Origin of the sequence: Allotamlana fucoidanivorans, from assembly GCF_006265225.1 — a bacterium.
GTDB lineage: Bacteria > Bacteroidota > Bacteroidia > Flavobacteriales > Flavobacteriaceae > Allotamlana > Allotamlana fucoidanivorans.
On sequence record NZ_VDCS01000010.1, the window covers coordinates 1 to 57,671 of the forward strand.

Sequence of the window (57,671 nt, forward strand, 5' to 3'; positions counted from 1 at the left end):
GATTGCTTGTGGTTCCTAAAGGATGATTACCACCTGCTCCGTTTATTAATATATCACATCCACCAAATGCCTCATTAACTTCTTTCTTTGCTGCAATAAGCGATTCCTTTTCTAAAACATTAGCCTCTACACCAATGGCATCTCCACCCGATTTATTAATTTTATCTGCAACTGCTTCGGCTGAACTCTTATTTAAATCTAAAAGCGCAATTTTGTTGCCTTGCTTTGCTAAGGCTGAGGCTAGTGTGCTACATAGCACACCGCCTGCTCCTGTTACTACTATTGTTTTACTCATCTAGTCTTGTATGTTTGGTTCCTTAAATAGTTTTTTAGGTCTCTCAATAAAACCTTGATTTCTTTAGATAAAAAAACCAAGTATCCTGCTCTGTCCTGCATGCAAATATAAACAAAGGCTAATAATCTACAAAATTGAAAATTAAAGATTTACATCAAAAAAAACACGAGCTAAAACAAACATAAACACCTTACAACAAACCTATTAACCCAATATACACCCAATAAAACCACTAATACATCAGGACGAAATTTTGAATTTCACCTTAACAGCTTTCTATTTTTAACCTTATGTTTGCAGAACATTTATTTCAATTATGGACACATCGATTAAAACCATAGTTCTTGATATCACCCAAGCCGAATCCATTAATAAAGTTGAAGAAATCCAAAGCCTTTGGAGCGGATATGGAAGCATTTTAAGATGTACTTTAAACAAAGCCAAGTACCAATCTATTGTTTTAAAACATATAAAACGTCCAAAATCAAACCACCACCCACATGGATGGAACACCAATTTGTCTCATCAGCGAAAATTAAAATCATACCATATTGAAAAAGCATTTTACAAATTATGGAGCCAACACTGTGATGATTATTGTTATGTTCCTGATTGCTATTTTGCTAAAGAAATGGATGCAGAATCAATTATAATATTAGAAGATTTGAAAGCTTCTGGATTCTCTGAAATAAGACATTCTGTACAATTAAGCGATATCAAACTATGTCTTAATTGGCTAGCTAATTTTCATGCTTGCTTTATCAATAAGACACCAACCGAACTCTGGAAAACAGGAACCTACTGGCATTTAGAAACGCGACCCGATGAACTTGAAGCCCTAAATGATGTTATCTTAAAGGACGCTGCTTCTCAAATCGATCAATGTTTAAACCAGTGTAAATTTAAAACGTTTGTTCATGGAGATGCAAAACTTGCCAATTTTTGTTTTACTCCTAACAGCAAAAAGGTGGCTGCAGTAGATTTTCAGTATGTAGGCGGCGGTTGCGGCATGAAGGACGTAGCCTATTTTATAGGAAGTTGTTTAAGTGAAAAAGAATGTGAAAAACTTGAAAAAGAGTTATTAAACTACTACTTTAAAGCTTTAGAGATAGCATTAACAAGAAAAAGAAGCACTATCAATTTTCAGGAATTAGAAACCGAATGGCGTACTCTTTTCCCTGTTGCTTGGGCTGATTTTCATCGTTTTTTAAAAGGATGGAGTCCAGAACACTGGAAACTAAACAGCTATAGCGAAAAGCTAACCAAACAAGTTATTTCTCAACTTAAATCTAGTCATTTTGATACTAAATAATTCTGATTTAAATTATCTTTGCAAACAAGCAATGGCTGCAGCAAAAATAGCTGGCAACTTCATACATAATTATAATAAGGATAATCTAAAAGTTTTAAGAAAAGAAAGTGGCACTAGCCAAGCATCCCAAGTGGTCACCGAGGTAGATTTAAAATGCGAAAGCTTAATTTTAAACATCTTAAAACCAACAATTAAGACCTATGATTTAGGTCTTCTTACAGAAGAGAGTGTTGATACGAAAAGTCGATTAGAGAAAGACTATTTTTGGTGTATAGATCCCTTAGACGGTACATTACCTTTTACGGAATCCAGATCAGGATATGCGGTATCCATAGCCTTAGTTTCAAAGCAAGGCATATCACAAATAGGCGTTGTTTTTGATCCTGTTAATCAAAACTTATACCATGCTATTATTAATCAAGGTGCATTTAAAAACCATACACCATGGCATATAGCTTCAAATACTCCTCATACTTTAAGTTTTTACTTTAACGGCAGTTTTAAAACACAAACCCACTTTAACGATGTTACATCAAAATTAAATGAGGTAGCATCTCATTTTGGCACCAACAACATCACATGCATGCCCGTTCTTGGCGCTGTCATGAATGCTTGCCAAGCCCTAGAACATATGCCATCTTGTTTTTTTGCTTTTCCTAAACGAGAAGACGGCAATGGAAGCATTTGGGATTATGCCGCAACAGCTTGCATTTATAAAGAAATAGGTGCTTATGTTGGTGATATTTTTGGTTCTCCTTTACATCTAAATTCAAAAACTTCAACCTTTATGAATGCCAGAGGAATTCTTTTTGCAAGCAATAAAAATTTAGGGCTTGCAATACAACATATGTACACTGCATATTTTCAAAACTCTATTGGCAACGTTTAAGAATTGTGTATTATGAAGCTATAAGTTTTTCAAGAATATACTCCACACCTTCTTCTGAATTCGTTTTAGTTTCAAAACGCGCAGCTTCTTTAACCTTAGGGTGGGCATTTCCCATGGCATAACTAAAATAACCCAAGCGCATCATTTCTAAATCATTATTATAGTCGCCAAAAATCATAGTCTCATGGGTGGCAATATTCATTTTTTCCTGAACCATTTGCAAGGCATAAGCCTTATTTGCATTTATATGCGAAATATCAAGCCAATGTTGGCCTGAAACAATAACTTGGAAGCTCTTATTTAATGATTGAATATGCGGAAGCACAAAGTCTTCGCTTGATTCAAAATGGTAAACCGCTATTTTAAGAAATTCATCATCAATATCCTGTAGCAAATCATCAATCACCTCATATGCCACATAATACTGTTTAAATTTAGAAATAAAATGCGCATCATTAGTTTCTATATAAGCGGCTTTTCTCCCACACAATACCACATAACAATGTGATATAGTTCTTAAAAGCTCCACAGTCTTTGCAACTTCGGATTTTGATAGTTGTAGTAGCACCTTAGTTTCTTGTTCATGCTGTAAAACACCTCCATTTTCACCGATAATAGTAATATCATTTTTAATGATGTCTAACTTATCTACAATACTCTGATACTGCCTACCACTAGCCGCAACAAAATGTATGTTTCGCTTCTTCAATGCTTTAAACTGGCTAAAAAACCGATAACTCACTTCGTTATTCTGATTTAATAAAGTGCCATCCATATCCGATACTACAAGCTTAACTTTTGAAAAATCCATAGGCTACCATTAAGCAACAAAAATACATTAGTGTCTTGTTAAAAAATACTTTACCAAGTTAAATTTATTTAAAATTTAATTTTAAAAGTTAAAGGCGCAAAATTTTGAAAATTCTACGCCTTTAATATCTGTATAATAACAATCTCTAATTTTCTTGGGCCTGTGCAGCTTGTATCATTTCATCTTCTGAAATCCACCCTCCACCTAGTGCTTTATAGAGAAAAATATAAGCACTAAATAACTTTTGAGTGGCTTCAGACAACCCTAAACTAGCCTCGAAAGCTTGTCGCTGACTCTCTATGAGTTCCAAATAACTAGTAACCCCTTTATCATAACGTTCAGAAGACAAATACTGAGCGTTTTCTGCAGCTTTCACATGTGATTTACGTGCTTCTAATTCATTCTTTAGTGTGCTAATAGCAACTAAAGCATCTTCAACCTCCTTAAATGCTGTTATCACCGTTTTTTCATATTGCAAAATAGCCTGTTCCGTTTTGTAACGTTCTACATCTACACGTCGTTTATTTTTACCAAACTCGAATAATGGTCCTAATATATTCACCGCTCCAGCATAAGCCGTTGGATTACTCGTAAAATCTGAAATATCTGTACTTGCTAAACCTAAAAACCCTGTTAAACTTATGGACGGAAAACGTTGCGCCACAGCCACACCAATCCTTGCATTTTGTGCCTGTACTAAATACTCTGTCTGCATGATATCTGGTCTTCTGGTTAGTAGTAATGAAGGTAGTCCCACAGGAATATCAGGCGGCATGTTCTGCGTATTAAGTGCTTTGCCAAGCTGAATAGCTTGAGGTACTCTACCCAAAATTACAGCAAGCGCATTTTCAGTTTGGGCGATACTGCGTTCAAAAAATGGTACGGCAGCAGCTGCTATAGCACGTTGAATTTGCGATTGATTTAAGTCAATTTCAGGAACAATACCATTTTTGTAACGCTCACTGACTATAAACAATGACTTGTCTCTAAGCTCTAATGTTTTTTGAGAAATATACAAACGCCATTTAAAATCAAGCAATTGATAATACGTGGTAGCTATTTGAGAAATAAGTCCAATTTGCACTGATCGCTTTCCAAATTCTGAAGCCAATAACTCACCTTTGGCCGCTTCATTAGCACGCCTGAATTTTCCCCAAAAATCAAGTTCCCAATTTATTGTTCCAAAGCCTGTAAACAAATTACTTGTAGACAAATCTGGATTGGGTTGACCGGCAATTAAATTCCCTCGGGTTGCGCTACCGTTATAACCAAATTTTGGCCATAAATCCGCTCTTGACATTCCGAGTAGAGCTTTGGCTTGGTCAATTCTACTTGAAGCAATTAATAAATCTTGATTTTCTGCTAACCCAATTTTTATCAATTCCTCTAAAACCGGATCATCAAACATCTCCCACCATTTTATATTTATTAGAGAATCTGTTTGTGCCACCTTTAAGCTATCAAATCTGTAAACTGCGGTCGAGTCAATTTTTGAAACCGGCTTCCTATATTTTGGTCCTACTTTACATCCTTCCAATAAAAAGATAAAAACAAGAACTACTACAAATAATAATTTGCTATTCATTTTTAATATTTTTTTCATCTTAATTTGAAATTTCTTTTATTACTGACAATTCGCGTTCTCTTTTCTTTTCATATTTACCTAGCTTACCGATTAAAACATATAACATGGGATAAAAGAAAACACCTAATAAGGTAGCAATAGTCATTCCTCCTAATAAAGCCATTCCCATGACCTTTCTAGATTCGGCGCCCGAACCAGTTGCTATAACCAATGGAAAAACCCCAAGAATAAACGAAAATGCCGTCATTAATATAGGTCTAAATCTAGATTTAGCCGCCTTAATTGCCGCATCAAATAAGCTTAAACCACCTTTAAACTCATCATGAGCAAACTCTACAATCAGAATAGCATTTTTAGCTGCCATACCAATAAGCATGACAAAGGAAACTTGTGCAAAAATGTTATTTTCAAAAGATGGACTAAACAATCTTGATATCCATAGAAAGATTAAGGCTCCAAAAATAGCAAACGGGGTTCCTAATAATATTGAAAAAGGCAAAGACCAACTTTCATATTGAGCCGCTAATATTAAAAACACAAAAATCAATGAAAATGTTAAGATAACTGCTAATGAGCCAGAAGCTTTCTTTTCTTGAAAAGACATAGCATTCCAACCATAACTCATATCATCTGGTAAGGACTCTTGTGCTACTTCCTCTAATGCTGCCATAGCTTGAGCCGAGGTGTACCCAGGAGCTGGAGCTCCTGTTACCTCAACGGCTCTATATAAATTAAATCGGTTGGTATAATCAGGACCACTTACGGGCTTTACGGTTGCTATTGCCGATAATCTTACCATATTTCCTTCATTATTTTTCACAAAGAAATTTCTAATCTGGTCTTCACTTTCCCGGTACTCTGGTTCGGCTTGAATATAGGTTTTGTATAATCTTCCAAAACGTGTAAAATCATTCACATAGGCACCACCCATAAAAGCACCAATAGTTGCGTATAAATCATTTAAAGGAACTCCTAATTTCAAGGCCTTTTCTTTATCAATATCCATAAAACGTTGAGGTACGTTGGCCTGAAATGTTGTAAACGCAGCACCTATCTCTGGTCTTTTATTCGCTTCTTGTATAAACTTCATCGTATTAGCGCCCAAATACTCTGGTGTATTTCCGCCACGGTCTTGAATCATTATACTAAAACCAGAACCATTACCTAGACCAGGGAGGGCTGGTGGTCCAAAAGCAAATACTTGAGCCCCTTTTATTTTTTGAGCTAATTCAACATTCAGCCTACCTATAATTTCTTTAGCTGTTAGCTCGCGTTCTCCCCATTCTTTGAGTGTTACAAACATAAAACCATTATTAGGCACCATAGATCCAGCTAAAACACTATAACCTGTAGCGGAAGTTAAAAATGTAACATCAGGATGACTTAAAATAACTTCTTCAACTTCTTGAGCAATTCTATTGGTTCTTTGAATAGATGCAGCATTTGGCAATTGAATATTGACATAGAAATATCCCATATCTTCTTCAGGTATAAAACCTCCAGGTACCATTTTCCCAAATACAGCAGCTCCTATGGTCAATAACACTATAAAAACGACTCCTCTTTTTGTTTTTCGGGTTACAATATTGGTGAAACTCATATAAGAATTAGTAGTCTTATCTAATCCACCATTAAATTTCTCGAATATTTTACCTAAAACACCTGAATATGGCTTAGGCTCCTTTAATAAAATAGAACACAATGCTGGGCTGAGTGTTAATGCGTTTACGGAAGACACAATAACCGACACTACAATAGTTATTGCAAATTGTTGATAAAGCAAGCCTGTTATACCCGCCATCCCTGCCACCGGAATAAATACCGCTATTAAAACCAAAGTTGTTGCTATTACTGGTGCCGTAACTTTACGCATGGCATCAAAAGTAGCCTCTTTGGTATTCATACCCTTAGCTATATTAACCTGAACAGCTTCTACCACCACAATAGCATCATCAACTACAATACCAATGGCTAAAACCAACCCTAAAAGAGATAGAACATTAATGGTAAACCCTAACAGCGGAAAAAACATAAATGCTCCAACCAAAGACACTGGAATAGCTAAGGTTGGTATTAATGTTGCTCTCCAATCTTGTATAAATAAAAATACTACAAATACTACCAGAACAAGGGCAACAATTAAAGTCACCACAATATCTTTTATACCGGCTGTAATTGGTAAGGTTGAATCTAGTGCTACTTCATATTTAACACTTTCAGGAAAGCTTTTTGACAGCTCATCCATTTCAGCTAATAGATTCTGGGCTAGCTCAACCGCATTAGATCCTGGAGCTTGATATAAAGCTATAATAGCACAGGTTTCTTTATTAACCCTTGGAATCATATTGTACGTTTCAACCCCAAGATTAACTTCTGCTATATCTCCAATCTTTACCTGAGAACCATCAGAATTTGTTCTCACCACAATATTTTCAAAGGCTTCGGGTGAATTAAAACGCTCAGGTAGTCTAACAGTGTAAGTAAACTCCGTTCCAGCAGGTGCTGGTTCTGCTCCAAACTTTCCTCCTGGTACAATTATATTCTGTGAATTAATAGCGGCCATTATTTCGGGTACAGTCATCCCCAGCTTAGCTAGAAGATCTGGTTTTACCCAAATACGCATAGAATAATTTGAAGCCCCCAAAATATCAACACGACCAATTCCCTTTACCCTTGCTAATTGGTCCTTTATATTAATTAAAGCGTAGTTACCTAAAAACTCTTGATCATATCTACCGTCTGATGTTAACGCCAAAGCCATCATAATATTCGGTAAAGACTTTTTAGTTGTAACACCATACTTAGTCACTTCCTGAGGTAATTTTGCAGATGCAGCCGATACTCTATTTTGAGCCAAAACCGTATTCATATCGGGATCTGTTCCCACATCAAAAGAAATATCAATAACCATACTACCATCATTGGCATTGGTAGATTTCATATAAATCATATTATCAACCCCATTAATTTCTTGCTCTAATGGTGTTGCCACAGATTCTTCTACATTAATAGCATTAGCTCCGGTATAATTAGCTCTAACTTGAACTATTGGAGGTGTTAAATTTGGATATTGCTCAATGGGTAAACCAATTACTGAAACACCGCCTACAATAACAATAACAATTGCTATAACCATAGCCACAATGGGTCTGCGGACGAAAAAATTCCCTGAATTCTCAGCCATAATCTATTTTTTTGAATATTGACTTTTAAATTCAGTAAGTGCAGGGCTTACCTTCATGCCGGTGGCCACTTTCTGAAGTCCTTCCATAACAACCAAATCACCTTCATTTACCCCTTCTTCAATAACTACCATATCATGAATATTTTCAAGAACTTTAACCGTTCTTGATTGAATGGTGTTCTCCTTATCTACAACAAAAACAGAATACTGACCCTGAAGTTCTCTGACACATTTTTGGGGCACTAGTAAAGCATGCTCTAGAATATCAACTTCTGTCTTTATTTTAGAAAACATACCTGGCCGTAACAACCCTTCCGGATTAGGAAATAGAGCCTGAACTATAATTGAACCTGTTGACTCATCAACCTCTCTTCCAACAAATTCAACCAGACCTTTATGCTCATAAGTCGTACCATCGGCTAAAATCAACTCTATATTTCTTTTTGCCCTTTCAGAAGCATTTTTGGTTTTGTCTTTTTCATCAAGCTTAGCAAACTCTCTGGCTAAAATAATATACTCTGATTCCGTTATAAAAAACTGAACTCTAACTTGATCAATTCTTGAAACCACATTTAAAATAACAGGATTAGGTTCTCTCCCCACAAACTCACCTGTTCTAGCTTCTGTTTTTCCTATTAAACCATCTATAGGGGATTTAATTTTAGTATAGCTCAAATTAATTTCTGCAATTTTTAAGTTGGCTTGAGCCGCTTTTAAGGATGCGGCGCTAGCATCTCTATCTGCTTTAACCGCATCAAAATCACTTTTACTTACGGCATTAATTTCTGCTAAAGGTGTATATCGTACCAACTCATTCTCTGCATTTACTAAATGAATTTTTGCTTGAGCTACCTTACTTTGCTCAGAAGAAACTTGAGCAACAAACGGCTGTGCATCAATAGAATATAACAATTGTCCTTTTTTTACGGGAAAACCTTCTTTAAAATGCACCCCCTCCAGAAAACCTTCAACTCTTGCGCGTATTGGAATATCAAGAAATCCGTAGACTTGCCCAACAAATTCTCTATAAATGGGGACATCTTTTTGAATTACTTTAATCACCTTAACATTAGGTGGAACTGCTGCTAATTCTTTGCCTTTATCCTTACAGGACAATACAAAAGTTGATACGGCTAAAATAAAAGCCACAAAACTGAAATGGTAATTGCTTTTCATGAAGAGGTAATTTCTTTAACGTTTGATTAGGTTAAAGATAAAACTATTTCAGTAATACTCAGATTAGAACACTTCTTTTTTACATTAATTTAGAGTCATTTAAAACTTTTACAAAGTAAAATGGTGGTTAGGATAACACCCCAACCACCATTTAAAAATAGCATTGCTAATTTTGTTTATTTACTTAAAACCGTAATTTTTGCACTACGTAATGATTTTGACTTAGCCGACAGCGTTATGTTTCCTGATGTTTCTGAAGCTTTTAAAATAGCTAAACACATGCCACTAAAAGCTTTTCTATGAGGCGCCTGAAACGACTCTAAACTCGTTTGATCTCCATTATCAACCGCGATAAGTTCTCCGGCTCCCTTTACAGAGAAATTTACTAAGTTATTAGCATTGGGACATAAATTACCGTCTTTATCTTCAATTCTTATGGTTACATAAGCCAAATCAGATCCGTCTGCATTTATTTCAGCTCTATCAACAGACAAACTAATTTTTGCAGGCTTTCCTGCCGTATTAATCTGTTCTTCCTGAACCACTTTTCCATCCTTATAGCCTACTACTTTTATGCTTCCTGCTTCATAAGGTACATTCCAAGACAATCTGTATTTAGATTGGAATGTTTTAGGCTCGTACCTTAAAAAATCAACTTTTAATTCGGTTAAATCCTTTCCTTTTACCTTTTTCCCCATAGACTTTCCATTAACAAAAAGCTCAGCACTATCACAGTTTGTATAGCAATACACAGGAATTGTTTGTCCTTCCATACCTTTCCAGTTCCAGTGCGGCAATAGGTGAATCATGGGTTTTGTGCTCCATTGACTTTGGTATAGGAAAAACCTATCTTTAGGAAACCCACATAAATCAACCGCTCCAAAATAAGAACCATGTGATGGCCAATCGGCATTCCAATACCCATTGGTAGAATTGTCTTTTCCGCCATAGGGTGTCGGTTCTCCTAAATAATCAAAACCTGTCCAGATAAATTCTCCCATAACATAGGGGTTTTGCTCTTGAAAGTGAAATTCAACATCTGGTGGGTATGCCCATGGTGGGCCAATTAAATCATAACTTGTTACATGTTTTGATTCATGTGTTTGGTATTTTTCTATTGGTAAATGATATACCCCACGACTACTCGTACAGCTTGATGTTTCTGAACCATATAAAGGCAATTCTGGAAACATGTCTCTTATTTCGCTATACTTTGTAGGTTTGTAATTCATACCCGCAATATCTACTTGCTGTGCAAAATTGAAGGTATAAGGGTTAATGTAATTATTCATACCCATAGTACTTGGGCGCGTAGGATCTGTTTCTTTACATACATCATGCAGCATTTTAGCAACCTTCCAACCGTTCTTTCTATCACGTTGCTCTATAATTTCATTACCCGTACTCCACATAATTACTGAAGGATGATTACGATCTCGTAAAATCATATCTTTCAAATCTCTTTCAGCCCACTCGTCAAAAAACTTATTGTACCCATTAGGCACTTTTTCCATTTTCCAAACATCAAAAGCTTCATCTAGCACCACTAAACCAAGTTCATCACAAGCCTCTAAAAATTCACGTGATGGTGGATTATGACTTGTTCTAATGGCGTTCACCCCCATATCTATCATAATCTGTAATTTACGTTCGTCGGCTCTTTTATAAACCGCAGCCCCTAACGAGCCATTATCATGGTGTATACATACCCCATTAAAGCGTACCAGCTTATTATTCAAGAAAAACCCATCCTTGGTATAGCGTATACTTCTTAAACCAATTCTAGACTTATAGGTATCTGTAATTTTTCCGTTTGCGCTAAGGGTGGTAATAACGTTATACAAATTTGGAACGCCGATATCCCAAATCTTTGGATTTTCAATGTTATTCCAAACCGCAGAAACAGCCTTTGAATGGGCTTCAACCTCAATACTATCTTCTACTGTAGCTACCGTTTTTCCATCTGGATCAATATACTCATGCTTTACCGTAACCGAAGTGTTCTCATTGCTATTGTTAATCACGGTTGTTTCATTTTGAACCACCGCCAATTTTTCAGTTACGGTTGGTGTAACAATATAAGTACCCCATTGACCAACGTGAATAGGATTATCAATTTTCAACCAAACGGAGCGATACAAACCTGCTCCTGGATACCACCGTGATGATAAATCTTCAGGAGTTAACCGCACTGCCACAACATTATCTGAGCCATCATACTTTAAATAGTTACTAATATCAAATTCAAAACCAATATAGCCGTACGGACGATGCCCAACCAATTCTCCATTAATCCACACATGAGCATTATACATAGCGCCTTCAAATTCTAATCGAACCACCTTTCCTTTGGTATTGGCTTCCATTTTAAAATGTTTCCTGTACCAACCTGTACCATGAAATGGCAATCCTCCTGCGCGGGCATTGTATTTTACATCAAAAGGTCCCTCAATAGCCCAATCGTGCGGCAAATCCAAATTTCGCCATTTTGAATCATCAAATGTTATCTGTTCAGCACCTTGGGCCTTATCATTATAAAACTTCCATGAAGCATTAAAATTTAGATCCTGAGCACACAGATAATATCCCATTACTAAAAAACATAGTAAACTAAAAAGTTTATTCATTTTATTAATTTTAAATATTTGATTTATTTTTTTATTATTTTATCTTCTTTTTAATATCAACAATTATCTTATCTTTCATTATTCCTTTTTAACATTTCCAATTACAGATAGGATTATTCGTGTATATAAACTTATTTTAAAACTATTTTATAGACCAACGCTTTTTCTGCTTCTGCTGGTCTATTTTTAGGCTGTTTTAAAATTAACCCTAGTTTATTCCTTTTCCATTGAATTTTTTCCTCGCTTCCTAAAACAGACACCGATTTAATTTTTAATGCCTTACCTTGATTAGCAAAGACTTCTAAGATTCTTTCTGATTCCTTTTCATTCCACCCCAATTGAATAGCATACACCACCTTTCCTTTTTGGGTATATCTTACATCGGACGAATTTAATTTGTTCAACCCTTGTTTGATAGCTCCGTATGCATTCCAAGCGTCTGCTTCATCTCTTTTTAAAACAGTAGTACCTTCCCCAAACACTAAAAACGGTTTAGTATCATAAATAGCTTCACCATATAATTGCATCCAAGCCCCAATACCTTCCATAGCATTCACTTGCTCTACAGGCATAGTTCCATCTGCCATAGGACCCGCCGATAAAAGCATAACCCCATTCTTACTTACCACCTCAGCTAATATCCTAATAGCCTGTGCAGGATCAATCGCAGTTCTTTTCTCTTTATTGTAGCACCAACTACTCCCTAAAATGAAATCGGTAATCCACACTTCTGATGTAATATCTTCCATAGTAGCACGCTCCACATTAACCACAGCTAATTCGGTTGGAAAAAAATTGCCTTTGGTGTTTACAACAACCTCTTTGTTTTCTACTTTTGCCTTATTAAAATAGTTTACAAGAAACTGTTTTCTGTAATCTTCAGAAATAAAACGTTGCCCAAAATCCATCCAGATATAATCAGGGCAATGCGCTTCAATAACTTCGTTCAATTTTCCTAACCAAAGGTCTTGCGCCTCATTATAATCCATATTACAATAGAGGTTTTTATATTTTTCATCTTGTGGCACCTCACAATTTTCGTATACATAATTGTACGTATTAAGTGTTACAGGACGTAAATAAGACAAATCAGGTTTGGGATAAAACATGTTATGAAACCCATGATGAAATGTTGCCATAAACTTTAAGCCTCTTTTTTTAGTTTCTTCACCAATGGCTTTTACCACATCAATACCAGGCCCCATACCAACAGAATTCCATTCATTTACTTGACTATCCCAAAGCGAAAACCCATCATGATGTTCTGCAATTGATCCAATAAATTTGGCCCCCATATTTTCAAACATATCTACCCATGCTTTGGCATTGAACTTTGGAGCCTTCCACATGGGAATAAAATCATGATAATGAAAGTTTTCACCGTAGTTTTTTCTGTGCTTTTTATACACTTCTCCTCCCCAAAGATTTGGGTGGCGGTCTGGTACATACATCCAGCGCGGATACCACTCGCCATCTGTAGCTGGAACAGAATACACCCCCCAATGAAAATACACCCCTAACTTGGCATTTGCAAACCATTCTGGCACTGCTTTATGCTTTTTTAAAGATTCCCAGGTTGCTTTAAAATTTTCTTGTGCCGACATATGTCCTACAAAAAATAGGACTACAACTAATTTAAAAAAAGGTATAAAAGATTTCATGATTACCACTTAAGTTTATTTTATACAAATGTCTTAATTAAACTTAACGAGGCATACCACAAAAGGTTTACATACTGCAACAAAATGTCAAAAATGCGATCCAGTAAACACTAAACTCTCTCGAGTTTGATTATATTTATTATATAGTTCTTGTATCTTTTTTTGATAGTTGGGGTTTTTGATATAATTCTTAGACTCTTCTTCCTCTACATTATCATTCAAATTAAACAAGGCTACAGGTGTACTTGTTTTATTTGTTTTATCCTTTTTATCAACTTGTAGAATCAATTTCCATCCGTTATCAATTAAAATAAACTCATGTTGAGATCCACCTTGAACCATTAAAAAAGGATGCGTTGTTGCCTGCTTTTCATTTTTTAAAACAGGTAATAAGTTATATGAATCTTGAGCTACATTATTACTAAGTTTTTGATTTGAAATGGCCGCTATAGTAGCCATAATATCCAACCCTAAAATGGGATTATCTGACATTTGATTGGGTTTTATTTCATCGGGCCAACTGACAATAAACGGTACTCTATGACCACCTTCATATGCTTGATTCTTAGCTCCACGATAGATGTCGCTTACTTTATGCCCAGATTTTGCTGTTTTCTTATCTCCCAGCAATCCTCCATTATCTGAAGTAAAAATAAATACCGTATTGTCATATATGCCTTGTTGCTTTAATGTATTTACCATCATGCCCATTTGCACATCAAGCTCTTTAATCATATCCATATGCAAAGATGGTGTAGTTCCCTTTATGTTAACACCATCTAATGTGCTGGCTGGCGCATGTGGTACGTGAACCGCCTGAGAGCAATAATACATGAAAAATGGTTTTTCTTTATTGGCATTTTTGGTTATATAATCAACGGCCTTATTAGCTAGAATAGTTCCTATGTTATGGGGATCCCAATTTGAATCACCATAGCCAATAGCTTTATCAAGTTTCAAATTTAATTTAGCTAAGTATTCAGCATCAATAATTTCAATTTTAGAATCTTCTTTTAATTTCAACCATTGGTCATTTTCATAAACAGCATAGGGCACACTTTGAATGCCTGCTGGTAAAGTTACACTATAATCAAACCCTAATTGGGTTGGACCATGCAGTATTTTGGTTATGTCAATATCAAGTACAGGTGCTTTTCCTATTTTTGGCTCATAAATTTTTTCTGGCACCCCTTTTTTGGCAAAACTAGTACCGATATGCCACTTTCCAAAAAATGCTGTGTTATAATTGGCTTGTTTCATAAGCTTGCCCAAGGTCATTTGATCGTCTTTTATGACGGATTTAGCATAACCCGACCATACACCCCACGGTTCTGAACTCCTATAACAACTATTACCTGTCATTATAGCATACCTTGTTGTGGCACACAAGGCTGCTGGTGCATGAGCATCTGTAAACATCATACCTGCATCTGCTAAACTATCAATATTAGGGGTTTCTAATATGATGTTGTCACTATGTAATCGGCGGTATTTTGAAATATCACCTACACCAATATCATCTGCTAAAACAACTATAATATTCGGCTTTTTGTTTGATATCTCAACACTTTTTTGAGCTTCTACAAACAACATAGACATCAAAAACAGAAGTGTTAAATGAAATTTATAATTTGTCATAATTAATCACGTTTACCTTTTTACAATTTTGTTCAAGTGTTTCAAAACTACATATTAACATCTTCTAAAATAATCTCTTCTCTTTTATCGACATTTCTAAGAGAAAAAGAAACATCATGCATTTCTAATGATTCAATATGTCTTCCATAAAGTCCGTAGGCAGGTGTTGCGCCTAGTTTAGTAAATTCTGGATACTGTGTTTCATTTTCAGGCACCTTTATCTTTGAATCTTCTTCTACACCTCCTCCAGGTAAACTCACCTTTATGTTTTCAAATGTAATACGCCCTATTTTATGGTTTTGAGTTCCCGTAAAGAAAAACCCAGTAGTTGGATTTAACCTTAATTTTGAAGCATCCGAAACTTGAGCATTGACATTTTTAATAACTACGTTATTGATAGAACCTACAGGCTGTTTTGGTGCGTCTCTGTAGGTTAAACCACGTTCTCCTAACCGGATAAAAATAGGCATTTCAACATCTTTCATTTCAATATTTTCAATTAATACGTGATTAATATCCGCTCCATCTACACTTAAAATTTTAATACCTCCTCCTTTAGTATCATGAATAAAACAGTCTTTAATGGTGATGTTTTTAAAATCTCCCATAGACTCCGTACCAAACTTAATAGCACCCCATTCACTTTTAATGTTACAGTTATAAACCTCAATATCGGATGTTGGTTTAGGACTGGTTGATTTAAAGCAAATAGCATCATCGCCAGAATCAATAGTCACATTTTTAACAAGACCATTTATACTTGAATCCATATCTATGGCATCATTATTTTGATTGGCGTGACTGTGTATATCAATGCCATCGACCTCAAATCCGTCACACTCAAAAAAATGCAAGGTCCAAGCGGCCGGTTGTCTTAAATGTATATCTTTAAGCCTTACATTTTTAGACCTAACCATACGTACTAAAAATGGTCTGTTTGACAACCGTATATTATTGTTCACATACTTGCCTCCTTCTGCAATAAGCCCCTTTAAATCAGGTTTTATCAACTCAACATTCAGCTTCGATAAGGTTTTCTTTATATTGGCGGGCGTAAACATTTCGCCTTGACCATTTATAGTTCCTTTTCCTGATATAGCTACATTGTCAACATCAATGGCACCTATAAAACATTGGCCTCTAAATTGACCCGTTGCATCAATAAACGGATCAACAACTGGGTAATCATTAGGGTTAATACTCCCTTGAAGTACCGTTTTTTCTGTGATTTTTAAATTGACATTATTTTTCAGCAATAAGGTTCCAGATATATAGGTGGCACCATCAACCAGTACAGTACCTCCCCCTTTTTTTGCACAGTCATCAATGGCTTTTTGAATAAATAATGTATTTATTGTTTTTCCATCATCAAGGGCTCCGTAATCTTTTATATTCCAAACCTCTTGTTTTTTACAAGAGAAAAAACAAATTAAACAACTCCAGATTAAAACAAATACTTTTTTCATTTTCACAGTTTTTTAATCAACCAATTTCCATGTTCTCACCCAATCATAGAGGGTTGTTCTATCTTCAAAAGAGCCTGTCATGCCACCATCTTCAGGCACTGGATTCCAGTTATAGGTCTCTACAACCATTCTTAAGTGCATAGGCAGATTAAAGTCTGCCTTAGGCGTTACCTTTTCAACAAACTCTCCATCTAAGAAGAATAGCACTTCTTTTTCACTTTTCCACCAAACCCCATACACATGAAAATCTTCATAGGTTTTTCCTGCTGTTGGCGTTTTTCCCCCTATGGTTCCAGCGGGGATATCACAACCATCTTGAATACCTCTACTATGAGTATTAAAGCCCATTCTTTGATCGGCGTCTTGAGCAAAATCCTTATCTGTATTGATTTGTCCTACACACTCTTGAACATCCAACTCTGTTACTCTCCTATCACAATCAATAGCTTCTTCTCTTTCATTAATCAACCAAAAGGTAGAAGACATAAAGGTTTTGTTTCCTTTCATTCTACACTCATAATAGCCATAGGTCATTCCTTTTCTTGAACCCGCATAACCACCTCCGTGTGTAAATACTTTTCCTTCTTTTTTTACATCTTTAGGTAGTTTAGTAGCTGTTATTTGCAGATTACCATGAGCTACGGTGACATTGCTGGGTAAAAACAAACCTGGGGCTCGCCCAATCCAACCTTGACCTGAAATTTGCCATTTTTTTTGGTTAACCTTACTGCCGCTAAATTCATCAGACATGCTTTTAACGAGCTTCCATTTCTTTTCTGAAGATACAGGACTTTCTCCCTCTTTGAAATATGGTGCCTTTTGTGCATAACTACCAGAAGTTAACGATATGAGGAATAAGGTTAAGAGAAATTGATAGGGCTTTGTATAAAAAAATGTCATGTTTTAAAGTTTGTTATATTTAATAATGTTCTTCAGTTTGTTTTAGCTTTTAATGTCCACCATCAGGATGACTATCATTTGTATATCTAAGTACCTTTGGCGCGCCATTGCCTCTTGCATTTTTTATTTCAACCGCCCACTGTTGTTTAAATGTATTTAGAATTAAGGCATGCTCCTCATCATTAATCAGATTATTTAATTCAGCTGGATCATTTTTCAAATGATACAATTCTTCATATACTGGTTGTTCGCCATCCACTGGACCTTCAACAAAACTTCTATAAATTGCAATATCTGGATCATGAACCGTATAGAGTATTTTGTTAACGGGTATACCTAATTGTTTAGCCACTTTAATTTTTTTTGTGGCCGAAAATGTTTCATTCTTGTAATACCTAATGTATTTCCACTCGTCATTCTGAACGGATTCACATCTTGGATTTCCAAATTGTGTTGACCATAAATTTTCAGTATACACATAATCTCTTACCTTTAAAGGTTCTCCATAAACCAAAGGAAGTATATTGGAGCCTTGAAAACTTTTTGGTTGTTCTAAACCTGCAATAGATAGTATGGTTGCTGCTACATCAATACTTTGTACTAAAGCATCGCTTTTTAATCCTTTATACTTTCTTTTTACTCTAGGATCCATGATAATCATAGGAACATGTGTGGTTTTTTCGTAGCACAATGCTTTTCCTCCAAGGCCTTGTTCTCCCATAAACAAACCATGATCGGATGTAAAAATAATTACCGTATTCTTATCTAACTTTAAATCTTTTAACTTTTTACGCAAATTACCAACCAACCTATCTATACCTGTCATAGCTTGTAATTGTCGGATGTATCGTTCTTTATTGGTTTCTGGTGTATCTACATAATTATATCCATCTTGTCTGTCTTCAGCACGTAATAAATCAGATGGTAACTTTGGTATTTTTATATCAGCCTTGGCCACATAATGCTCTGGCAATGGAATATCTAAATCACGATATAAGGTTTTGTAAATGTCATCATCTTCAGGAAGCAATTTCATCGATTTTGTACCATTGCCATGTGGTAAATTAAAATTTATTGACAATATAAAAGGTTTATCTGTAGGACGCTCTTCAAAAAATCGGATAGCTCCTTTTAAACGTCTTTCATTATTATCAATAAAATCATTAACGCCTTCATTGATAACTTCAGGTTGTGTATGAGCAATAGCATCGTTAAAAATTTCATGAACCTTTTTAGGATAAAAACTAAGGTGCCCATGCCCCGCATACCAATAATCAAAACTTTTTTCCATAACACCACTAGTATAACCTCCGTTTCCTATAGGTGCATGGTTTTTTCCAACCCATCCTGTATAATATCCTGCTTTTCTCATAATCATAGGATAGGATTGTTCCCAAGCTTCATCAGAAACACTTGTTCCAGAATTAAAATTTACGCCATGTTTTCGCTCATATTGACTCAATAGAATTGATATTCTACTCGGTGTACAAATGGCACTTGTAATATGGGCATTAGTAAAAAATATGCCATCTTGTGACAATTGATCGAGATGAGGCGTTTGAACAATTTCATTACCATCACAACCCATTAACCCATAAGATTGGTCATCGGTTAAAATAAAAACAATATTAGGTCGCTCGTCCTTTTGTGCAAATACGCTTAAGATATTAAGCACAAAAAGAAGTAATAATGTTGTTTTAAAAAGTGATTTTATAGTCATGTGTTTGTAAAAAAGTAAGTCTGAAATATTTAATATTTTATAGTATGAGTATTCGTTACACTTTTTCGATATAGACGTAATAGGCTACATTTTCTTCGCCCTTATCATTAAAGAAACTAGCATTTAATTTGGTTTTCCCCGACTTAAGAGACACATTAAAAACGGCCTCCTTATCTGAATTAGTTACTGGAACAGATACGTCAATGTCTTCACCTATTTTTATAGTAGCTTTTACATAGTTCAAGTTTTCTCCCTGCGGGATATCCTTTTCTAAACCAGGCAAATCTTGTTTTGTTATCCCAGGAATACTGGTATTGATTAACAAATCAGCTTCAACAGGATAACGCCTTAGTGCCATGTTGTAATCACCAGCTTCTTTCACATCAATACTCCAATAGCCTTCCCCTTTTGCTCCTTCTCTTATGTATACTTGATTCCATGGTTGGCTACCATTTGGGGCATGTACATCATGTGCGGTAAGCGCTACTGGATTTTCTTCTTTAAGTCCAATTTTAAAATATACTTCTTCTTCAAAATCTTCTGACACTTGTTTCCACCACTGATCATAAAAGGCACGCATCTCTTTAACTCTTTTTGGATATTGACTAGCCAAGTCTTCTTTTTGTCCCTTATCTATTTCAAGATTATAGAGTTCTTTCCCATCAATAAGTCGCCATTTGTTTTGCATAACCGAAGAGTTTCTCCACTTTTCAGGCACTTGAATTCTTTGAGAATCTGCAATAAGCATTCGGTTATTTTTATGCTTTGTATTTTCAATAAAAGGGACTAAACTCTCTCCATCTAAAGGTAAATGTCCTTTGGGTAAATCAATACCACATAACTGTGCTAACGTGGGCATGACATCTAATTGAGAAGTCAATTCATTTATATCTTTAGCCTCAGAAATTTTACCATCTTTCCAATGAATAAAAAACGGCACTCTGTGCCCCCCTTCATAAGCACTTCCTTTTGTTCCTCTCATGCCTGCATTAAAACCAGTAGCTGGTTTACCCTTGTGGTAAGCTATTCCTGCAGAAGTACCATTGTCTGTCATGAAAATTAAAATGGTATTATCAGCAATATCTAATTCTTTTAACGTTTTTCTCAGTTTACCAAGATTATCATCAACATTTGTAATCATACCATAAAAGCGCTTTTGCTTTTCTGTGAGCACCTCATCACTCAACTCTTTATACATATTATAGTACTCTACTGGCACATTATATGGACCATGAGGCGCATTGGTTGCTATATAACAAAAGAAAGGTTTGTTTCTGTTATCCTTTATGAACGTAATAGCCTCATTAAAAAACACGTCGGTACAGTAGCCTTTATATTTTTGAGGCTTCCCGTTGTGAAAATAGGTATCATTAAAATAAGTATTCCCCCAATAATCTGGTGTTTGATAAACACCGCCACCACCATGCATCACGGTTTCTTGAAAACCTCTATCTTCTGGTCTGAACGGATAATTATCACCTAAGTGCCATTTCCCAAATGCACCTGTAACATAGCCGCCTTCAACAAACATGTTTGCCATGGTTTTTTCTCGCTCCCTTAATAAAGACCACCCTCCAACAGTATGCCATACGCCAACAGTATTTGCATAGCGCCCTGTCATTAACCCTGAACGTGTAGGTGCACAGGTTGGTCCTACATGAAAATCAGTTAAACGATAGCTTTCCTGATACAAATTATCAATATTAGGCGTTTTTATAATGTCATTACCATGAGCTCCAATATCTCCATAACCTTGATCATCGGTTAACACCAAGATAACATTAGGTTTTATTATATCTTGACCTTTTTGTTTTATTTTATTAGAACACCCTAAAAAGGTTAACCACGCAAAACACACAACATGTAACAGCCTCATTTATACTACTAGTTTTTTTTATTTCTTAACCAAATGTATTTATAATCACATACTTTATTTAAACCATACGGTTCTAATAATGTAACAAATGGTCTCAAACTCTATATTCCACTAAAAAATGCTCTCTTAAACTTTTTTTGAGCAAAAAAAAAAGATAGTTTTCTATATAAACACCATGATTACTTTGTTTATTACCCCTTCCTTTGGTTTTTGTATTGACAATGGGTTTTTACATTTAATCCTATTATCTAAATTTACTAAACTGAATGCCTGGCATACTTTAAAACAAGATAAAATCTCCCAAAAAAGAAAAAAACAACAGTAAAGACTTTCTCTAAGGGATAACTTTTATAAAAAACACTCGTATTTTAGGATTTTAAAGTTCAAGAAATTCTAATTGTCATCCAGATATTTTACTTTTTATATAAAAACTACACTTCTTCCTGTTCTAAATCTTGACCACCCAAATTATCTTTACCTTCTTTTAATTTCTTAATATAATCTCTTGGCAAAACACCAAACTGTTTTTTAAAACACTGCGAGAAGTATGATGAGGTATTAAAGCCAGTCATATACATAATTTCTTTTACAGAAAAATCACTTTGTTCTAAAAGTTGCACCGCCCTTTTTAATCTAATATTCCTAATAAACGCACTTGAGGACAAACCTGTTAACTCTTTAAACTTAATATACAAATGACTTCTACTTAAGCCCATTTCTTTTACCAATAACTCCACACTGAAATCGGTATTCATCATATGCTTTTCTACAATTTCTATAGCACGCTGAAGAAATTTTTCATCTAGTGAGGTAACTACTACTTCCTCTGGTTGCAATGTAATTTCTCTGTTAAACCTTTTTCTAAGTTCAGCTCTATGTTTTAAAATATTGGCTAGCTTTAATTTTAAGACATTTAAATCAAAGGGTTTCTTTATATAGGCATCTGCTCCAATTTCTAATCCCTCAATTTCACTTTCTTTAGAAGACTTAGCGGTAAGCATTATTACAGGAATATGGCTTGTATTGTTATTAAATTTTAAATGATTACAAAGCTCAATACCATCCATAATTGGCATAAGCACATCTGTTATAATTATGTTAGGAATTAATTCAAATGCTTTTTCTAAACCTTCTTGACCGTTACTCGCTTCAAACACCTTAAAATCTTTACTAAGTGCCCTTTTTATGAAAGTACGAATATCACTGTTGTCATCAACTACCAGTAAAACAGGTAGCTTTGAACGTTTGTTCATGATCTCAGCATCTGTAATTTCATCATTCATGTCAATAGCAAAAGACTCCTGTTCTGAGGACCTTATCAGAAAATCACTTTCTGTTTCTTCCTTTATACTTATTTCAGGTAAATTTTCATAAGCCGATTTATGAAGTGGTAACCTGATTATAAAATTGATTAGATTCTCTTCTTCTAATTTAGCTTCAATAGTACCCTGATGAACATTTATAAGACTTTGAGTAAAAGCTAGTCCTATCCCTGAACCTCTTTGAAACTTTTTATTTTTATTTGGTTTTGAATAAAACCGTTCAAAAATGTTCGAGATCTCCTCCTCACTAATATCAATGGATGTATTTTTTATCATGATAACTACTTGGTCTATATCAAAAATTTCTTTGGATATCTCTATACTTATTTCTCCTTTTTCGGGAGTAAATTTAAACGCATTAGAAAGTATATTTTTCATGATTTTTTCAAAAGCATCATGATCAAACCATGTTTTTAATTTTTTATAAGAAGACCCTATTTTTAAGTTTATGTTCTGATTATGTGCCGTAAACTGAAATGGTTCTGCAATATCCCTTATAAAACTAATGATATCTGTATGCCTTAAAACCAATCGCATTTTACCTTGATTAATTTTTCTAAAATCGAGCAATTGATTTACTAAACGCATCAAATAATCGGTATTTTTACGCATAATCTTAGCTTGCTCTTGAACTTCTGGAATATGTTTGGTAGTTTCCGATTCTAGTAAATAATCTAAAGGCCCCTTTATTAGAGTTAAAGGCGTTCTGAACTCATGCGAAACATTAGTAAAAAACTCCAGTTTTACACGTTGTAATTCCTCTTTTTGTTCTTTCTCTAAGTGCTCAAGCTCAAATTGATGCTTTTTAGTAGTGCTGATAACCGTGTACCGTCTAAAACCAATTAGTAAACCTATAATACCTAACGTATATAATAAATAGGCCCAATTTGTTAACCAGAACGGAGGTTTAATTTTTAAATCAATGCGAGCTGGTGATATATCCCAAATACCATCACCATTTGAAGACTTTACCTTGAAGGTGTAGAGACCTGGTGGAATATTAGTATAATTGGCAAAACGCTGTGCTGAATTTGTTTTCACCCAGTCTTTATCATACCCTTCTAAAATATAAGCGAACTTGTTTTTCTTTGATGCGGCAAAGTGTAATCCAGCAAACCCAAATGAAAAACTATTTTGACTATAATCAAGATTAACTATTTGTGTATAATTTATAGCACTATCTAAAAGTACTTTGCCATTATACGCTTCACCTATCTCAACTTCTTCATTAAATAATGAAAATTGAGTAATAACTGTCTCTGGTGGCTCAATATTATCCTTAATTTCTCTAGGATTAAACACATTAAAACCATTAATCCCACCAAAAACCAGTTCTCCATTTGATCGTTTTATTCCAGCTAACTCCTGAAACTCACTATCTTGCAAGCCGTCATTTTCATCATAATTTTTAAAGGTTTCCGTATTAGGATTGAACTTTGACAACCCTTTATTGGTTGACACCCATAAGTTCCCTGACCCATCTTCTAAGATAGATTTAATCACTTTATTTGGCAGTCCATCCTTTAATCCGTAAGATTTGAAACCTTCTTGATGCTCCTGTGTTGCAGGCATATATTTGTTAAGTCCTCCTCCAAATGTTCCTACAAACAATTCTCCTTTTTCAGTCTCGTAAATAGGCATTATATAATTATGACTTATTGATGTTCTATCATCTTCCTTATGGATATAAGATTTAAATTTAGGTTTATCTTTTAACAGTTCTGATGCATGTAACCGCGATAAACCATTCCCAGTGCCAAACCAAACATCTCCTTTACTATCTTGATAAATACTTCTTATAATGTCATTTGGCAAACTATTTGTATCATTTATGCTATGTTTAAAAACATCAATCTTAAAATCATCACCATTTGGTATAAGCCTATAAACACCTCCATTATAAGTGCCTACCCAAATAGTTTTGTTACTGTCTTGTAATAGCGAAAAAATAGCTCCATTCGTCTTTAAAATAATCTCAAAATTTAAATTATCTGTTTTATTGACGGTATCTATTTCCAACCTATATAGAGCTCCGGAATAACCAGAGCCTACCAAAAGAAACTGCTTTTCATTAATTGTAACCTCTTCTAAAGCGAATGGTTTAGCTCTATCAAGGTAAACTTTAAACTTATCATAATTTCCATCATTATCTTCCCTTCGAAGCAAGTTAAGCCCTCCTCCCTCTGTTCCTACCCAAAAATTATCCTGACTGTCTTCATAAAACGAACGTATTTTATCATAACTCAAACTATGCGGGTTGGAGGTTCTTCTTACATGTTTAAACTTCTTTTTATTAGAATCAAATTTATTAATTCCTCCTCCATTAGTACCTATCCAAATAATTCCTGTTTTATCTTTGAACAAGGCTTTTATGATATTTTTACTAATACTTTTAGGGTTTAGCGGATCATAAACAAAATACCCGATTTCTTCAAACTTCTTTGTTTTTTTTGAGTATTCAAACTGCCTCAAACCAATCTCGGTACCTACCCAATAAACATTCTTATCTACTGCTAAAGACTGCGGGTAAGTTTTTATAATTCTTGTAAATTCAATATCAGACTTTATGCTTGAGTTATTTTTAATATAGACACCTCCATAGGCACCAACTACTAATTCTCCTGACTCATTTTGACCAATATAATTTACAGACCCATTAAACGATCTTATCTTTACTAGTTTAAAACTTATATTATCTTCTTCTACTTTAAATAATTCATTTGCAAAAGCTACCCAAATATTTCCACTACTATCTTCATGAATTGTTTTAACAGGTTTATTATTAACCGTCTCTAAATGTTTAAAAACAGGGGACTCCTGTTTTTTTGTTAAATCCAGAATATTAATTCCATGAACAGTACCTACCCATAGTCTATTTTTTTTATCAACACAAACCGAAGTAATATAATCGCTATCTATTGTGTTACTATCATTTTCATTATGTTCAAATCTGGTAAATATCCCAGTTTTCTTATTAAATCTATTAAGCCCACCTCCTGTGGTTCCAACCCATAAGTTTCCTGTTTTATCCCCGGTAATTGCAAAAACAATGTTACTACTTATACTTCCGTGATTATTTACTTCTGGCAGATAATTTTTAAATTGATAGCCATCATATCTATTAAGCCCATCAAATGTTCCAAACCACATAAACCCATCATCATCTTGATAAATACAATTTATATCACTTTGAGACAGACCATCACTAGTTGTAAGACGTTCAAATTCAATACTATTCTGTGAATTACATATACTAAAAACAGAACACAAAAACACTGTAATCAATATCTTTAAATCAAAACACTTGCATGGAGCACTATTAATTTTCATTAAAATCTTAGTTTAAGACAAAAATATAATTATCTCACTACATTTGATTAATTGGCACATTAAAATAAGACAATCAACCATATGAATTAAAAATAGAATCATATACCAAAGTTTGGTAAGGTATGTAAGGATACTTTTGTTAACCAAATGAATAGTTTAAATATAGAGTTAAAAAAAACAAGACAAATGAAACATCTGATAGTGCTTATTACATTTTTTTTGATACTATGTGTAACTGGTTTTACCTGGGCACAAAATTCAGCTCATAAAAAGTATATGGCTAATTGGGAATCCTTAGAACAGGTAAATCAAGCTCCTGATTGGTTTAGAGATGCTAAATTTGGTATATACACACATTGGGGACCTGTATCATCTGCATTTGTAGGTGCTGACCCGAAAAAATGGTATGCAGGTTGGCATGGCATGAAAATGTATGTTGATGGCAAAAAGGTACCTAACAATGGTAAACCTTCTTCAAACTATACGCACCACAAAAAAAAGTATGGTGACCCCAAAAAATATGGGTATAAGCATATCATCGAACAATTTGAAACCAGTGGGTTTAATGCTAAAGAATGGGCCGAATTATTTGCTTTGTCGGGCGCTAAATTTGCTGGACCTGTAGCTATGCATCATGATAATTTTGCCATGTGGGATTCAAAAGCAACACGATGGAACTCTATGAATTATGGCAGCATTGACCCCTCTGCCGAGCTAAAAAAAGAAATTGAAGCCAAGGGATTAAAATTTATGGGCTCTTTTCACCACGCCTTTACCTGGCAATACTTTGCACCTGCTCACAAATATGGCGGTGTTTCTCCTGAAGATTATGACCTTTATACGAATCCACATCCTCTAGATTCTGAAACTCCAGATGCCGATTTTTATGAAAGCTGGTGGGCTAAATTAAAAGAGTTTATTGATGTATACCAACCTGATCTCATTTGGTTTGATTGGTGGCTAGAAAACATGACAGAAGAATGTCGTACAAAGTTCTTAGCATATTACTACAATAAAGGTCTGGAATGGAGCAAAGAGGTTGTGGTATGCTATAAAGAAAGTACGTTTAATGAAGATTCGGCCATAAAAGACTATGAACGCGGACGCCCAAATCAACCCAAAGAACATGTTTGGCTAACAGACACCTCTCCTGGTGCTTGGTTTTATAGACCTGGTGCTGTATTTAAAACACCTAATGATTTGGTTGATATTCTTATTGATATTGTCTCTAAAAATGGTAGTATGCTACTAAACGTACCACCTAATCCTGACGGTTCCATTCCCGAGGAAATGGTTCATTTATTAAAAGAAATAGGACAATGGTTATCTGTGAACGGCGATGCCATTTACGGCACAAGACCATGGACTATTTTTGGCGAAGGTCCTACCCGTTTACCTGAAGGCGGACATAAAGTAGAAAAATTAGATATTGTATATAAAAATTCAGATATTCGATTTACCAAAAAATCCGACAAGGAATTTTATGCCATTGTTATGGATAAACCTGAAGGAGAAACCGTTATAAAATCATTGAGCACTCAAATAGGCGTTCTTAATTCAGTGATTAAAAATATTGAATTATTAGGTAGTGATGAAACCATAGAATGGACAAGAAATGAATCGGGCTTAGTTATAAAAGCGCCTAACCAGTTCCCTTCAGAATATGCACATGCCTACAAGATAACGCTTGAAGGCTATTCAGAAAACAATATTGGCGGAGAGGTTGACGCTCATGTAGATTAATAAAATACCATATTTATTATGAAAATTAAATATTCAATAGTTCTATTATCTCTTATTACAATTTCATGTTTCAGCTCTTGTTCTGGCAAAGAAGAATCCACACAACCACCTAATATTGTTTGGATTACTTCTGAAGATAATTCAAAACATTACATGCGTTTGTTTGATGAACATGGCACCGAAGCTCCTAATATAGAAAAGTTAGCCAAAGGAGGCATCACTTATACCCATGCATTTTCAAATGCAGCGGTATGTAGTGCAGCCAGATCTACTTTAATCTCGGCATCGTACGGTCCTAGACTCGCCACTAACTACCACAGAAAGTTACAAAAAGTGCCCATGCCAGATGATGTTAAAATGTTTCCTTATTATTTAAAAAAAGCGGGGTATTACACGACCAATAATGCCAAAGAAGACTATAACATCATAAAACATGACAGCGTTTGGGACGAATCTTCAAAAAAAGCCACTTGGAAAAACAGAAACCTTGGTCAACCTTTTTTTCATGTGTTTAATATATTAACCACGCACGAAAGTAGATTACATTTTCCTGAATCGGCTATAAAAGAAGGCACCAAAACAAACCAAGATTCTTGTTTTATTTTTCCTAATCACCCTAAAACGGAACTATTCAAATATACGAACGCTCGTTATCGCGATCTTATAAAAAAAATGGATGCACAAGTTGGGCAAGTCGTTGATGAGTTAGAAGCTGATGGGTTATTAGAAAACACCTTTATCTTCTATTTTGGTGATCATGGAGGTGTACTTCCTGGAAGCAAGGGTTATATCAATGAATCTGGCGTTCATGTACCTCTTGTGGTTTATATTCCACCAAAGTATAGAAACATGGTAGATAAAAAACCCGGTTCAAAAGAAAATGGCTTTGTAAGTTTTATCGATTTTGGTCCAACGGTATTAAACTTAGCAGGAGCAAATATTCCAGAACATATTGATGGTAAACCTTTCTTAGGAAAAAACATAACCTCTAACGAGGTTTCAAAAAGAGATGAAACCTTTAGCTACGCTGATAGATTTGATGAAAAATACGACATTGTAAGAGCTATCAGAAAAGGGAAATATAAATACGAAAGAAACTATCAACCCTTCAATTATGATGGTTTAATGAATAATTACCGCTACATACAATTAGGCTACCAAGAATGGAAAGCGCTATATGAAGCAGGTAAATTGAATGACATACAGTCGCAATTTTTTGAAACCAAACTACCTGAAAGTCTTTATGATGTTGAGGCAGACCCTTACGAAACAAATAACTTAGCTAATAACCCTGAGTATGCTGAAGTATTAGAAGATCTGCGTAGCAACCTAAATGAAAGAGTAAAAGGCATGCCTGATTTATCATTCTATCCTGAGTTTTATTTGATAAATAACGCCTTTGATAATCCTGTTGCATTTGGTCAAGCACACAAATCTGAAATTGCTTCGTATGTAGATATTGCTAACTTATCTTTATATCCATTCGATTCCATAAAGGATCAATTAGAACAAGCGTTAAATTCATCAGACCCATGGAAACGTTATTGGGCATTAATTACTTGCAGTCGTTTTAATACTGAAGCACTATCATTACAATCCGTTATAGAAGCCATTTCAAAAACGGATGATGAACTAATCAATAAGGTTAGAGCCTGGGAGTTTTTAGGATTAACTAGAGTTGATGACCCTGTAAAAGGTATGACCGATGCTTTATACGCATCAAAAGATTCAGCAGAGGCTTTATTAATTTTAAACTCTATGGTTTTAATGAAAGACGACTTTAAAAAATCTTATACATTTAATATAGACACCAATAATATGGACACCGAGGTTAGTCAAAACTCAGAAGTAATGAGACGCCTTGAGTATTTCAACAAATAGTCCATTTTAAGTTAAAATATAAAATACATGCGAGCTAAATTCCCGTTTTGGTTTTAGCTCGCTTTTTTTATAAGATTGTCATTTAATGTAGTCTACAATTTTATTTAGTTCTGCCTCATTAGTACTCCTCTAATTACGCTAAAATCATTTACTTTTGTACCATACTTATGAAACAGATATTTAGCACTCAAAACACGTATATCAAGCAGCTCGTTCATCTTAAAGAAAAGTCGCGTGAACGCCGTAGACAAGGGCTGTTTTTAATTGAGGGGAAACGTGAAATAACGCTAGCTATAAAAGGTGGTTATGCACTTACAACCATTCTTTTTTCGCCTGATTTATTCCCTTCAAACAAATTAAAAACACTTAATTATGATCATGTTGACCTTATAGAGGTTTCTAAAGAGGTGTATCAAAAACTTGCGCATAGAGATACTACTGAAGGCGTTATAGCTGTTGCAAAAAACAAGTTGCACGGTTTAGAAAACTTAAATTTCAGGCAAGAACATCCTTTAATTTTAGTAGCTGAAGCTCCTGAAAAACCTGGAAATATTGGTGCACTTTTACGCACTGCAGACGCCGCTCATGTTGATGCTGTTATCATTGCCAATCCCAAAACCGATTTATATAACCCAAATATTATACGGTCTAGTGTGGGCTGCGTTTTTACCAATAGTATTGCTACTGGAACAACAACCGAAATCATTGATTTTTTAAAACAACAGCACATTAACATCTACTGTGCAGCCTTACAAGCTTCTGTGCCTTATCACACACAAAACTTCACAGAACCTACTGCCATTGTTGTAGGAACTGAAGCCACAGGATTAAGCGAGGCATGGCTAAAACATTCAAAACAAAATATCATAATCCCCATGCAAGGCGAAATTGATTCTATGAATGTTTCGGTTGCGGCAGGAATCCTTATTTTTGAAGCCAAAAGACAACGAAATTTTAAATAAAACGAACGTCGAAAGATGTTTAAAGTTCTGAAACATGACCGCCAACACCCTTTTTTATATCATAATAGGCATCATTATTATCAACTTTGTTATTGATAAAGTTATTGATGCACTTAATGCCAACCATTTTAACGATGCACTTCCTGAAGAGCTGCAAGATGTTTACGACGATACCGAATACAAAACATCTCAACAATACAAAAACACTAACTACAAATTTGGAATCATCACCTCAACATTTTCTATAGTATTGACGCTGGGCTTTTTGTTTTTTGACGGCTTTGAATGGGTAGACCAAATTGCCAGAAATTTTTCTAACAACTCCGTAATTATTGCTTTAATTTTCTTCGGAATTATTATGATTGGCAGTGATATAATCACCACGCCGTTTTCATATTATAGCACCTTTGTTATTGAAGAAAAATTTGGCTTCAACAAAACAACAAAACGCACTTTTTTTATTGACAAATTAAAAGGTTGGCTAATGATGGCCGTTATTGGCGGACTCATTTTATCATTAATTATCTGGTTTTATGAAGCTACAGGCAAAAATTTCTGGATTTATGCTTGGGCGCTTATCGCGGCGTTTACCATTTTTATGAATATGTTTTATTCTAAACTTATTGTACCGTTATTCAATAAGCAAACACCTTTAGAATCAGGTGATTTACGAGATAAAATATCAACATATGCGCAAAGCGTTGGTTTTAAACTGGATAAAATATTTATAATTGACGGTTCAAAAAGAAGCACCAAAGCTAATGCCTATTTTTCTGGCTTTGGCAGTGAAAAACGTGTCACACTTTATGATACCCTAATTAATGATTTAGATGACGAAGAAATTGTTGCCGTATTAGCTCATGAAGTAGGACATTATAAGAGGAAGCACATTATATTCAACCTAGTTACGTCCATTCTATTAACAGGTTTAACCTTATTTATACTTGCTTTATTTATTGGAAACCCACTGTTATCGCAAGCTATTGGTGTGGAAACCCCTAGTTTTCATATTGGACTTATTGCCTTTGGGTTATTATACGCTCCTATTTCTGAAATTACTGGACTCATCATGAATGTGTTTTCTAGAAAGTTTGAATACCAGGCTGATGATTACGCCAAAAACACTTATAAAGCAGAGCCTTTAATTACTTCTTTAAAAAAATTATCAAAAAACAGTTTAAGCAATTTAACTCCACATCCTGCCTATGTGTTTATGCATTACTCGCATCCCACCCTATTGCAACGCATCAAAAACCTAAAAAAATAAACTTAAATTTTCTTGCCATTAAGGTAAACCTGTTCAATAGCATTGGTTCCGAAATGATAAGGTAAAGCGTAAATAGAGTTTAAGGGTTTGGTTAGAAAGAGGTTTGCTTTTTTTCCAATAGAAATACTTCCTACTTCACTTTCTAGCCCCATAGCATAAGCTCCATTTATTGTGGCTGCGTTAATAGCTTCTTCAGGGGTTAACTTCATTTTGATGCAAGCCGCTGATACTACAAAATTCATATTACCTGATGGCGCAGAACCCGGATTATAATCTGTTGCTAAAGCCAATGGCAAACCAGCGTCAATAATAGCTCGCCCTGGCGTGTAAGGTATCCCCAAAAAAAATGAGCATCCAGGTAAAGCCACAGGCATAGTTGTTGAATCTTTCAGCGCAGTAATATCTTTAGGACTTAACACCTCCAAATGATCTACAGAAAGAGCTTTATGTTGCACACCAACTTGAACACCGCCAATTGATGTAAACTGATTGACATGTATTTTGGATTGTATTCCATATTTTTTCCCAGCCTTTATAATCGTTGCCGTTTCTTCTACTGAGAAGTATCCTTTTTCGCAAAACACATCAATAAAATCGGCTAAATTTTCTTTAGCTATTTTTGGAAGCATATCGTCTATTACCAATTGCACATACTCCTTTTGATTATTTTTAAAGGCATTGGGTACAGCATGAGCCCCTAAAAATGTTGCCTTAATAGGAATGTTATACTCTTGCTTTAGTCGCTTTATAACTCTAAGCATTTTAATTTCGGCATCAGTGGTAAGTCCGTAACCCGACTTTATTTCAACAGCTCCAGTACCTAAGGCAATAATTTCTTCAAGTCTCGTTTTACTTTGTGCATACAAATCCTCCTCAGTGGTTTCTTGTAATGTCTTGGCAGAATTTAAAATACCTCCTCCTTTACTAGCAATATCTTGATAAGATAACCCATTAATCTTATCAACAAATTCGGTTTCCCTATTACCTGCGTAAACCAAATGTGTGTGTGAATCACACCATGAAGGTAAAATCATTTTACCCGATGCATCCACGGTTTCATCAACTTCTACCCCTGGACAAACTTCCATTTTACCAAACTCCTTGATAATACCATCATCTATCAACAAAAAGGCATGTGCTATTTGAGGTAAAAGATCCATTTCTTGGCCAGCCACATATTTTACGTCAGTTGGTCTTACCTGAACTAAAGCCTTAATATTTTTAAAAAGTATTCGCATTAGAATAAGTTTTCTAGTAATTCCTCCTCAACTAAATTAGGTAATGTAACTTGTAATTCTGGCGTTCTGTCCATTTCTCTTTTTATAGCAAAAAGCGCTTCGTTATTTCTTGCCCAACTTCGTCTAGCAATACCGTTATTCACGTCAAAAAACAGCATGCCTTTAAGGCGTTCTTCAGCTTCATCAGACCCGTCTAACAACATACCAAAACCACCATTAATTACTTCTCCCCAACCTACGCCTCCACCATTGTGAATAGACACCCAGGTTGCACCTCTAAAACTATCTCCAATCACATTTTGAATGGCCATATCTGCCGTAAATTGACTGCCATCATATATGTTTGAGGTTTCCCGATAAGGCGAATCTGTACCACTTACGTCATGATGATCGCGGCCCAATACTACAGGACCTATCTCCACATTTGCTATAGCTTTATTAAAGGCTAGGGCTATTTTAGCCCGACCCTCAGCATCCGCATACAAGATACGTGCTTGCGACCCAACAACCAATTTATTTTTTTTAGCATCTTGAATCCAAGTCACATTATCTTGCATTTGAAGTTGAATTTCTTCAGGTGCATGTTTCATAATGTCCTGAAGGACTTGCTTAGCAATTTCATCTGTTTTATCTAAATCTTCAGGGTTTCCAGAGGTACACACCCATCGAAATGGCCCGAAACCGTAGTCAAAACACATAGGTCCTAAAATATCTTGAACGTAAGATGGGTATTTAAAATCTATACCATTTGCAGCCATAACATCGGCTCCCGCTCTTGACGCTTCTAATAAAAAAGCATTTCCATAATCAAAAAAATAAGTGCCTTTTGCTGCATGACGGTTTATGGCTGCAGCATGTCGTTTTAGAGAAGCCTGAACTTGTACCTTAAATTTTTCAGGTTCATTTTTTATCATTTCATTGGCTGCATTGTAGGATAACCCAACAGGATAATAGCCTCCTGTCCACGGTATGTGTAAAGACGTTTGGTCTGATCCTAAATGCACAAAAATATCCTCTGTATCAAAACGTTCCCAAACCTCAACCACGTTACCTATAAAAGCTATAGAAACCACTTCAGAATTTGCTTGCGCCTCCTTAACCCGATTTACTAAATCATCTAAATTATGTGTTAAGACATCCACCCAGCCTTGTTCAAAACGTTTTTTAGCCGCCTTTTCATTAACCTCAGCACAAACGGTAATGCACCCTGCAATATTACCTGCTTTGGGTTGCGCACCACTCATACCCCCCAACCCCGCAGTTAAAAACACTTTGCCTGCCGAAGTTTCATCCTTTAAAAGCACTTTTCTAAAGGCATTCATAATGGTAATTGTGGTTCCGTGTACAATACCTTGTGGGCCTATGTACATAAAAGATCCCGCTGTCATTTGTCCGTATTGGGTTACACCAAGCGCATTGTATTTTTCCCAGTGGTCTGGTTTTGAATAATTAGGAATCATCATACCATTGGTAACCACGACGCGCGGGGCATTTTTTGAAGATGGAAATAACCCCATAGGGTGCCCAGAATACATATGCAAACTTTGCGTTTCTGTCATATTGGCCAGATATTGCATGGTTAATAGATACTGAGCCCAATTTTGAAACACTGCACCGTTACCGCCGTATGTTATTAATTCTTCAGGATGTTGCGCTACAACTGGATCAAGGTTATTTTGAATCATTAACATAATGGCAGCTGCTTGACTACATTGAGCGGGATATTCTTCAATTGGTCTAGCATACATGGTATATTTAGGCTTAAACCTATACATATATATTCTACCGAAATCTTTCAGTTCCTGAGCAAATTCAACTGCTAAAATCGCATGCCACTTTTTAGGAAAATAACGCAAGGCATTACGCACTGCCAACTGTTTTTCTTTTTTTGAAAGTATATCTTTTCGTTTAGGCGCATGATTTACGTTATCACTGTAAGTAAACTTTTCTGGAAGTTCCTTAGGAATACCTTGTAATATGTCTTCTCTAAATGTCATAATCAAATGTTATTTTACTCTAAACAACTGCTGCTTCACCAAATGAATAATGGCTTTAATATCATCTTTTAAAAGGCGATCTTCTTCTAGCTTGGCCACCTTACTTCTTACCAGTTTAAAATTGTCTTCTAATATTTCTGAAAACGTATTGGGGCGCCTAAACTCCATAGCCTGCGTGGCGTACATAATTTCTATCGCTAAGATTTTTTCAAGATTTTCTAAAATCTGATTAAACTTACGTCCAGAAATACTTCCCATAGACACATGATCTTCTTGACCTAATGAGGTAGGAATACTATCTGCCGATGGCGGAAAACACAAAGACTTATTTTCTGTAACCAAAGCTGCTGTAGTATATTGTGGTATCATAAAACCAGAATTGAGGCCTCCACTTTCTGTAAGCAACCGCGGTAAACCATATTTTCCTTCTATCAATAAATAACACCTTCTATCAGCAATATTTCCCAACTCAGCGGCCGCCAACGCACCATAATCTAAAGCCATTGCCAAAGGTTGTCCGTGAAAATTTCCACCAGATATAGCCTCTGTTTCACTTAACACAACAGGGTTATCGGTCACAGCATTCATTTCTATTTCTGCTAGTTTTTTAAGGTGATAATATGCATTTCTTGAAGCACCATGAACTTGCGGAATACATCGCATGGAATACGGATCTTGAACACGTTCGCAATTTTCATGAGATTTAATATTATTGGAATTTTCAAACAACATTCTCATACGCTTGGCTACCGCTAAACTTCCTTTAAATGGACGAATGCTATGCAACAACTCTTTAAAAGGAGATTCACTGCCCTGATAACCTTCTAAACTCATAGCTCCTGAAACATCGGCCAAATCAAGTAAATATTTCATTTTACTTAATCCTGTAATGGCATGTACCAAAATAAACTGCGTGCCGTTAATCAATGCTAACCCTTCTTTTGCCTTAAGTTTAATAGGTTCTAACCCGTGTGATTTTAAAACTTCCTTGGCAGCCACTTCTGTATCGTCAATCCAAAACTCACCTTCCCCCAGTAGTGGTAAAAACAAATGAGACAATGGTGCTAAATCGCCAGATGCACCAACCGAGCCTTGTTCTGGTACCACAGGTACCATATCATGTTCTATAAAATAAAGTATGCGTTCAACAACTTTTAATCGAATCCCTGAAAACCCCTGACACAACGCATGCACTTTACAAATCATCATAAGTTTAGACAGTTCTTTTGAAATAGGTTTTCCTACCCCAACTGCATGTGTGATTAGTAAATTCTTTTGGAGCAAATTAGTTTCCGATGGTGAAATTTTTACATCGCATAAAGGACCAAATCCTGTATTGATTCCATAAACAGCCTTGTTTGAAGCTACCAAACTATCAACCTTAGCACGGCATGATTCTATTTTTTCAATCGCCTCACTTGTTAGGATAGCTTTTAAATTACCATTGGCAATTTGACTCACTTTTTTTACAGTAAGTTTATCAATTCCGTATTTAAACATGACATCTTTAATATATCGTTGTTACAAAATTATTCATAACTTTGATGCTTAACAAGACTAATATAATCAACAAATAATAACTTTGAGTTATCAATTAGAATACAGACATATTAAATATTTCTTAGCAGTTGCCGAGTTATTGCATTTTAGAAAGGCGGCAGACCATTTGTTCATATCCCAACCAGGGTTGAGTAGACAGATAAAAGACCTGGAAAATGGACTTGGCATCAAGTTGTTTGACAGACATAACCGACAAGTTAAATTGACACGAGCAGGAACATATTTAAAACAAGAACTATCAAAAAATTTAAAAAATCTTGATATCATATTCAATCATGCCAAATTATTAGCCGCTGGAAAACAGGGGCAACTAAAATTTGGCTATGTAGGTTCTGCCATGCAACATATTATCCCTCACCTTTTACTTTTGTTAAAAAAAGATCATCCTGGTGTTTTGTTCAATCTTAAGGAAATGGACAACCAAAAACAACTGGATAGTCTGTTAAACCAAGACATTGATATTGGATTTGTTAGGCTTGAGCGGATTCCTAGAGGCTTAAATCAAACCGCTGTACTATCAGAACCATTTTGTTTAGTATTACCTATAGCACACCAAATAAACGCATCAAACTTCAAAAACATGACTCAATTAAAGGGTGAATCTTTCATTCTCTTTGATCCCGAATATAGCGCTACCTACTATGAAAAAGTAATGGGCATTTTTGATGATTGTGGCTTTGCACCACTAGTATCTCACAATACCATCCATTCAGGGTCTATTTATAAATTAGTAGAAAATGGTTTTGGTGTATCTATTGTTCCTAAATCATTAAAAGACCTAAACAACCCTAATTTGAAGTTTATTGAACTCAATAACATTCCGCAAAGAACGGTTTTGTCTGCAGTTTGGAACAAAGAAAACAACAATCCTATTTTAACACATATTATTGATTTAATTCATAAGAATATCATAAATAAACGCTGTTGAAAAATAAAAGACTATCTTTGCCGCTTGAAACTTGAAAAAGAGTTTAAATTCCTCAGAGTGAGGATGTGTTACTAGAAGTTTAGGTTAAGTATGTCGATTCGCTTCTTATGTAACACTGCATAATGATAATCGCATACATAAAACAAGAATGAACACATTCCAAGATTTAGGTCTTAATAAGGACCTATTACAAGCTATTACAGATTTAGGGTTTACCCAACCTAGCGAAGTACAAGAAAAAGCTATCCCTATTCTATTAGGAGCAGAAGGTGATTTGGTTGCCTTGGCACAAACAGGAACTGGTAAAACAGCTGCTTTTGGTTTTCCAATGCTAGAAAAAATAGATTTAGACAGTAGAACAACCCAAGGTCTAATTCTATCACCAACCAGAGAACTTTGTTTACAAATTACCAACGAAATGAAACTGTATGGTAAGTATTGTAAAGGCTTAAATGTTGCGGCTGTGTACGGTGGCGCTAGTATTACCGAGCAAGCACGCGAAGTAAAACGTGGTGCTCAAATTATAGTAGCTACGCCTGGGCGCATGAAAGATATGATTAGCCGTCGTTTGGTTGACATTACAAAAATTCAATATGCTGTTTTAGATGAGGCGGATGAAATGTTAAACATGGGCTTTAAAGAAGATATTACAGATATTTTATCTCATACTCCAGCCGATAAAAGTACCTGGTTATTTTCGGCAACTATGCCAAAAGAGGTGGCTGCGATTGCCAAAAACTTTATGCACAACCCACAAGAGATTACGGTTGGCAGAAAAAATGAAAGCACCACTAATGTATCACATGAATACTATTTAGTGAATGCTAGAGATAGATATCAAGCCTTGAAACGTTTAGCCGATGCCAATCCCGATATTTTTTCAGTTGTATTCTGCAGAACGAAACGCGATACCCAAAAAGTAGCCGAACAACTTATTGAAGATGGTTATAACGCAGGTGCTTTACATGGCGATTTAAGTCAGAATCAGCGTGACCTTGTCATGAATGCCTTCAGAAAAAATCAAATTCAAATGCTTGTGGCTACCGATGTTGCTGCGCGCGGTATTGATGTTGATGATGTTACTCACGTAATTAACTACCAATTACCCGATGAAATTGAAACCTATACACACCGCTCAGGAAGAACAGGTAGAGCTGGAAAAACAGGAGTTTCAATGGTGATTGTTTCAAAAAGTGAGGTACGCAAAATTAAAAGTATAGAGCGTATTATTAAACGTCAATTTGAAAAGAAAGAGATTCCTGATGGCATAGAGATTTGCGAGGTACAACTAATGTCACTCGCCAATAAAATTCACAATACAGAAATCAATCATGAAATTGATAAATACTTAAACAGCATTAACCAACTTTTTGCTGATACGACGAAGGATGAATTGATAAAGAAATTTTTCTCCGTAGAGTTTACGCGCTTTTACAACTATTACAAAAAAACCAAAAACCTTAATGTTTCAGAAAGTTCTCAAGAGGAACAAACACATTTCGATGGTAAAAACTCAACACGATATTTTATCAATGTAGGCGGAAAAGATGGTTTTGATTGGATGAAGCTAAAAGACTTCTTAAAAGAACAATTAAACCTTGGTAGAGACGATATTTTTAAAGTAGAAACTAAAGACAGTTTTTCATTTTTCAATACTGAAAACGAATTAAAAGATAAAGTTTTAGAACACTTTACCGACTTTAAACACGAAGGCCGCTTTGTAAATGTTGAAGTTTCGGAAAACCGTGGCCGTAGTGGTGGTGGGAGACGCGATAGAAAGGGCGGTAAACGTAGTGGCGCAAAACGCGATAGAGAGGATAGAAAAGGAGCATCAAATAATAGGTCAGACAAACGCCGTACGGAAGGAAAATCAAAACCAAGAAGATCTAATTCAGGAGATTTTGCCAGTTCAAGACCAAGACGTTCCAGACGATAAATGAAACTATAATTGTTAATTTTTAGTCAAAAACAAATTATAGAAAGCACTGCTAAAATTTTCTTTAGTACTTTTATAACAAAATTGGCTTAAGTTCCTCAATGAAAAAACACCTTGTATTCATACTAGTTTTATTAATCTCAGCGCTTGCAATGGCTCAAGAGGATGGCAGGGTGTTTGGTGTTGTAATCAATGCATCAGATGATTCGCCGCTGGAAAGTGTTAATATAGTTAACCTAAACCAAGTTATCGGTACAACAACCAACGATAAAGGAGAGTTTTCAATTTCCGCTCGGGTAAATGACACTCTTCATCTTTCATATTTGGGCTTTAAATCGATAAAAGTACGTGTAACCAATGATTGGTTAAAATTTGGGAGTTCCAATATTGAATTGACTGAGTTGGCTTTGGCTCTAGAGGAAGTTGTTGTAAATCAATTAAAACTAACAGGGTATCTAGAGGTTGATATTAAGCAAGTTCCGGCACCAAATGACAATTACCGTTACAGTATTTCGGGGTTGCAAGGCACGGGTTATGAAGCCAGCAAAAAATCTGGATTGACTAAAGTGATAGGGTCCATTTTTAATCCAGCCGATTTTTTACATCGCATGTTTGGCAAAAAACCCAACGAGATGAAAAAACTCAAAAAGATGAAAGAGGATGATAAAATTAGAAACTTACTTGCTTCACGCTTTGATCGCGAAATGTTGATGGTTTTACTTCAAGTAGACCGAGTTGATTTAGATGAAATAGTAAGCCAATGTAATTATTCTGCAGGTTTTATTCAAACGGCCAATGATTTACAAATATTAGATGCTATAAGTGAGTGTTATGAAGAGTATAAATTGTTAAGCCGGGGCAGAAGTAGAAAAATTTAAACCTCGTGTTTTAAAGTATAAGCTAAGTGGAAAACAGACATCTTGTTTTCCACTTTTTTATTTTTGAGAATGTAGTGCCACTCTATTGCCTTCACTATCAATAAAAACACCCATAAACCCATGTTCTGGAGAAATTTGCGTTTTTGGCTGATAAATTTTTCCACCAGCTGCAACGACTCTATCTAATTCCTTTTGAACGTCATCACTCATAAAATAAATCAAAACACCTTCTTGGCTCGGTATATATGATTCCTGTTTTATTAAAGTACCAGCTGCACCTTCCTTACCTTCTTCAAAAGGAAACCACCCCATAAGCAAGCCTCCTAAATCATGAACAGAAATTTGCAATTGAAAAACCTGCTCATAAAACTGTTTGGCCCGCGCCATATCAGACACAGGAATTTCAAACCATCCCACCATATTTCGTTTCATAACCTCCAAAAATTAAATTAACCTTTACAAATTACAATTTTTATTTGTCATTATGATACCGCTCCAAAATCTCATCAAAACTTTTAATAGTCTTCTTACACCAATCAAAACGTTTTTCAAACACTTCTAATTCAGTCAGTTTCCAATCTATATCAGATTGTCTCAATTTTGATGTAACATGCTGTAAAATTATAGCGGCAGAGACCGAAATATTCAAGCTTTCGGTAAATCCATACATGGGTATTTTTAAAAAACAATCGGCTGTATTTATTACCTCATCAGACAAACCCTCTGTTTCTCTTCCGAAGAAAAAACAAGATTTTTTAGTAAAATCAAAATCCTGCAAATTACAATCTTCGTTATGAGGCGTTGTTGCAACTATTTGATACCCTTTTTGCTTTAATTCTGAAACACATTGCTTCACAGAATGGTACCTGTTTAAATCTACCCATTTCTGTGCTCCCATAGCTATTTCCCTGTCAATTCGTTTTGTATTTTGTTCTTCAACTATATTGACTTCTTGAATACCAAACACATCGCAACTTCTTATCACAGCGCTGGTATTATGTAACTGATACACATCCTCAGTTGCTACAGTAAAATGTTTAGTGCGTTCTGAAAGCACCTTTTTAAAACGTAATTTTCTTGATGCCGTAAGGTAAGATTCTAGATGTTCTAGGAGTTTTAAGTCTATCATAGTTCAAAATTAGTAAAGTTTTATACTTTGAGTTGAATTTGGAACCATAAAACTTTTATATTTAATCTTAAATTTTAACAAAAACCATGAAACATTTAGTTGTATTAACTGGCGCTGGAATGAGTGCTGAAAGTGGTATAAAAACCTTTAGAGATGCTGATGGTTTATGGGAAGGACATGATGTTATGGAAGTAGCTACGCCAGAAGGTTTTGCACAGAATCCCGAACTGGTTTTACAGTTTTACAACCAACGCCGCAAACAACTATTTGACGTTGCCCCAAACATAGCACATTACACATTAGCCGAATTAGAAAAGCGATTTAAAGTAAGTATTATTACCCAAAACGTAGATGATTTACATGAAAGGGCGGGTAGCTCTAATGTGATTCACTTACACGGGGAATTGCTAAAAGTAAGAAGCACATATGACCGTAATGATGTTAAGGACTGGCATACAGATTTAGTGTTAGGTGATACCTGCAAAAAAGGGTACCAGTTGCGTCCGCATATTGTATGGTTTGGCGAAGATGTTCCCATGATAGAAAAAGCTGCTAGTATTTGTGAAACTGCCGATATTTTAGTGATTATAGGTACCTCCATGCAAGTGTACCCAGCTGCAGGCTTAAAGAACTACGTACCCCACAATACACCTATTTATTTTATTGATCCTAACCCTAATATTGAAAGCATGCGCACTTTAACTGTTATTGCCGAAAAAGCTAGTACTGGCATTAAACAGCTTGAAGCTTTACTATAACTAGATTTTACGATTCTTGGCTTCAATCCATTTACTCATAAACTTAGTACTCTGTAAAGTATGATGCATTAACATTTGTCCTGTAAAATTGTTCTGTCTTCGCCCCTGTAACTCTTGACTAACTGTATTGAGATGTTCTATAAAAAGCGCTTGAAACTGGTCTTTATTAAATCGGTTATTGATAATTTGAAATCCGTTACTTTGTTTTTCTTCCCATACCGATTTATCTTCATAGAGTAATACGGCATTTTCAACAAAATCATTAATCTCATCTGCCACAAATCCGTTAGGGCCAAAATCGCCAAACATACCTTCTGCCCCAACGGATGTAGTTACACTTGGCGCACCATTTACCATGGCATCTATTAATTTTCCTTTTAATCCAGCGCCAAATCGTAAAGGTGCCAAACAAACCTTTGCTTGCTTCATAACGTTGTGAGCATCAACTGCAAAACCTTTTATGATAAAGCCTGATTTTTCGTGATGGTGTTGTTTAGCTTTTTGTTGTACATAAGCCCCATAAACATGAAGTTCTGCTTGAGGCAAACGTTTCCTTATTAAAGGCCATAACGTTTCTTTTAAATATAAAACAGCATTGTAATTGGGTTCATGCAAAAAATTACCTATGGTTATAAAATGAGTTCTTTCATCAAATTTTGGAAGATTTTGTTGCTCATCTTTTGTTAAAGCATCTAGCATAAAAGGAAGGTAAAATAACAATGATTCATCTACTCTAAAATCTAATTTCAGTATATCCATTTCTGCTTCAGAAATAATCAAACTCAAATCACATCTGTAAATACTGGCTATTTCACGCTTAGCAACGTAATTAAAAAGCGTATTCAAACTAAACGCTTGATTAGCTTTAAAGGCCTCATGCCTACCTTTTCTTAAACAATGAAGATCTTCGGTATCAAGAATTCTTAAAGCATTCGGACAGTTTTCAGCAACCCGCCAACCAAACTGCTCTTCAATCATAAACCGATCAAACAAAACAACATTTGGGTTTAATCGCTTTATAAAATCATCAAAACTTGAACTGTTTAATTCTATAGCTACTGTAGTTACACCTATACTTTCTAAATTAAAAGCATTATCGGTTTTAGCACATGCCGTAGCAAAGGTTATGTTAAAACTGGCTTGCTTAAACGTTTCAATAAGTTGCAGCATTCTACTACCTGCGGCTGAACTTTTAGGTTCAGGCCATACAAAACCAATAATTAAAAGGTGTTTTGGCACGTTTATAACTAAATTTATTCTGGCTTAGGTTCTAGATCATATTTAAATCGAACCATTTCTGCCCAATTTACCACAGCTTGTATTTGTGCATCTGTTAATTTGGCTTCAGCGTGCGTCCAAGTATACGATTTTAAAGGCATACTTTTAGCTTCAACCATTTCAATTAATTCTTCAAACTTATGATCTTTCTTCTTTGTTGAATTGCCTACCCAATTAGACACATTAAAATGTTTTTTACCATCCTTTATATGTCCTGCCAACCAATAATTAACAGGGGTGATCTTGTTATACCAAGGATAACGTGTAACATCACTGTGACAGTCATAACAGGTTTCCTTAAGAATCAATTTAACATCTTCTGGCGGGTTTGTTTCAACTAAAAATGGTTCTATAGATTTTAAATCACCCTGGTTTTTATCTGGCCCAAAGAACTGAGCTACTAAAAACAATAATAAAACTGCTAAAAGTACTTTTTTTACTAATTTCATTTTAATTAGATTTAGTGTTTAAAAATAAGAAAAGCATTTGACTACTAAAGAACTTTACAGCGAATTAAATTATGTGAATCATTCACGAGAGAAACGACATTATTATGCTAATTTACTTTTAAATCGTTCAGACCTTATCCCCACATTATTAGATATTTTATTTAGCATTAATGATAAAACATCTACAAAAGCAGCCTGGGTGTTTGAATTTATGTGCAGCCTTGATATACACTGCATTATGCCTTATTTAGATAGGTTTACAGCTAATATAAAACATGTACATTTTGATTCATCCGTGCGCCCTTTAGCTAAAATTTGCGAAACACTTATTGAGGCTTATTACAACAAAAAAGACCCAAAAATAAAACAGCATTTAACCGAAACACATAAAAAACGCATCACTGCAATCTGCTTTGATTTTATGATAAACGATGAAAAAGTGGCTGTAAAAGCCTACAGTATGACTACGCTTTTTTTTCTAGGTACAGAATATGAATGGATTCATCCTGAATTAGAACTAATACTAAAACGTGATTATACTAACCAAAGTGCCGCTTTTAAAGCTAGAGCTAGGCATGTAATGCAGCGTATAACAAAAACCAGGCATTCCAATAAAAATCTTAAGTAATTCATCTTCAAACTTCGGTGTAAAAATCATATCTTTGCATGCTTTAAAAACAAACAAAAGATATGTCTTTATCAGCATTAAACGCCATCTCTCCTATTGACGGAAGATATAGAAGTAAAGCTAGTGAGCTAGCACCTTATTTTTCAGAAGAAGCCTTAATTAAATACCGTGTTTTAGTTGAAATAGAATACTTTATAGCGTTATGTGAAATTCCTTTACCTCAATTACAGTCGGTAAACTCATCTATTTTTGATGACTTAAGAGCTATATATGAATCGTTCTCATCTGAAGATGCTTTAGCGATTAAAAAAATAGAAAGTGTTACCAACCATGATGTAAAGGCCGTTGAATACTTTATAAAAGAAAAATTTGATGAGTTAGGTTTAGCCGAATACAAAGAGTTTATCCACTTTGGATTAACCTCACAAGACATTAACAATACAGCTATTCCGTTAAGTATTAAAGAGGCCATTAACGATGTTTATGTTCCTGAATACACCGTGGTTTTAAATAAACTAGAGGCCTTATCAAAAGAATGGGCTCAAGTTTCAATGTTGGCACGCACACATGGGCAACCCGCTTCACCAACGCGTTTAGGAAAAGAATTTGAAGTTTTTGTAACCCGCTTAAAAGAGCAATTTAATTTGTTAAATGACATACCTAGTGCTGCTAAATTTGGTGGAGCTACTGGTAATTTTAATGCGCATCACGTAGCTTACCCAGATATTGATTGGAAAGCATTTGGCGCCAAGTTTGTTCAAGAAAAATTAGGCTTGTATCACTCCTTTCCTACCACGCAAATTGAGCATTACGATCATATGGCCGCCTTATTTGATGCCTTAAAACGTATTAATACCATTCTAATTGATTTAGACAGAGATATTTGGACGTATGTATCTATGGACTACTTCAAACAAAAAATAAAAGCTGGTGAGGTAGGTAGCTCGGCTATGCCGCATAAAGTAAATCCTATTGATTTTGAAAATTCTGAAGGTAACTTAGGTATTGCCAATGCTATTTTTGAGCACTTGGCCGCTAAATTGCCTGTTTCAAGACTTCAAAGAGATTTGACCGACAGTACCGTTTTAAGAAACGTTGGTGTACCTTTTGGGCATACCATAATTGGTTTTAAATCAACTTTAAAAGGGTTAGACAAGCTCTTACTCAATGAAAATAAGTTTGCTGAAGATTTAGAAAATAACTGGGCTGTTGTAGCTGAAGCCATTCAAACTATTTTGAGACGAGAAGGCTACCCGAACCCTTATGAAGCTTTAAAAGGCTTAACTAGAACAAATACAAAGATAAATCAAGACTCTATTTCAAATTTTATTGATACCTTAGAGGTTTCAAACACAATAAAGGAAGAATTAAAACGTATTACACCTAGTAATTACACTGGAATTTAATAGCTCTCAATGTTAAACGACAAGCAATCTTTACTTTTAACTGGTCTCATGGTAGGCGGTATTTTTGTTTTTGGAATACTTGATATTTTAGATAATTTTATGGTTTTAACGGCATTAACTATTATGTTTTTTACCATTATAATAAATATGTTTTCGTTTTTAAAAAAATCGAAAGATATTCCGAAAGAAGAAAATCAAGATAAATAAGAAAAAAAGCTTCCAAAAACAGGAAGCTTTTTTTACGTGTTTTAAATTTTTACTTGAAAAAATTCATAATATCATCTAATTGTTTTTCTTGAATATTGGCTTTTTGCAGGGCATGAATAAGTGTTACCATTTTATCTGGACTCATATTATCACCTAATACTCGTACAATGCCAAACCCCATGTCTTTAGAGCTGCCAAACAATACAATTTCATCGGCTTCATCATCAGTGCCTATATATTTAACAGATATTTTATTTCCTTTATCTCGTAATTCCATCAGTTCTTGATATTTTGAATCGCTTAAAATTCGATTCACTTCTGCTAGTTCTGCATTGAATTGTTCTACATTATCATCGGATGCTTTATATCCTAAGAAATTTAATTTATCAACAGATGCATAAGCTTCTTTCTGCTCTTCACTAAACTGAGACTTGTCTATTTCAATCATTGACAACGGAAAGTCCTGAGAAATAAAATTCTTTGTTTCTTGATGCTCTACATAATACCCCTGTAAGCTTCCGCTATTACCACAGTTAACTAATATAACTGCGGTGAATAACGATAGAAAATGTTTGATTGTTCGTTTCATGATTATGAGTTAATTACTTTCCTTTTTCTAGATGTTTTCCACCAGGAATATTCATTTTATCGGTTAATTTTGAAATTTCATTAAGGTCAATATCTCCAGTAAGTGATACCACAACGGTTTCAATTTTTCTGTTCTCACCATTAATTTCAACACCCTGACCTTTCATAGCTTTATCAATACCATTAACAAAGATTAAAAGTTCTTTCACATGATCTGCATCTTTTCCTTCTTTTACATAAAATTTAACTTCAGTACCATCATCTTTTACTTCCATTAACTCTTCTAAACTGCTCGATTTTGATTTTACCCAACTTGAAATATCGCCTGCAATATCTTTATTGTCTGTCACAATAGTTTTAAAGCTGGTAATGCTTTTAACCATATCCATATAAGCTTGAGCTTCGGCATCTTCAACATCAATACCCATTTTGGCTATCATTTGAAACATCTTAGGTTTTATGGATACATAGGTAACATCTGTGTTATCATTGTATTTCTCAAAAATATCTTTTTGAGCCATTCCTGCTAATGGTAATAACATAACAGCTATTATCCATACTATTAATCTTTTGTTCATTGCTTTGCTATTTAATGTATTTAAAATATTCATTGTTTTAGTTTTTAAAAATTATACGTGTTGAATTTTCAATTTCGTTAAGATACCCTAAGGTAGATGTACCTTTGTTAACTTCATTAAGATATCCTACCGTTGCGGTACCTTTATTAAATTGATTAGAGATTAACTCCATAGATTTTGAAAATTCGTTAAAGGCCAATTGCGGATCATCATAAGTACCTAAATCATTTGAATGATTTACTTTACCTATATAAAATCCTATCATAAGAACAATCACGGCTGCAACAGAAATCCACTTGTAATTAAAATTTTGCTTTGTTTTTAATGGAACGTCTTTGGTAAACTGTTCTTTCTGATTAGCTAAAAAATATGTAAACATAGGTTTGTACATCTCTAATTGCGGAGCTACATTGCTGCCGGAAAAATAGTTTTTCAACACTTGCTCTTCTTTTAGAGAAGTTTCCCCGTTTTCATATTTTTCAAGTAATTTTTCTATATTATTTAATACCATAATTATGTGTATTAGTTAATTTTTCTCTTATTGTTTTTCTTGCCCTTGACAAAGCCACTCTAACTGCTGTATTATTCATATCTAACATTTTAGCTATCTCATCAAAATCATATTCTTCTATATCTCTAAGTTGAATAATTAGGCGCTGTTGTTCAGGTAACGCTTCAATAATTTTCTCAACCCAATGTACACTATCATTTAATTCAACTTGTTTTTGTAAAGCCGTTTGTTTATCCTCATAATTACTGTGCACAATTTTTAAATTTTGCGCTTGCTTCGATTTTAACTTATCAAAACAATAATTCTTGGTCATGGTCATTGAAAAGGCTTCCACATTTTTATACTCTTGAATTTTTGCTTTATTGTTCCATAATTTAATAAGGACTTCTTGCGTGGCATCCTCTGCTTCCTCTGTTGATACTAGTAATCGCTTAGCTAAACGAAATACCTTGTCTTTAAAGGGTGTTACAATATTTAAAAACTCTAATTGAGTCATTCTAATAGTATTGGCTTGGTTAAATATAGCTTAGTTAAGGCTATTTGATATTACGACGATCATAAATCAGTTTTGTTACAAATATTTTTTTTAACACAATAATGTAAGTATTTTTAAAGTTTTTAAGACTACTTACATAAAAATAGCATGAAATACTTTAAACCTCTTCCGTTCCTACTTGTTCTAATACTTTCACTTAGTCTAGCTCTTAGTTGTAGTAAAAATGACGACAATGTTTTAATTGAAGAAAAAGAAGAATATGTACCTGTTACGCTAGACAATGAAATACATGATTTTATTTGGCAAGGCATGAATGAAATCTATCTATGGCAAAGTGTTGTTCCTAATTTAAGCAACAATAAGTTTTCCACTTTTGATGACTATTATACATTTTTAAATTCATATAACACACCCGAAAGCTTATTTGATGCTCTACTTTACAAAAAAGATGAAGTTGACAAATTTAGTTTTATTGTTGATGATTATGTGGCATTAGAAAAATCGTTTCAGGGCACTACCAAAACAAATGGCTTAGATTATAGATTGGTTAGATTAAGCGGATCAAATAACATATTTGGATATGTTAGGTATGTAGCAAACAATTCTGATGCGGCGTCAAAAGATATAAAAAGAGGGGACTTATTTCTAACCGTTGATAATCAACAACTAACTATAAACAATTATGAAAGTTTGCTTTTTGGGTCTAAAGACACTTATACCCTAGGAATGGCCGAAATAACCAATAATACTATAACCTCTAATGGCAAAACAGTAACCTTGACTAAAACAGAATTTACTGAAAACCCGATTCATATTGCTAAAGTGATAGAATCTAACGGCACGAAAATAGGGTATATAATGTATAATGGTTTTACGAGTAATTTTAATACCGACTTAAATAACACATTTGGTGATTTTAAAACCCAAGGTATTAATGAATTGGTTCTAGACTTTAGATACAACCCTGGAGGTAGTGTTAATACAGCCATTGAATTATGTAGTATGATTACTGGACAGTTTTTAAATGATGTAATAATTAAACAACAATGGAACTCAAAATATCAAAATTATTTTGAGGCTAATGCCCCAGAAAGCCTGGTTGACCGTTTTACTGATAAAATGTCTGATGGTACTTTAATTAATTCTCTCAACCTTAATAGAGTTTATATTTTAACAACTTCGGGGACAGCCTCTGCCAGTGAGTTAATTATAAATGGACTGGCACCTTACATTGATGTTGTACAAATAGGGACTAATACTACAGGAAAATATACCGCATCTGTTACCTTATATGATTCTGAAAATTTTGGTAGAGAGGAGGCCAATCCAAATCACACCTATGCTATTCAACCCTTGGTTTATAAGTCGGCTAATGCAAATGGTGTCACAGATTACTTTAATGGTTTAGCACCAGATTATCCAATAACCTACCAAAATAGTTCAGGGCAACTATTTGAGGGAGAAAACATTATTAATTTAGGTGTTTTAGGAGACATGAATGAACCTTTCTTAGCCAAAGCAATTGATTTGATTAATGGTGGAACTACCAAATTTTTTGAGTCATCAAAAGATGTAAAAGGTGTAAGCATAGAACATATTGCTGAATCAAATGACTTTAAACCTTTAGGCAAAGGCATGTATTCCAATTTTAAAAAAATGGAGTAATTTCAGCTATCTCACCTAAGAATTAAAAACATGAAAAGAATAAAAGCCCCAATTATCTTCGTTTTAATGATAATGCTCTGTGTGAGTTGTTTTGAAGATAATGATGATAATGGTGTATCAATAACAGACATCAATGATTTTGTCTGGCAAGGCATGAATGCCTTTTACCTCTATTTAGAACACATTCCAGATTTAGCTAACGACAGATTTTCAAGTAATGATGCGTATGTCAATTACTTAAATGGTTTTAATCGTCCTGAAGATTTGTTTGAAAGTCTTATTTACAAAAGAGAAACAGTTGACAGATTTAGTTGGATTGTTGACGACTATTTAGAGCTTGAACGTTTATTTGAAGGGACTCGAGGCACAAACGGACTAGAATTTAACTTTTACCAATCACCTAATAGTGATACAGATGCTTTTGGTGTTATTCGTTTAGTGTTACCTGGAAGTCCTGCCGCTAAAACGGTTCTAAAACGGGGTGACATTATTTATGGTATAGACGGTATAAAATTAACCACTAGTAATCTGGCCTCCTTATTTAATCAAAATTCATATACGCTTAATTTAGGAGTGTATAATGATCATAACACTCCTGAAGAATCAGATGACACCATTGATCCTATTGATGTAAATATCACTTTAAACAAAGTTATATATACTGAAAACCCCATCTTTAAAACAGCAACGTTCAATATTGGCGGACAAAATATAGGATACCTTATGTATAATGGATTTATAAAAGGATCTGAGGAACAATTAAATAGCGTTTTTGCAGATTTTAAATCGAAAAATGTACAGCGATTAGTATTAGACTTAAGATACAATCCAGGAGGCTCTGTATTAACAACAGCGTATTTAGCCAGTATGATTACAGGGCAATTCACGGGAGAAATTTTTGAAAAACTGAGATATAATAAAAATCAAACAGGAAATAATTTTGATTACCTATTCTACAATGAATTACCTTCAGAAGCTTCCATTAACTCTATAGGCCTGAACAAATTATACATTTTAGCTACAGGCTCATCTGCTTCAGCAAGCGAGGGGCTAATTAATGGGTTGCGTCCCTATATTGAAGTGATACATCTAGGCTCTAATACCGTTGGTAAAACACAGGCTTCACGAACCCTTTATGACTCGCCTGATTTTACACGAGAAGGTGCTAACCCTACGCACACCTATGCCATGCAACCTTTAATTGCTGAAGGATTAAATAAAAATGATGAAAAAGTTCCTGAAACAGGTTTGGTTCCAAGCATAGGGTTTGAATACAAAGAGAACGCTACCAATTATGGGGTTTTAGGTGATCCTGAAGAGCCCATGTTAGCTCTTGCTCTAGCGGCCATTAATAATAGTACAGCTAAAGTATCCCGCATTAAATCACAAACAAAAGATTTAGATCTTATTTTAGAGAGTAACACCTTTAATCCTTATGAAGGTGGTATGTATATTGACTAAAACCTAAGGTATTGAGCAAAAACAAAACCTACTTTAACTGGAGCACAGGAAAAGATTCAGCCTTGGCGCTTTATCATCTGCTGCAAAATGAGAATTACATCATTGATGAATTAATTACTACCATTAATAGTCATTATAATCGAGTGTCTATGCATGGTTTAAGAAAAGAATTCCTTACCGCTCAAACCAAAGCTTTAAACATAAAAGCGAGTTTAATAGAGCTTCCTGAAATGCCCAGTATGGAAGTTTATGAGCAAAAAATGAATGACACTGTTTCTAGGCTTAAAACGGAAGGATTTACCCATAGTGCTTTCGGTGATATTTTTTTAGAAGATTTAAGAGAATACCGCGAAGAACAACTAGCCAAAAAAGGTTTTAAAGCCATTTTTCCTTTATGGAAAAGAGACACTAAAGCGCTTTTAAATGAGTTTTTAGACTTAGGTTTTAAAACTGTTATTGTTTGCGCCAATTCAAAATATTTTGATGAAGATTTTGTAGGCACTGTGATTGATAAAAACTTTATAGATAAGCTCCCAAAAGGTGTAGACCCTTGTGGTGAAAATGGAGAATTTCATACCTTCTGTTTCGACGGGCCTATTTTTAAAAATCCGATACCTTATACCCTTGGTGAAAAAATATACCGCGAATACGACAATCCAAATACTGATGGTTCGGTTTGTAAATCTAACAAATACGGCGTTTGGTATTGTGATTTAATTCCATAAAAAAATGCCACCTAAAAAGTGGCATTTTAAATAAAGTAGATTACTTCAAGGCTCTGATTAATTGAAATATATTTTTGATGCCCCTAAAGCCACTTCTTTAGAGTCTATTTTTTCCTGAGTTGTTACATCATAAATATTCAATGTGCTCACATCTGAAAACGATGTGTTTGTTGCATATATACGATTATCTTCAACTTCCATAGCGTAAAGATACCCTTCAGCTGTAAGTATAGAAGAACTTGGTAATGCGGTTGCCTCTGCATTCATTTTAAAAATAGCTCCATTTAAGGCATAGTAAATCATATCGTCCTCATAAACCATTAGTGATGGGTGCTCGCCTTCTTCAAATGTTAATTCTAAATCAACCGATAAGGAACTTGTATTAATCATAGAAATACCTGCCTGTGTGTGTCCTGTAACATTCCAACTGGCATCATACAATGTTCTTCCTTCCGATAAAACAACTAATGCTCCTGAATCACTAAAAAATAATTCATCTGGTCTATCTTTTACTACTATTTCCTTTACACTATCATCGTTTATTGATATTACAGAAATGACATTATTGTTTGTATAAGCACCTTTATGAGACACAAATAATTTACCATCTTTTTCTATAATACGTTCTGGGCCATTACTAACCGATATTGTTTTTATGAGCTGCAAACTATTTAAATCAATAACAGCCACAAAATCGTCCGTTTCATCCACAGCAGCCCCCCAGTTGGTTACATAGGCCTTATCACCAACCACGGTTAAAAACCTTGGGGTTGCTAAACCTGTTGTAATTTCGCCTTCTTTTTTAAAGGTATACCTATCTACTACCGTAATAGTATTAGAATTATCAACCACAATAAAAGCTTTTGCCTTTGAAAAAGCCATAGACTGAAGAAACGTACCTAATTCAGTCCCATTGACTTTTTTATAAATAAGGTTTTCAGAGTCACTAAAATCATTTGCAATAAAAGATATGGATCCTGTTCCTGCTCCTGAACCTTCACCACTTACCAAAATACCATTTTCATAATCGCCTTTTGGAAATACCGTATCGTCATCATCTTGAGAACATGATTGTAGCAGCAACAAGCTTAAAATGAACAGTTTAAAAATTAACTTACTAAGTTTCATACTTTAAAATTTATAATTGAGGTTTATATTAAAATTTCTATTGGGCATGGGGCGTCTAGGTCTAACAACATACTTTTCATTAAATAAGTTATTTATTTTTACCCCTAATGATAATTGACTTTGCAGTGTGTGTAACACCTTAAAATCAACACCTGTATTAGCTACAAAAAAAGCTGGCACTACAAAATCTTCAGAATTACTGGCCGTTGTATACACCATACCATTATAAAGCTGCTGGTAATACCATCCAAACAACTTATAATTATAACTTAAATTGGTTTTAAAAAGGTGTTCTGGCGTGAATATAACCTGCTTCTTTGTTGCTTCATCAATAGCTTGCGTAAAGCTATAATTTGCTTGTAATTTTACGATATGTTTGTGAAACTGCTCTTCTACACCAACCTGTATTTCTACCCCTTTAGAGGTCACCTCATCAATATTTATAGGCACCCAAACACCAGGCCGTTCTGGATCTCCATTTGGAATCCATGTAATCTTATCGTTTGAGGCAATATAAAAAACACCTGCATCTACTGACACAACATCATTTTTAAACCCAATACCCAACTCTCCTTGTAAGGCCGATTCTGGTACTAAACTCAAATTACCTTGGCTAGGCCAATACAAATCATTATAAGTAGGCACCCTATAATTTTTTGAACCATTGGTTCTAATAAAAAATTGTGACGATGCTTTAAACTGAGCACCTAATGCATAGGTAAAGGGTATCTTATAATCTGAATTAAAATCTTGACGTACTTTTGCTTCGTAGTTAAGCCAGTCACTTAAATCATGCTTGTAAACAATTGATTGAGAAAATTGCTTTCGGTGCTTTTCTGAAATTTTATCTGCTTTCCCTAAGGTAGATTCGTATTCTGAGTACGACGTTATTTGAGCGTCTATACCTAAAAATCTATAAGACAAATCATAATTGAAACGATAACGTTTAGCCCTTCCAAAATCATAATCATCAAATGCTCTATCTGCAAAATATCTATACGTCTCGAATAGGTAGGCCATTCTTGCCTCTTGCTTTAGTTTATACTTATTTTGGGTATATACCAATAAAAAATAATTATTAGAGTTCTGGTATTTATCTTTAGCCGTTTCAGGGTTTGGTAATTCCCCTGAAAAAAAGCGTTCTCCCCAATAATTGGAATTGTAAAATTTTAACTTAGAATATTTTGAGAGCAATAAAGCAGCATTAAAGTTTAAAGACAAATTTTTAAATGCCCCATTTTCATTTTTAAAATCGGTATCATACAACGGGTAATCATTTTCAGATTCGTTATAAGACACTCCTGCATTTATAGCTAATTTAGATTGAGACATTTTGAATTTATACAAACTATTGTATGCCTCAAAACTACCTGCCGAAAGCACAAATTGATGTGTTGTTTTTTTCTTAGCGCTAAAGACTAAATCATCATTTAAATGAATAGAGCCACCAATAGCCCCTGAGCCATACTCCAAACTACCACCACCACTTCTTATATCAATACCATCATACAAACTCACGGTTAATGCGTTAAAATCTGTTTGACCATTATTTACAGCATTTATATTAATGCCGTTCCAAATAACCGCTGTATTTGTTGCACTAGTACCTCTAAAACTGGCAGAACTCACCCCGCTCACACCATTCTCTCTTAAATATAATGGTGAATTAAAACGTAACACATTTGTAAAAGACTCGGTATTTTTAAGTAATACAGAATCGTTTAACGTTTGTACCTTATATCCTACAGAATGCTGTTTTAGTCTGGGATCCCCATGGATAACTACCTCTTTTAGAGTGTTAACCAACGTATCCTGTTGTGTAAAACCATCAAAACTGATGATGAGAGCAAGTATATAAAAAAAGGTTTGTTTCATAATAATTAAACTTTTATCCCGAAAGTTTTAATAATTGATTATGAATATGGCAGGTCTCCTGACTTGCGTCTTCATGTTGGTCTTCCCAAAGAATTTCTTCAGTGACTTGAAGTTGAACATGAAGCTTTTTAGCTTACAGTTGCGGGAACAGTTCTGGACTTTAACCAGATTCCCTTTTAATCCAATCAACTCAAATTGATTAGAACCAAAATTCGCCACAAATGTACTACCTATTTTTAGAATGATGGAGATTTTATCTGTTAATTTTTAATGAGTCTCTTAAAGATATCTTGTGTACTATAACTAAAATCACCCCTATCTTAATGTAGCAAACAACGCGAAATCTGATTTTTATTATTGCATTACAAATAAGCGTTATTAAAAATCAGAGCTAGAAAACGTAAAAATTATAACGGATTTAAACCTTAAAAACCGTTTATTTAAAAAAATTTAAGACCTTTAAACTCCAAAAACTAACTATGCGCTTACTCTGTTTTTTTCTTTTAGGTATTTTTCTATGCTCAGCTTGCAAAGAACAAAAAAAAGAAAAGTCTAATCTTGTCGTGCATGAAGGAATAAAAGAAACTCTTAAGTATGCTAAAGGATTTTCAATTACCTATCATAAAAATTATACTGAAATTATAGTGTCTTCACCATACCCCAAGAGTAAGGAAAATTACCGCTATATAGTAACTACCAATACAAGTAATATACCTAAAAATGGCGTTTCTGACATTACTGTTACACTTCCCATAGAAAAATTAGTGGTGATGTCTACCACCAATATCCCTGCTTTAGAATATCTTGACGTTGATGATAAATTGGTTGGATTTCCAAGTACCAGATTTATCTCTTCTGAAAAAACGCGAGCCCGTGTTGATAGTGGCGCTATAAAAGATCTGAATAACGATTTAGATCTAAATATGGAATTACTGTTAGACTTACAACCTGATTTGGTTATTGGATTTTCCGTCAATGGCAACGACAAAACATTAAATCAAATTAAAAAGTTTGGAATTCCTGTAGTTTTAGATGGTGCTTGGACCGAAGCTCACCCGCTAGGAAGTGCTGAATGGGTTAAATTTATTGCAGCTTTTTTCAACAAAAAAGACAAGGCCGATAGTATTTTTAATACCATAGAAACAAACTACCTACAAGCAAAACAATTAGCCTTAAACGCCACTAAACGACCTGTAGTTTTATCGGGCTCCATGTTTAAAGAGGTTTGGAATGTGCCAGGAGGAAAAAGTTTTGTAGCTAAATATCTGGAAGATGCCAATACCAATTATTTATGGAAAGACACTGATACCAACGGCAGCTTACAATTTAATTTTGAAAACGTTCTTGAAAAAGCTCAAAACGCTGAACTATGGATTGGTGCGGGGGCATTTAATAGTAGAGAACAAATGGCAAATCAACACAAAGGTTACACGTATTTTGATGCCTTTAAAAACAAAAACATATTCACTTATACCAATAAAATAGGCCCAGATGGCGGTTTGTTATATTATGAATTAGGCCCTTTAAGACCCGACTTTATTTTAAAAGACATTATTCATATAGCACATCCCGACCTGCTTCCTAATTATAACAATTTCTTTTTTAAACGTTTAGAATAGGTGTTCTATCAAAATAAATACACGCTTTCTTTTATTGTACTTGGCATACTGCTTATTGCTTGCTTTTTTGTAAACATAAGTCTAGGCTCTATTTCTATTCCAAACAAGGTTATCTTTAATAGTCTATTTGGTACGGTGGAGAATATCTCATGGAAATACATTGTTTTAGATTATAGATTACCAAAAGCGTTTACCTCCATTATTGTAGGTTCGGGTTTAGGCATTTCAGGACTTATGATGCAAACCCTCTTTAGAAATCCGCTGGCAGGCCCTTTTGTTTTAGGCATTACCTCTGGCGCTAGTTTAGGAGTGGCTATTGTTACCTTAGGAACCTCTGTTTTTAGTGGCGTACTTTGGGGTTTATTAGCTTCCAAATGGAGTATTGTAATTGCTGCTACTTTAGGGAGTTTTTTAGTGCTGCTTACGGTGCTTATTGTATCCACCAAAGTAAGAGATGCTATGGCAATTTTAATTATAGGCCTTATGTTTGGTAGTATTTCAGCGGCTGTGGTTAACGTACTCTCCTATTTTAGTTCGGCAGAAGAATTGCAACAGTATATTTTTTGGGGATTTGGAAGCCTAGGAAACCTATCATGGTACGAATTGTTTATTTTATTCGTTATTTATAGTATAGGTATCCTAATAAGTTTAATGTCTATAAAAAGTTTGAACTCCTTATTATTGGGAGAAAACTATGCAAAGAGTTTGGGACTAAACATAAAAAAGAGTAGATTCTTAATCATTATATCAACAAGTTTGTTAGCAGGTACCATTACTGCTTTTTCAGGTCCTATTGCTTTTATAGGTTTAGCGGTACCGCATATTACAAGACAGCTTTTTAGCACCTCAAACCATAAAATTTTGGTGCCCGCAGTATTCTTATTGGGAGCCATTATTATGCTCATTTGTGATAGCATTGCGCAATTACCAGCAAGTGATTACACCTTACCTATAAATGCCATAACCTCTTTAATTGGAGCTCCTGTGG

44 protein-coding genes and 1 riboswitch (1 of these 45 running past the window's edge) are annotated in these 57,671 nt (G+C 34.7%); of the genes, 18 read left to right on the forward strand and 26 right to left on the reverse strand.

The features are described from left to right. On the reverse strand, positions 1-295 hold a 295-nt coding region (locus tag FGF67_RS10910), incomplete at its 3' end, for an SDR family NAD(P)-dependent oxidoreductase (RefSeq protein ID WP_139697683.1). Positions 296-611: 316 nt separating this feature from the next. Between FGF67_RS10910 and FGF67_RS10915 the strand changes: the two genes are divergently transcribed. Then, on the forward strand, positions 612-1,607 hold the full coding sequence (locus tag FGF67_RS10915; RefSeq protein WP_139697685.1) for an oxidoreductase family protein: 996 nt from the start codon (positions 612-614) through the stop codon (positions 1,605-1,607). Further along, entirely contained in the window at positions 1,594-2,496 is a 903-nt protein-coding gene (locus tag FGF67_RS10920) for an inositol monophosphatase family protein (RefSeq protein ID WP_139697686.1), read from the forward strand. The genes FGF67_RS10915 and FGF67_RS10920 overlap by 14 nt, the downstream gene beginning before the upstream one ends. Before the next feature lie 10 nt (positions 2,497-2,506). On the opposite strand, the gene FGF67_RS10925 is transcribed toward FGF67_RS10920, so the two are convergent. The 12 genes from FGF67_RS10925 to FGF67_RS10980 all read right to left on the reverse strand — a co-directional run bounded on the left by FGF67_RS10925 (position 2,507) and on the right by FGF67_RS10980 (position 25,792). After that, entirely contained in the window at positions 2,507-3,307 is an 801-nt protein-coding gene (locus FGF67_RS10925; RefSeq protein ID WP_139697687.1) for an HAD family hydrolase, read from the reverse strand. Between the two features lie 145 nt (positions 3,308-3,452). Beyond that, the gene (locus FGF67_RS10930; RefSeq protein WP_158293213.1) at positions 3,453-4,892 is read right to left on the reverse strand and encodes an efflux transporter outer membrane subunit; all 1,440 of its coding nucleotides are present in this window, start codon (positions 4,890-4,892) and stop codon (positions 3,453-3,455) included. Between the two features lie 19 nt (positions 4,893-4,911). Beyond that, positions 4,912-8,076, reverse strand: a complete 3,165-nt coding sequence (locus tag FGF67_RS10935; protein WP_139697689.1) for an efflux RND transporter permease subunit — start codon at positions 8,074-8,076, stop codon at positions 4,912-4,914. 3 nt (positions 8,077-8,079) lie between these two features. After that, positions 8,080-9,252: an efflux RND transporter periplasmic adaptor subunit gene (locus tag FGF67_RS10940; RefSeq protein WP_139697690.1), complete on the reverse strand. Its 1,173-nt coding sequence runs from the start codon at positions 9,250-9,252 to the stop codon at positions 8,080-8,082. A gap of 176 nt (positions 9,253-9,428) precedes the next feature. Then, positions 9,429-11,879 (reverse strand): glycoside hydrolase family 2 TIM barrel-domain containing protein, encoded by a 2,451-nt coding sequence (locus FGF67_RS10945; protein WP_139697691.1) that lies wholly within the window; start codon positions 11,877-11,879, stop codon positions 9,429-9,431. A gap of 131 nt (positions 11,880-12,010) precedes the next feature. After that, entirely contained in the window at positions 12,011-13,540 is a 1,530-nt protein-coding gene (locus tag FGF67_RS10950; RefSeq protein ID WP_139697693.1) for an alpha-L-fucosidase, read from the reverse strand. Positions 13,541-13,627: 87 nt separating this feature from the next. Further along, positions 13,628-15,178 carry a sulfatase family protein gene (locus FGF67_RS10955; protein WP_233244062.1) on the reverse strand — a complete coding sequence of 517 codons (1,551 nt, stop codon included), beginning with the start codon at positions 15,176-15,178 and terminating at the stop codon, positions 13,628-13,630. 47 nt (positions 15,179-15,225) lie between these two features. Then, a complete protein-coding gene (locus FGF67_RS10960; RefSeq protein ID WP_139697695.1) occupies positions 15,226-16,644 on the reverse strand; it encodes a glycoside hydrolase family 28 protein in 1,419 nt (472 codons plus the stop codon). 12 nt (positions 16,645-16,656) lie between these two features. Beyond that, positions 16,657-17,544, reverse strand: coding sequence for a family 16 glycosylhydrolase (locus tag FGF67_RS10965; protein ID WP_139697697.1), 888 nt, complete (start codon positions 17,542-17,544; stop codon positions 16,657-16,659). A gap of 49 nt (positions 17,545-17,593) precedes the next feature. Then, positions 17,594-19,264, reverse strand: a complete 1,671-nt coding sequence (locus tag FGF67_RS10970) for a sulfatase-like hydrolase/transferase (protein ID WP_139697699.1) — start codon at positions 19,262-19,264, stop codon at positions 17,594-17,596. 55 nt (positions 19,265-19,319) lie between these two features. Beyond that, on the reverse strand, positions 19,320-21,140 hold the full coding sequence (locus FGF67_RS10975; RefSeq protein WP_139697702.1) for an arylsulfatase: 1,821 nt from the start codon (positions 21,138-21,140) through the stop codon (positions 19,320-19,322). Between the two features lie 431 nt (positions 21,141-21,571). After that, a complete protein-coding gene (locus FGF67_RS10980) occupies positions 21,572-25,792 on the reverse strand; it encodes a hybrid sensor histidine kinase/response regulator transcription factor (protein ID WP_139697704.1) in 4,221 nt (1,406 codons plus the stop codon). Positions 25,793-25,978: 186 nt separating this feature from the next. Here FGF67_RS10980 and FGF67_RS10985 point away from each other — a divergent pair, with 186 nt between their 5' ends. The 4 genes from FGF67_RS10985 (at position 25,979) to FGF67_RS11000 (ending at position 31,645) form a co-directional block, all read left to right on the forward strand. After that, a complete protein-coding gene (locus FGF67_RS10985) occupies positions 25,979-27,535 on the forward strand; it encodes an alpha-L-fucosidase (RefSeq protein ID WP_139697705.1) in 1,557 nt (518 codons plus the stop codon). 18 nt (positions 27,536-27,553) lie between these two features. Then, the gene (locus tag FGF67_RS10990; RefSeq protein ID WP_139697707.1) at positions 27,554-29,416 is read left to right on the forward strand and encodes a sulfatase family protein; all 1,863 of its coding nucleotides are present in this window, start codon (positions 27,554-27,556) and stop codon (positions 29,414-29,416) included. Between the two features lie 167 nt (positions 29,417-29,583). Next, positions 29,584-30,378 carry a TrmH family RNA methyltransferase gene (locus FGF67_RS10995; protein ID WP_139697709.1) on the forward strand — a complete coding sequence of 265 codons (795 nt, stop codon included), beginning with the start codon at positions 29,584-29,586 and terminating at the stop codon, positions 30,376-30,378. A gap of 34 nt (positions 30,379-30,412) precedes the next feature. Further along, entirely contained in the window at positions 30,413-31,645 is a 1,233-nt protein-coding gene (locus FGF67_RS11000) for a M48 family metallopeptidase (RefSeq protein WP_139697711.1), read from the forward strand. A gap of 2 nt (positions 31,646-31,647) precedes the next feature. Here FGF67_RS11000 and hutI read toward each other — a convergent pair whose 3' ends face one another. Genes hutI through hutH form a run of 3 tightly spaced genes read right to left on the reverse strand, consistent with a single transcriptional unit; the run spans position 31,648 to position 36,380 of the window. Then, the gene (gene hutI, locus FGF67_RS11005) at positions 31,648-32,883 is read right to left on the reverse strand and encodes an imidazolonepropionase (protein WP_139697713.1); all 1,236 of its coding nucleotides are present in this window, start codon (positions 32,881-32,883) and stop codon (positions 31,648-31,650) included. Continuing rightward, positions 32,883-34,880, reverse strand: a complete 1,998-nt coding sequence (locus tag FGF67_RS11010; RefSeq protein ID WP_139697715.1) for a urocanate hydratase — start codon at positions 34,878-34,880, stop codon at positions 32,883-32,885. The genes hutI and FGF67_RS11010 overlap by 1 nt, the downstream gene beginning before the upstream one ends. 9 nt (positions 34,881-34,889) lie before the next feature. Continuing rightward, complete coding sequence (gene hutH / locus FGF67_RS11015; RefSeq protein ID WP_139697717.1) at positions 34,890-36,380, reverse strand: histidine ammonia-lyase; 1,491 nt, start codon at positions 36,378-36,380, stop codon at positions 34,890-34,892. 82 nt (positions 36,381-36,462) lie between these two features. Here hutH and FGF67_RS11020 point away from each other — a divergent pair, with 82 nt between their 5' ends. From FGF67_RS11020 to FGF67_RS11030, 3 genes are all read left to right on the forward strand, one after another. Continuing rightward, a complete protein-coding gene (locus tag FGF67_RS11020) occupies positions 36,463-37,368 on the forward strand; it encodes a LysR family transcriptional regulator (RefSeq protein ID WP_139697719.1) in 906 nt (301 codons plus the stop codon). Between the two features lie 148 nt (positions 37,369-37,516). Then, positions 37,517-39,304 (forward strand): DEAD/DEAH box helicase, encoded by a 1,788-nt coding sequence (locus FGF67_RS11025; protein WP_139697721.1) that lies wholly within the window; start codon positions 37,517-37,519, stop codon positions 39,302-39,304. A 101-nt stretch (positions 39,305-39,405) separates the two neighbouring features. Then, positions 39,406-40,182 carry a carboxypeptidase-like regulatory domain-containing protein gene (locus tag FGF67_RS11030; RefSeq protein ID WP_139697722.1) on the forward strand — a complete coding sequence of 259 codons (777 nt, stop codon included), beginning with the start codon at positions 39,406-39,408 and terminating at the stop codon, positions 40,180-40,182. A gap of 57 nt (positions 40,183-40,239) precedes the next feature. Here the strand turns inward: FGF67_RS11030 and FGF67_RS11035 are convergent, their stop codons facing one another. Together FGF67_RS11035 and FGF67_RS11040 are read right to left on the reverse strand one after the other, a co-directional pair. After that, entirely contained in the window at positions 40,240-40,614 is a 375-nt protein-coding gene (locus FGF67_RS11035) for a VOC family protein (protein WP_139697724.1), read from the reverse strand. Between the two features lie 40 nt (positions 40,615-40,654). Further along, positions 40,655-41,311, reverse strand: a complete 657-nt coding sequence (locus FGF67_RS11040; protein WP_139697727.1) for a TrmH family RNA methyltransferase — start codon at positions 41,309-41,311, stop codon at positions 40,655-40,657. A gap of 86 nt (positions 41,312-41,397) precedes the next feature. Here FGF67_RS11040 and FGF67_RS11045 point away from each other — a divergent pair, with 86 nt between their 5' ends. Further along, positions 41,398-42,069, forward strand: coding sequence for an SIR2 family NAD-dependent protein deacylase (locus tag FGF67_RS11045; protein WP_139697728.1), 672 nt, complete (start codon positions 41,398-41,400; stop codon positions 42,067-42,069). On the opposite strand, the gene FGF67_RS11050 is transcribed toward FGF67_RS11045, so the two are convergent. Both FGF67_RS11050 and FGF67_RS11055 read right to left on the reverse strand, forming a co-directional pair. Continuing rightward, complete coding sequence (locus FGF67_RS11050) at positions 42,070-43,314, reverse strand: glycosyltransferase family 4 protein (RefSeq protein ID WP_394344303.1); 1,245 nt, start codon at positions 43,312-43,314, stop codon at positions 42,070-42,072. Between the two features lie 8 nt (positions 43,315-43,322). Then, complete coding sequence (locus tag FGF67_RS11055; protein ID WP_139697730.1) at positions 43,323-43,796, reverse strand: heme-binding domain-containing protein; 474 nt, start codon at positions 43,794-43,796, stop codon at positions 43,323-43,325. A 37-nt stretch (positions 43,797-43,833) separates the two neighbouring features. Here FGF67_RS11055 and FGF67_RS11060 point away from each other — a divergent pair, with 37 nt between their 5' ends. From FGF67_RS11060 to FGF67_RS11070, 3 genes are all read left to right on the forward strand, one after another. Continuing rightward, positions 43,834-44,424 (forward strand): adenylosuccinate lyase, encoded by a 591-nt coding sequence (locus tag FGF67_RS11060; protein ID WP_139697732.1) that lies wholly within the window; start codon positions 43,834-43,836, stop codon positions 44,422-44,424. 62 nt (positions 44,425-44,486) lie between these two features. Continuing rightward, positions 44,487-45,830: an adenylosuccinate lyase gene (purB, locus tag FGF67_RS11065; protein ID WP_139697734.1), complete on the forward strand. Its 1,344-nt coding sequence runs from the start codon at positions 44,487-44,489 to the stop codon at positions 45,828-45,830. A 9-nt stretch (positions 45,831-45,839) separates the two neighbouring features. After that, positions 45,840-46,037 (forward strand): hypothetical protein, encoded by a 198-nt coding sequence (locus FGF67_RS11070; protein ID WP_139697736.1) that lies wholly within the window; start codon positions 45,840-45,842, stop codon positions 46,035-46,037. 49 nt (positions 46,038-46,086) lie between these two features. Here FGF67_RS11070 and FGF67_RS11075 read toward each other — a convergent pair whose 3' ends face one another. From FGF67_RS11075 to FGF67_RS11090, 4 genes are read right to left on the reverse strand one after another with little or no spacing between them, the layout of a single operon-like run. After that, positions 46,087-46,626: a DUF4252 domain-containing protein gene (locus FGF67_RS11075; protein ID WP_139697738.1), complete on the reverse strand. Its 540-nt coding sequence runs from the start codon at positions 46,624-46,626 to the stop codon at positions 46,087-46,089. A gap of 13 nt (positions 46,627-46,639) precedes the next feature. Next, a complete protein-coding gene (locus tag FGF67_RS11080) occupies positions 46,640-47,203 on the reverse strand; it encodes a DUF4252 domain-containing protein (protein ID WP_139697740.1) in 564 nt (187 codons plus the stop codon). 37 nt (positions 47,204-47,240) lie between these two features. Then, on the reverse strand, positions 47,241-47,714 hold the full coding sequence (locus tag FGF67_RS11085; RefSeq protein ID WP_139697742.1) for a hypothetical protein: 474 nt from the start codon (positions 47,712-47,714) through the stop codon (positions 47,241-47,243). After that, positions 47,701-48,210 carry an RNA polymerase sigma factor gene (locus tag FGF67_RS11090; RefSeq protein ID WP_139697744.1) on the reverse strand — a complete coding sequence of 170 codons (510 nt, stop codon included), beginning with the start codon at positions 48,208-48,210 and terminating at the stop codon, positions 47,701-47,703. Before FGF67_RS11090 ends, FGF67_RS11085 begins: the two co-directional genes overlap by 14 nt. A 147-nt stretch (positions 48,211-48,357) precedes the next feature. Here FGF67_RS11090 and FGF67_RS11095 point away from each other — a divergent pair, with 147 nt between their 5' ends. The 3 genes from FGF67_RS11095 to FGF67_RS11105 are packed head-to-tail and all read left to right on the forward strand — an operon-like array spanning position 48,358 to position 52,061. Continuing rightward, positions 48,358-49,875 carry a S41 family peptidase gene (locus FGF67_RS11095; protein ID WP_139697745.1) on the forward strand — a complete coding sequence of 506 codons (1,518 nt, stop codon included), beginning with the start codon at positions 48,358-48,360 and terminating at the stop codon, positions 49,873-49,875. 30 nt (positions 49,876-49,905) lie between these two features. Continuing rightward, on the forward strand, positions 49,906-51,336 hold the full coding sequence (locus tag FGF67_RS11100; RefSeq protein ID WP_139697747.1) for a S41 family peptidase: 1,431 nt from the start codon (positions 49,906-49,908) through the stop codon (positions 51,334-51,336). 11 nt (positions 51,337-51,347) lie between these two features. Then, a complete protein-coding gene (locus FGF67_RS11105) occupies positions 51,348-52,061 on the forward strand; it encodes a Dph6-related ATP pyrophosphatase (protein WP_139697749.1) in 714 nt (237 codons plus the stop codon). Between the two features lie 57 nt (positions 52,062-52,118). Here FGF67_RS11105 and FGF67_RS11110 read toward each other — a convergent pair whose 3' ends face one another. Both FGF67_RS11110 and FGF67_RS11115 read right to left on the reverse strand, forming a co-directional pair. Then, positions 52,119-53,189, reverse strand: a complete 1,071-nt coding sequence (locus FGF67_RS11110; protein WP_139697751.1) for a YncE family protein — start codon at positions 53,187-53,189, stop codon at positions 52,119-52,121. Positions 53,190-53,192: 3 nt separating this feature from the next. Next, entirely contained in the window at positions 53,193-55,064 is a 1,872-nt protein-coding gene (locus FGF67_RS11115) for a TonB-dependent receptor plug domain-containing protein (protein ID WP_139697753.1), read from the reverse strand. 31 nt (positions 55,065-55,095) lie between these two features. After that, a riboswitch (cobalamin riboswitch) is annotated at positions 55,096-55,289 on the reverse strand. Positions 55,290-55,543: 254 nt separating this feature from the next. Here FGF67_RS11115 and FGF67_RS11120 point away from each other — a divergent pair. Together FGF67_RS11120 and FGF67_RS11125 are read left to right on the forward strand one after the other, a co-directional pair. Then, the gene (locus FGF67_RS11120; protein WP_139697755.1) at positions 55,544-56,683 is read left to right on the forward strand and encodes an ABC transporter substrate-binding protein; all 1,140 of its coding nucleotides are present in this window, start codon (positions 55,544-55,546) and stop codon (positions 56,681-56,683) included. After that, positions 56,684-57,671, forward strand: the 5' portion of a protein-coding gene (locus tag FGF67_RS11125; RefSeq protein ID WP_139697757.1) for a FecCD family ABC transporter permease. The gene runs 41 nt beyond the window's last position; only the first 988 of its 1,029 coding nucleotides appear in the window; it begins with the start codon at positions 56,684-56,686; the stop codon falls past the right edge of the window.

Coding starts and splice junctions, on each gene's coding strand:
- FGF67_RS10970 (WP_139697699.1), bottom strand. CDS start 19,264: ATGACTATAAAATCACTTTTTAAAACAACATTATTACTTCTTTTTGTG.
- FGF67_RS11090 (WP_139697744.1), bottom strand. CDS start 48,210: ATGACTCAATTAGAGTTTTTAAATATTGTAACACCCTTTAAAGACAAG.
- purB (WP_139697734.1), top strand. CDS start 44,487: ATGTCTTTATCAGCATTAAACGCCATCTCTCCTATTGACGGAAGATAT.
- FGF67_RS10925 (WP_139697687.1), bottom strand. CDS start 3,307: ATGGATTTTTCAAAAGTTAAGCTTGTAGTATCGGATATGGATGGCACT.
- FGF67_RS10980 (WP_139697704.1), bottom strand. CDS start 25,792: ATGAAAATTAATAGTGCTCCATGCAAGTGTTTTGATTTAAAGATATTG.
- FGF67_RS10950 (WP_139697693.1), bottom strand. CDS start 13,540: ATGAAATCTTTTATACCTTTTTTTAAATTAGTTGTAGTCCTATTTTTT.
- hutI (WP_139697713.1), bottom strand. CDS start 32,883: ATGCGAATACTTTTTAAAAATATTAAGGCTTTAGTTCAGGTAAGACCA.
- FGF67_RS10935 (WP_139697689.1), bottom strand. CDS start 8,076: ATGGCTGAGAATTCAGGGAATTTTTTCGTCCGCAGACCCATTGTGGCT.
- FGF67_RS11100 (WP_139697747.1), top strand. CDS start 49,906: ATGAAAAGAATAAAAGCCCCAATTATCTTCGTTTTAATGATAATGCTC.
- FGF67_RS11025 (WP_139697721.1), top strand. CDS start 37,517: ATGAACACATTCCAAGATTTAGGTCTTAATAAGGACCTATTACAAGCT.
- FGF67_RS10990 (WP_139697707.1), top strand. CDS start 27,554: ATGAAAATTAAATATTCAATAGTTCTATTATCTCTTATTACAATTTCA.
- FGF67_RS10985 (WP_139697705.1), top strand. CDS start 25,979: ATGAAACATCTGATAGTGCTTATTACATTTTTTTTGATACTATGTGTA.
- FGF67_RS10960 (WP_139697695.1), bottom strand. CDS start 16,644: ATGAAAAAAGTATTTGTTTTAATCTGGAGTTGTTTAATTTGTTTTTTC.
- FGF67_RS11085 (WP_139697742.1), bottom strand. CDS start 47,714: ATGGTATTAAATAATATAGAAAAATTACTTGAAAAATATGAAAACGGG.
- FGF67_RS11055 (WP_139697730.1), bottom strand. CDS start 43,796: ATGAAATTAGTAAAAAAAGTACTTTTAGCAGTTTTATTATTGTTTTTA.
- FGF67_RS11075 (WP_139697738.1), bottom strand. CDS start 46,626: ATGAAACGAACAATCAAACATTTTCTATCGTTATTCACCGCAGTTATA.
- FGF67_RS11030 (WP_139697722.1), top strand. CDS start 39,406: ATGAAAAAACACCTTGTATTCATACTAGTTTTATTAATCTCAGCGCTT.
- FGF67_RS11110 (WP_139697751.1), bottom strand. CDS start 53,189: ATGAAACTTAGTAAGTTAATTTTTAAACTGTTCATTTTAAGCTTGTTG.
- FGF67_RS11080 (WP_139697740.1), bottom strand. CDS start 47,203: ATGAACAAAAGATTAATAGTATGGATAATAGCTGTTATGTTATTACCA.
- FGF67_RS10955 (WP_233244062.1), bottom strand. CDS start 15,178: ATGACAAATTATAAATTTCATTTAACACTTCTGTTTTTGATGTCTATG.
- FGF67_RS10975 (WP_139697702.1), bottom strand. CDS start 21,140: ATGAGGCTGTTACATGTTGTGTGTTTTGCGTGGTTAACCTTTTTAGGG.
- FGF67_RS10930 (WP_158293213.1), bottom strand. CDS start 4,892: ATGAATAGCAAATTATTATTTGTAGTAGTTCTTGTTTTTATCTTTTTA.
- FGF67_RS11045 (WP_139697728.1), top strand. CDS start 41,398: ATGAAACATTTAGTTGTATTAACTGGCGCTGGAATGAGTGCTGAAAGT.
- FGF67_RS11000 (WP_139697711.1), top strand. CDS start 30,413: ATGACCGCCAACACCCTTTTTTATATCATAATAGGCATCATTATTATC.
- FGF67_RS11095 (WP_139697745.1), top strand. CDS start 48,358: ATGAAATACTTTAAACCTCTTCCGTTCCTACTTGTTCTAATACTTTCA.
- FGF67_RS11070 (WP_139697736.1), top strand. CDS start 45,840: ATGTTAAACGACAAGCAATCTTTACTTTTAACTGGTCTCATGGTAGGC.
- FGF67_RS10915 (WP_139697685.1), top strand. CDS start 612: ATGGACACATCGATTAAAACCATAGTTCTTGATATCACCCAAGCCGAA.
- FGF67_RS11010 (WP_139697715.1), bottom strand. CDS start 34,880: ATGACATTTAGAGAAGACATATTACAAGGTATTCCTAAGGAACTTCCA.
- FGF67_RS10965 (WP_139697697.1), bottom strand. CDS start 17,544: ATGACATTTTTTTATACAAAGCCCTATCAATTTCTCTTAACCTTATTC.
- FGF67_RS11040 (WP_139697727.1), bottom strand. CDS start 41,311: ATGATAGACTTAAAACTCCTAGAACATCTAGAATCTTACCTTACGGCA.
- FGF67_RS11115 (WP_139697753.1), bottom strand. CDS start 55,064: ATGAAACAAACCTTTTTTTATATACTTGCTCTCATCATCAGTTTTGAT.
- FGF67_RS11035 (WP_139697724.1), bottom strand. CDS start 40,614: ATGAAACGAAATATGGTGGGATGGTTTGAAATTCCTGTGTCTGATATG.
- FGF67_RS10995 (WP_139697709.1), top strand. CDS start 29,584: ATGAAACAGATATTTAGCACTCAAAACACGTATATCAAGCAGCTCGTT.
- FGF67_RS11120 (WP_139697755.1), top strand. CDS start 55,544: ATGCGCTTACTCTGTTTTTTTCTTTTAGGTATTTTTCTATGCTCAGCT.
- FGF67_RS10940 (WP_139697690.1), bottom strand. CDS start 9,252: ATGAAAAGCAATTACCATTTCAGTTTTGTGGCTTTTATTTTAGCCGTA.
- hutH (WP_139697717.1), bottom strand. CDS start 36,380: ATGTTTAAATACGGAATTGATAAACTTACTGTAAAAAAAGTGAGTCAA.
- FGF67_RS10945 (WP_139697691.1), bottom strand. CDS start 11,879: ATGAATAAACTTTTTAGTTTACTATGTTTTTTAGTAATGGGATATTAT.